General features: G+C 70.7%; 30 protein-coding genes and 2 pseudogenes. 13 read left to right on the top strand and 19 right to left on the bottom strand.

Annotation, left to right across the window (positions count from 1 at the left end; all coding sequences use genetic code 11):
• The 6 genes from AB0L29_RS30545 to AB0L29_RS30520 form a co-directional block, all read right to left on the bottom strand.
• On the bottom strand, positions 1-314 hold a 314-nt coding region (locus tag AB0L29_RS30545), incomplete at its 3' end, for a hypothetical protein (RefSeq protein WP_365831680.1).
• 93 nt (positions 315-407) lie between these two features.
• Positions 408-1,892: an SDR family NAD(P)-dependent oxidoreductase gene (locus AB0L29_RS30540; protein ID WP_365831679.1), complete on the bottom strand. Its 1,485-nt coding sequence runs from the start codon at positions 1,890-1,892 to the stop codon at positions 408-410.
• Between the two features lie 105 nt (positions 1,893-1,997).
• Positions 1,998-3,359, bottom strand: coding sequence for a wax ester/triacylglycerol synthase family O-acyltransferase (locus AB0L29_RS30535; protein WP_365831677.1), 1,362 nt, complete (start codon positions 3,357-3,359; stop codon positions 1,998-2,000).
• Between the two features lie 579 nt (positions 3,360-3,938).
• A complete protein-coding gene (gene glgC, locus AB0L29_RS30530) occupies positions 3,939-5,159 on the bottom strand; it encodes a glucose-1-phosphate adenylyltransferase (protein WP_365831675.1) in 1,221 nt (406 codons plus the stop codon).
• A gap of 51 nt (positions 5,160-5,210) precedes the next feature.
• Complete coding sequence (glgA, locus tag AB0L29_RS30525) at positions 5,211-6,374, bottom strand: glycogen synthase (protein ID WP_365831673.1); 1,164 nt, start codon at positions 6,372-6,374, stop codon at positions 5,211-5,213.
• A gap of 49 nt (positions 6,375-6,423) precedes the next feature.
• Positions 6,424-7,161 (bottom strand): (2Fe-2S)-binding protein, encoded by a 738-nt coding sequence (locus AB0L29_RS30520; RefSeq protein ID WP_365831671.1) that lies wholly within the window; start codon positions 7,159-7,161, stop codon positions 6,424-6,426.
• A 240-nt stretch (positions 7,162-7,401) separates the two neighbouring features.
• Here AB0L29_RS30520 and AB0L29_RS30515 point away from each other — a divergent pair, with 240 nt between their 5' ends.
• Positions 7,402-8,601 carry a DMT family transporter gene (locus AB0L29_RS30515; RefSeq protein WP_365831669.1) on the top strand — a complete coding sequence of 400 codons (1,200 nt, stop codon included), beginning with the start codon at positions 7,402-7,404 and terminating at the stop codon, positions 8,599-8,601.
• Here the strand turns inward: AB0L29_RS30515 and AB0L29_RS30510 are convergent.
• On the bottom strand, positions 8,591-9,778 hold the full coding sequence (locus AB0L29_RS30510; RefSeq protein WP_365831667.1) for a transglycosylase family protein: 1,188 nt from the start codon (positions 9,776-9,778) through the stop codon (positions 8,591-8,593). The genes AB0L29_RS30515 and AB0L29_RS30510 overlap by 11 nt on opposite strands.
• A 482-nt stretch (positions 9,779-10,260) precedes the next feature.
• Between AB0L29_RS30510 and gndA the strand changes: the two genes are divergently transcribed.
• A complete protein-coding gene (gene gndA, locus AB0L29_RS30505; protein ID WP_365831665.1) occupies positions 10,261-11,700 on the top strand; it encodes an NADP-dependent phosphogluconate dehydrogenase in 1,440 nt (479 codons plus the stop codon).
• Between the two features lie 565 nt (positions 11,701-12,265).
• Here the strand turns inward: gndA and AB0L29_RS30500 are convergent.
• The 5 genes from AB0L29_RS30500 to AB0L29_RS30480 all read right to left on the bottom strand — a co-directional run bounded on the left by AB0L29_RS30500 (position 12,266) and on the right by AB0L29_RS30480 (position 19,672).
• Positions 12,266-12,913: an aspartate/glutamate racemase family protein gene (locus tag AB0L29_RS30500; protein ID WP_365831663.1), complete on the bottom strand. Its 648-nt coding sequence runs from the start codon at positions 12,911-12,913 to the stop codon at positions 12,266-12,268.
• 1 nt (position 12,914) lies between these two features.
• On the bottom strand, positions 12,915-13,259 hold the full coding sequence (locus AB0L29_RS30495) for a GNAT family N-acetyltransferase (protein WP_365831661.1): 345 nt from the start codon (positions 13,257-13,259) through the stop codon (positions 12,915-12,917).
• Positions 13,260-13,291: 32 nt separating this feature from the next.
• Complete coding sequence (gene panD, locus AB0L29_RS30490) at positions 13,292-13,711, bottom strand: aspartate 1-decarboxylase (protein ID WP_365831659.1); 420 nt, start codon at positions 13,709-13,711, stop codon at positions 13,292-13,294.
• A 298-nt stretch (positions 13,712-14,009) separates the two neighbouring features.
• Entirely contained in the window at positions 14,010-14,879 is an 870-nt protein-coding gene (locus AB0L29_RS30485; protein ID WP_365831657.1) for an IS5 family transposase, read from the bottom strand.
• Between the two features lie 338 nt (positions 14,880-15,217).
• Positions 15,218-19,672: a hypothetical protein gene (locus AB0L29_RS30480; protein WP_365831655.1), complete on the bottom strand. Its 4,455-nt coding sequence runs from the start codon at positions 19,670-19,672 to the stop codon at positions 15,218-15,220.
• A 597-nt stretch (positions 19,673-20,269) separates the two neighbouring features.
• On the opposite strand from AB0L29_RS30480, the gene AB0L29_RS30475 reads away from it, so the two are divergent.
• The 7 genes and pseudogenes from AB0L29_RS30475 to AB0L29_RS30445 all read left to right on the top strand — a co-directional run.
• The gene (locus AB0L29_RS30475) at positions 20,270-20,923 is read left to right on the top strand and encodes a VWA domain-containing protein (RefSeq protein ID WP_365831692.1); all 654 of its coding nucleotides are present in this window, start codon (positions 20,270-20,272) and stop codon (positions 20,921-20,923) included.
• A gap of 34 nt (positions 20,924-20,957) precedes the next feature.
• Positions 20,958-22,379 carry a lipopolysaccharide kinase InaA family protein gene (locus AB0L29_RS30470; protein WP_365831653.1) on the top strand — a complete coding sequence of 474 codons (1,422 nt, stop codon included), beginning with the start codon at positions 20,958-20,960 and terminating at the stop codon, positions 22,377-22,379.
• 23 nt (positions 22,380-22,402) lie between these two features.
• On the top strand, positions 22,403-25,789 hold the full coding sequence (locus AB0L29_RS30465) for an AAA domain-containing protein (RefSeq protein ID WP_365831651.1): 3,387 nt from the start codon (positions 22,403-22,405) through the stop codon (positions 25,787-25,789).
• Positions 25,773-27,221, top strand: coding sequence for a hypothetical protein (locus AB0L29_RS30460; protein ID WP_365831649.1), 1,449 nt, complete (start codon positions 25,773-25,775; stop codon positions 27,219-27,221). The genes AB0L29_RS30465 and AB0L29_RS30460 overlap by 17 nt, the downstream gene beginning before the upstream one ends.
• Before the next feature lie 4 nt (positions 27,222-27,225).
• On the top strand, positions 27,226-29,592 hold the full coding sequence (locus AB0L29_RS30455; protein ID WP_365831647.1) for a hypothetical protein: 2,367 nt from the start codon (positions 27,226-27,228) through the stop codon (positions 29,590-29,592).
• The gene (locus AB0L29_RS30450; protein WP_365831645.1) at positions 29,589-31,526 is read left to right on the top strand and encodes a DUF2357 domain-containing protein; all 1,938 of its coding nucleotides are present in this window, start codon (positions 29,589-29,591) and stop codon (positions 31,524-31,526) included. Before AB0L29_RS30455 ends, AB0L29_RS30450 begins: the two co-directional genes overlap by 4 nt.
• Positions 31,527-31,704: 178 nt before the next feature.
• A pseudogene (locus tag AB0L29_RS30445) lies at positions 31,705-32,419 on the top strand (metallophosphoesterase); the annotation flags it as partial.
• Between the two features lie 293 nt (positions 32,420-32,712).
• Here the strand turns inward: AB0L29_RS30445 and AB0L29_RS30440 are convergent.
• A complete protein-coding gene (locus AB0L29_RS30440; RefSeq protein WP_365831643.1) occupies positions 32,713-35,931 on the bottom strand; it encodes a hypothetical protein in 3,219 nt (1,072 codons plus the stop codon).
• Positions 35,932-36,056: 125 nt separating this feature from the next.
• Here AB0L29_RS30440 and AB0L29_RS30435 point away from each other — a divergent pair, with 125 nt between their 5' ends.
• Positions 36,057-36,434, top strand: a complete 378-nt coding sequence (locus AB0L29_RS30435; protein WP_365831641.1) for a hypothetical protein — start codon at positions 36,057-36,059, stop codon at positions 36,432-36,434.
• Positions 36,435-36,787: 353 nt separating this feature from the next.
• Here the strand turns inward: AB0L29_RS30435 and AB0L29_RS30430 are convergent, their stop codons facing one another.
• Complete coding sequence (locus AB0L29_RS30430; RefSeq protein ID WP_365831639.1) at positions 36,788-38,143, bottom strand: hypothetical protein; 1,356 nt, start codon at positions 38,141-38,143, stop codon at positions 36,788-36,790.
• Positions 38,144-38,192: 49 nt separating this feature from the next.
• Positions 38,193-39,398, bottom strand: coding sequence for a tyrosine-type recombinase/integrase (locus AB0L29_RS30425; protein WP_365831637.1), 1,206 nt, complete (start codon positions 39,396-39,398; stop codon positions 38,193-38,195).
• 519 nt (positions 39,399-39,917) lie between these two features.
• On the opposite strand from AB0L29_RS30425, the gene AB0L29_RS30420 reads away from it, so the two are divergent.
• Positions 39,918-40,376: an XdhC family protein gene (locus tag AB0L29_RS30420; RefSeq protein ID WP_365831635.1), complete on the top strand. Its 459-nt coding sequence runs from the start codon at positions 39,918-39,920 to the stop codon at positions 40,374-40,376.
• 181 nt (positions 40,377-40,557) lie between these two features.
• Here AB0L29_RS30420 and AB0L29_RS30415 read toward each other — a convergent pair.
• Positions 40,558-42,042 (bottom strand): annotated as a pseudogene (locus AB0L29_RS30415) (carboxylesterase family protein); the annotation flags it as partial.
• A gap of 22 nt (positions 42,043-42,064) precedes the next feature.
• The gene (locus AB0L29_RS30410) at positions 42,065-42,979 is read right to left on the bottom strand and encodes an MBL fold metallo-hydrolase (RefSeq protein WP_365831633.1); all 915 of its coding nucleotides are present in this window, start codon (positions 42,977-42,979) and stop codon (positions 42,065-42,067) included.
• A 179-nt stretch (positions 42,980-43,158) separates the two neighbouring features.
• Between AB0L29_RS30410 and AB0L29_RS30405 the strand changes: the two genes are divergently transcribed.
• Complete coding sequence (locus AB0L29_RS30405) at positions 43,159-45,948, top strand: AAA family ATPase (protein WP_365831631.1); 2,790 nt, start codon at positions 43,159-43,161, stop codon at positions 45,946-45,948.
• Between the two features lie 246 nt (positions 45,949-46,194).
• Here the strand turns inward: AB0L29_RS30405 and AB0L29_RS30400 are convergent, their stop codons facing one another.
• Complete coding sequence (locus AB0L29_RS30400; protein ID WP_365831690.1) at positions 46,195-47,817, bottom strand: ricin-type beta-trefoil lectin domain protein; 1,623 nt, start codon at positions 47,815-47,817, stop codon at positions 46,195-46,197.
• 847 nt (positions 47,818-48,664) lie between these two features.
• Here AB0L29_RS30400 and AB0L29_RS30395 point away from each other — a divergent pair.
• Positions 48,665-49,630 (top strand): glycoside hydrolase family 6 protein, encoded by a 966-nt coding sequence (locus tag AB0L29_RS30395; protein ID WP_365831629.1) that lies wholly within the window; start codon positions 48,665-48,667, stop codon positions 49,628-49,630.
• A gap of 542 nt (positions 49,631-50,172) precedes the next feature.
• Here AB0L29_RS30395 and AB0L29_RS30390 read toward each other — a convergent pair.
• Complete coding sequence (locus tag AB0L29_RS30390) at positions 50,173-51,858, bottom strand: hypothetical protein (RefSeq protein ID WP_365831627.1); 1,686 nt, start codon at positions 51,856-51,858, stop codon at positions 50,173-50,175.
• Between the last annotated feature and the right edge of the window lie 312 nt (positions 51,859-52,170).

Raw genomic sequence — 52,170 nt, 5'->3', positions numbered from 1 at the left:
TACGGCAGCCCGTTGGCCAGGGTGTTGAAGTAGACGGCGCCCTCGTCGTGGTCGAGGAAGAAGGCGTTGTAGAACGACTCGGCCGCGCGGCCGGCGCGGTGCGGGCCCTGCCCGGCGAGCGGGTCCGCGGGTCCGTACGCCGTCAGGCCCGCCCCGGCACCCGGACCGACGACCCCTCCTCGCCCCGCGCCGGGCCCACGAGGAGGACCGCACGGTCGGCTCCGGCACCAGGGACCGGCGGACCGGCGGACCGGCGCACGGAGCCGGAACCCCCGGCAGCGCGCAACGCGCGGCCAGGGAAAGCCGGATGGCACACCGTCAGAAGCGTGGCGCGGCCCGCGCACCAGGCACGCCGGTGCCCGCGCCCCGGCCCGGGCGGGCGGCGCCGGGGCGGGCCGGCGGGCGGCCTACCACTTGCCCGGCGCGTAGTCCTTCAGGAACACGCCGTACAGGTCCTCCCCCGCCTCGCCGCGCACGATCGGGTCGTAGACGCGGGCCGCGCCGTCGACCAGGTCGAGCGGGGCGTGGAAACCGGCCTCGGCCAGGCGGACCTTGTCCGGGTGCGGGCGTTCGTCGGTGATCCAGCCGGTGTCGACGGCCGTCATCAGGATGCGGTCCTTTTCGAACATCTCCTGCGCACTGGTGCGCGTGAGCATGTTCAGGGCGGCCTTGGCCATGTTGGTGTGCGGGTGGCCGGCGCCCTTGTAGCCGCGGGCGAAGACGCCCTCCATGGCGGAGACGTTCACGATGTAGGTCCGGCGGGCCTCGGACGCGGCCATCGCCGGGCGCAGGCGGCTGATGAGGATGAACGGAGCCGTCGAGTTGCACAGCTGGACCTCCAGCAGCTCGACCGGCGTGACCTCCTCCACCGTCTGCACCCAGCTGTTGGTGTCGTGCAGGTCGGGGACGAGTCCGCCCGCGTCGATGGCCGTGCCGGCGGCGATGCGCTCCAGGGACGCCGAGCCGGAGACGAGGGCCAGGTCCGTGACGTCCTGCGCGGTGAGCGCCCCGCCCCCGGCGACCGGCAGCTCGGCCACGGCGCCGGAGCCGAAGGTGCCGATCACCTCGGAGGCGGGCAGCTCACCGGCGGGCAGCGGGGCGGACTCGGCGGCCAGCAGCTCGCTGTAGGCCTGCGGGGAGCGCCGTACGGTCTGGGCCGCGTTGTTGATCAGGATGTCCAGCGGTCCGGCGGCGGCCACCGAGTCGGCGAGGGCGACGACCTGGGCCGGGTCCCGCAGGTCGATGCCGACGATCTTCAGGCGGTGGATCCACTCGTCGCTGTCGGGCTGGGCCTTGAAGCGGCGGACGGCGTCGTTGGGGAAGCGCGTGGTGATGGTGGTGTGGGCGCCGTCGCGCAGCAGCCTGAGCGCTATGTACATGCCGATCTTGGCGCGGCCGCCGGTGAGCAGCGCCCGCTTGCCGGTGAGGTCGGTGCGGGCGTCGCGCTTGGCCCGGTTCTCGTCGGCGCACTTCCGGCAGAGCTGGTGGTAGAAGTAGTCGACCTCGACGTAGCGGGTCTTGCAGACGTAGCAGGAGCGGGGGCGCTGGAGTATCCCCGCGATCCGGCCCGGCTCGACCTTGGAGGAGGGCAGGACGCCCTCGGTCTCGTCGTCGATGCGCTCGGCGGAGCCGGTCGCGGTGGCCTCGGTGACCGCCCGGTCGTGGGCGGTCTTGGCGGCCCGGCGCTCCTGGCGGCGGCGCTGCTTGACCGTGCGGTAGATGTGCGAGGTGGCCCGGCGCACCTTGATCGCGTCGGGGTGGTCGACGTCCAGCCTGTCGAGCTCCTCGAGCACACTGAGGCAGACGGCGAGCCGCTCCGGGTCGATGCCGGGGCCGTGGGAGGGCGCGCCCGCCTCGTCCGTGACCTGCGGGCCGTCCTGTGTCACCGTCATCGCCGCTGCCGTTCCCTGCTCTGCCCTCGCGGCGCTCCTGCTCGCGCCCGCTGTCGAACGCGGCATTCTACGGAGCGCCGGGCCGCGCCGCCAAAACCGCGGTGGTCAGGGGTCGCAGGCGGTGATCAGCGTCCGCACCTCCTCGGCCACGGCCGTCGCGAACCGGTCCAGGTCCGGCACCGCCCGGCCGTCGGCGACCAGCCCGTAGTGGACGTGCCCGCGGTACGTCGAGACCGCCACCGCCAGGGAGTGGCCGGGGGCCAGCGGCGCGAACGGGAAGACCGAGGTGAGCGGGTGGCCGCCCAGCCGCATGGCGAAGCCGGGCAGCGGCACGCTGGTGACCAGGATGTCGAACCAGAGCCGGGCGGCCTGGGCGACCAGCGGTCCGCCGAGCCGGTGGCCGAGCGCCGGCACGTGGTCGGCGAGCAGGGCGACGGCACCCGCGCCCCGGTTGGGGCCCGCGTCCTTGTTGCGGTCCATGGCGGTGCGCACCGAGGCGAGCCGGGCCAGCGGGTCGGGGTCGTCGACCGGAAGCTGTATCAGGTAACCGGAGAGCCGGTTGCCCTGCGGGTGCGCGGTGCGGGGGCGGCGGTTGGAGACGGGGATCAGGGCGCGGGGCGCGACGCCCTCGCTGCCGTCGCCGCGCTCGTCCAGCCAGCGGCGCAGGGCGCCCGCGACGACCGCGATCAGGACGTCGTTGACCGTGCCGCCCTCGGCCTTGCGGATCCGGTGCACGTCGTCGAGGTCCAGGACCACTCCGGCGGTGCGGCGGGTACCGCTCGGCTCGCAGCCGAGCGCCGGCGTGGTGCGCACGTCCAGCGAGGAGCGGGCCACGGAGGCGCCGATGTCCAGGGCGCGGCCCACGTCGGACAGGGCGCCGCGCACCAGCCCGGGCAGCTCGCGCACGCCCGGCAGCAGGCCGCGCGGCGGCTCGGCCGGGCGGGGCCGGGGCGCGGGCATGTCCAGCGGGTCCAGGACGGCGGCGGCCAGGGTCAGCGCGCGCAGCCCGTCGGCCAGCGCGTGGTGGAACTTGAACAGCACGGCGAACGAGACGCCGTCCTCCCCGGGCAGCACATGGGCCTCCCACGGCGGCCGGGCACGCCCCAGCGGGCGCTCCATCAGCCGGCCCGCCACCGTGTGGAAGTCGCCGGTCGGGGCGTGCAGCCGGACGTGGCGCAGGGGGTCGAAGTCCGGGTCGGGCTCGCGGGCGGCGCCGCCGAGGGCGAGCGGCTGCCGCAGGGCGGCGGGCAGCGCCCGGCGGAGGTCGCGCGGCCGCCACACGTCCCGGATGCGCATCCGCAGTCCCGGCACGGCGGCGGCGCGGGCCGCCAGGAGGTCCGCCGCGTGGGCGCCCGCGGCGGGCGAGTGGGCCGAGAAGACCCCGAGGGCGCCGAGGTGCATGGGGTGTTCGGCGGACTCGATGTTCCAGAAGGCCAGGTCGAGTGGAGCGAGCAGGTCAGCAGTCAAGGGCTTGCCTCGCGTCGGCTACGAGTGGGACGGCAGTCAATCGCCAGGCGGCGATTACGGTCAAGTGCGAACACGTTACGCTCAGTTAACAACACATCAAGTCCCGCTCCTCGGGGAAGGGGCGGGACTCAATGGTGCATATGAGGTCAGTCCAGCACAGGTGGCGCCGCCGGGCATCCCGTGGGAGTCACCCGGGAGGCGTCACGGATCAGCGCGCCGTGCGGCCTTCACACGCTCCCCGTGCGGTTTCGGCGGCGCGCGGTCGTGCGCCGGGAGGCCGTCCGGCTCGTCCTCGGCGTCCGCGATCCGGGCGTGGACGGCTCCGTCCGCACCCGGATGCCGGGTGCCGGACCGGAGCAGGGGGTGTACCAGGTGCCGCCGGGCCGAGCCGCTGCTCACCCGGTGGTGGGTTCCCGCCGCCGGCCGCGCCGCCGGGCCGTGCACGCCGACGATCGGTTCCCGGGCGCGGCCGGGCCTCGGCGCGCCGGTGACGCCGGCGCCGAGGCCGCCGTAGCCGCCCTCGTGCCCGTCAGCCCCGCCGGGTACGCGGCGGGGCTGACGGGATGGTCGCGCGGGTCGCTACGGGACCTGCTGTCCCTTCCCCAGTGCGATCACTCCGCCCTTGGAGACCGTGTACAGCTCCGCGTCCCGCTCCGGGTTGACGCCGATCGTCGCGCCCGGCGGCACCTCGACGTTCTTGTCGAGGATGGCGCCGCGCACCACCGCGCCCCGGCCGATGTGCACGTTGTCGTGCAGCACCGAGCCTTGTACGACGGCTCCCGGGTCGACCACCACGCCCGGCGACAGCACCGACCGCGTGACCTGCCCGCGGATCAGGCAGCCCGCGCTGATGATCGACTCGCCGGCCATGCCGCCGGCGTTGAACCGGGCCGGCGAGAGCTGGCCCGAGTGCGTGTAGATGGGCCACTGCCGGTTGTAGAGGTTGAAGGCGGGGCGCTCGGCGATGAGGTCCATGTGGGCGTCGTAGTACGCGTCGAGGGTGCCGACGTCGCGCCAGTAGCCCTGGTCGCGGGTGGTCTCGCCGGGGACGTGGTTGTCGCTGAAGTCGTACAGGGCGGCCTCGCCCCGGTCGGTGAGCTGGGGCAGGATCGAGCCGCCCATGTCGTGCACGGAGTTCTCGTCCTCCGCGTCCCGCTGGAGCGCCTCGATCAGGGCCTTGGTGCTGAAGATGTAGTTGCCCATGGAGGCGAAGACGCACTCGGGGTTGTCGGCCAGGCCCGGCGGGTCCGTGGGCTTCTCCAGGAAGCGCTCCACCCTCTGGCCGTCCGAGGCCGGGGTGATCACGCCGAAGGCGGCGGACTCGGTGCGCGGGACGCGGATGCCGGCCACCGTCACGCCCGCGCCGCTCTCGATGTGGTGGGCGAGCATCTGCCGCGGGTCCATGCGGTAGACGTGGTCGGCGCCGAAGACGGCGACGTACTCGGGGCGTTCGTCGTAGATCAGGTTCAGCGACTGCAGGATCGCGTCGGCGCTGCCCAGGTACCAGCGCGGGCCGAGGCGCTGCTGGGCGGGGACCGGCGTGACGTAGTTGCCGAGCAGGCTGGACATCCGCCAGGTCGTGGTGATGTGCCGGTCCAGTGAGTGCGACTTGTACTGCGTCAGGACGCAGATGCGCAGGATGTCGGCGTTGACCAGGTTGGACAGGACGAAGTCGACCAGGCGGTACGTGCCGCCGAAGGTGACCGCGGGTTTGGCGCGGTCCGCGGTCAGGGGCATCAGGCGCTTGCCCTCTCCGCCCGCCAGCACGATTCCCAGGACCGACGGTCCACCACGACGCATGGTCGCTCCCCTCACGCCGATTTCCCCATGCCTGCCCCTGAGCCGGGCGGACTAAGCCTGTTTGACGATCTCCTCGTAGAGCCGGACCGTCCGGCGCGCCACCGCGTCCCAGCCGAACTCGCCGACCGCCCGCTCCCGTCCGGCCTCACCCATCCGCCGGGCGGTCGCCGGGTCGCCGACGATCTCGTCCAGGGCCCGCGCGAGGCCGGCCTCGAAGTCTTCGTCCACGGGCACGAGGAGTCCCGTCCTGCCGTCGTCCACCACCTCTGGGATACCCCCGATCCGCGAAGCCACGACAGGCGTGCCGCAGGCCATCGCCTCCAGGTTGACGATGCCGAGCGGCTCGTACACCGAGGGGCAGACGAAGACGGCGGCGTGCGTGAGGAGCTGGATCACCTCCGGACGCGGCAGCATCTGCGGGATCCAGTACACGCCCTCCCGGGCCCGGCCGAGCTCCTCGAAGAGCTCGCGGAACTCCCGGTCGATCTCCGGGGTGTCGGGGGCGCCCGCGCACAGCACGACCTGCGTGGCCGGGTCGATGTCCCGCACCGCCCGCAGCAGGTGGGGCACGCCCTTCTGCCGCGTGATGCGGCCGACGAACAGCACGTACGGGCGGGAGCGGTCCAGGCCGACGCGGTCCAGGGCCTCGGTGCCGTGGTCCGGCCGGTACAGACTCGTGTCGATGCCGTTGTGCACGACGTGGACCCGCTGAGGGTCCAGCGCCGGATAGCAGCCCAGGATGTCCTCGCGCATGGCGCCGGAGACGGCGATCACCGCGTCGGCCGCCTCGATCGCGGTGCGCTCGGCCCAGCCGGACAGGGCGTACCCGCCGCCGAGCTGCTCGGCCTTCCAGGGGCGCAGCGGCTCCAGGGAGTGGGCCGTCACCACGTGCGGGACGCCGTGCAGGAGCTTGGCGAGGTGGCCGCCGAGGTTGGCGTACCAGGTGTGGGAGTGCACCAGTTCCCGGTCCTGCAGGGCGGCGGCCATGGCGAGGTCCACCGAGAAGGTGCGCAGCGCGTCGTTGGACCCGTCGAGCGCGGACCAGGGCCGGTGCCGCAGCACGCCGGCCGCCTTCTCCGCCGCGCTGCCCTCGCCCCAGCAGTGCACGTCCAGGTCCACCAGGGACCGGAGCTCACGGGCCAGGAACTCGACGTGGACACCCGCGCCGCCGTACACGTCCGGGGGGTACTCCCGGGTCAGCAGTCCCACTCGCACCCGGAACCCCCTGCCTTCCTGACTCAAAAGTGGCTGGTCCCTTTCATGGTCACCCAGATGTGGCGCGTGGGGAAGAGCGCGGGGGCCGCGGGAAGCAGCAGTCGCCGCAGACGCCCGCGCCGGGCACCCGGTAGTACAGGCAGCAGCTGCGCCGCCGGAAGGCGGTGCCGGTGAGGGTGCCGGCGCCTTCGAGCAGCGGGTGGGAGAGCAGCTCGGCGGTCAGGGACCGGGCCCGCGCGGCGGCGTCCGTACGGCCGTGGGCGCGCGCCCAGCGCTCCAGCTGCCCGGCGGCGCCGGCCAGGGCGGAGGCGGCGTTGCCCCGCAGCAGGCCCGGCGCGAGGCGGTGGCGGGCGCGCAGCGCGGCGGCCAGCGGTTCCAGGTGCCCGTGCAGGACGGTCCTGGCGACGGTGGCCGCGTCCCCCGGCAGCGGCCGGAACGCGGACAGCCACAGGTCGTCGGGGGCGCTCCCGTCGGGGTCCCAGCGCAGCAGTCGCGCGTCCAGGTCGGGAACGCGGCCGTGCAGGGCCGCGCAGCCGAGCGCCACGGACCACAGCCGGGCCGCGAGCCCCAGGTGGGCCACGGACGCCGCCACGCGCGCCTCGCGGGTGCCCAGGGCGGTCGCGACCCCGCGCACGCGCGAGGTCAGGAAGTCCGGCTGAACATCCGGGGCCGCTGCGTCGTACACCCGGGTGAGCGCGGGGAGGCGGCCGGGCGGTTCCCCGGCCGTGCGCAGGACGAAGAAGGGGCCGAGCGGGCGGAGGGCGGCGAGATCGGGCTCGAGGTGCACGAAGAGCAGTAGTACCAAGTCCTTCGGGGGGCGCCCCCGGCAGGTGTGCGGGGACTGTCGCCCACCCTGGGGATGACGGGGGTCCCGTCCTACTCCATCGGCAGTAGGACTCATTGCGTGCTCAGGGACGACGACGGGAAGAACCGGGCGCGGCATCGTGTTGCCCATGAAAGCCGACCCTTCGCCGCGCGAGGCCGGGCCGACCGGGCCCGGCCCCCGCCTCCCGCAGAGGAGCAGCCGATGAGCGCCCTCGCGTTGTCCGTGCTGCTGTCGTTCGTCTCCGCGGTCGCGTACGCGGGCGGGGCGATCGTGCAGGAGCGGGTCGCGGTGTCCTCGCCGGACGAGCAGTACGCGCCGCTGCGCCGGCCGGCCTGGTGGGCCTCGCTCGCGCTCAACGGCCTGGGCGGGCTGCTGCACGTGGTCGCGCTCGCCTACGGTCCGCTGAGCCTGGTCCAGCCGCTGGGCGCGCTGACCATCGTGTTCGCCCTGCCCATGGCGGCGCTGTTCGTCGGCCGCAGGTCCGGCACGACGGCCTGGCGGGGCGCGATCATGGCCACGGTGGGGCTCGCGGGGCTGCTGTCCCTGGTCGGCGCCTCCGACGCGCAGTCGCTGGACACCGCTCAGCGGGTGGCGGCCGGCCTGGTCACGGCCTGCGCGGTCGTGGCCCTGATGGTCGCGGGCCGGGCCGCGCACCGGCACCCCGCGGTCCGCGGCATCCTGCTCGCGACCGCGTCCGGCATCGCCTTCGGCATGTCGTCGGTGTTCACCAAGACGGTCACCGTCGACTGGACCGGCGGCGTCGCGGCGGGGGACCTGGCGTCCCTGGCCGCGATCGGCGTGTTCGCCGTCGCCGGCGTGCTGCTGTCGCAGGCCTCCTACCGGGGTGCCGGCCTCGCGGCTCCGCTGGCCACGCTGACGGTCGTGAACCCGGTGGTGGCCACGGTGGTCGGCATCACGATGTTCGGTGAGACCTTCCGCTACGGCACCACGGGCACCGCGCTCGCCCTGAGCTGCGGCGTGGTGGCGGCCGGCGGACTGATCCTGCTGACGACGGAGCGGCTGGCGCACGGGCGGCCGGAAGGCGTTCGGACGACGGAGGCGGCGAAGGCGGCGGTGCCCGCGCCGCGGTCCGGATCAGCCGTGGAGGACCTGACCGGCGGGGAACGGCCGCCCGAGGAGGTCCTCGCCGGGCTCGTGGAACGGGCCGGGCTCGTGGAACGGGCCGGACTTGTGGAACGGACGCCGCTCGCCGCGCTGCGGGAGGACGTCCTCGTCCCGGCCGCCCCGGTGCCGGACGGCGCGCACGGGGACGGCGAGCCGGCGGTCCCCGCCGAACCGCCGTTCCCCTGCGGCTACTTCTACCGCTACGGCCACCTCTACGGCGGCCCGTTCGTCCCGGCGGCCGTCCTGGACCGGCACCACATGCGTCTCAGATCCTGACGCCTCCGGCCCGCAGGTACGCCAGCGGGTCGATGTCCGTGCCGAAGCCGGGCCCCGTCCGCACCTCGAAGTGCAGGTGCGGCCCCGTGCTGTTGCCGGTGGAGCCGGAGCGGCCGATACGCTGGCCGGCGCCGACCGCCTGCCCGGCCCGCACGGAGATCGCCGACAGGTGGGCGTACTGGCTGTAGCGGCCGTCCTGGTGCCGGATCACCACCTGGTAGCCGTACGAGCCGGCCCAGCCGGCGCTGACGACGCTGCCCGGGGCGACCGACTTCACCGACGTGCCGGTGGGCACGGGGAAGTCCACACCGGTGTGGTAGCCCTTCGACCAGGAGGAGCCCGCCTTGCGGTAGGGCGTGCCTAGGGGTCCGCTGACGGGGGCCGCGAAGGAGTGACGGGCCGGGGTGGACCGGTCGGCGCGGTGCTCGTCGCGCTCCGGGGACGCCTTCTTCGGGGGCTTGGACGACTTGGACGGCTTGGACGGCGAGGGCTTGGGGGCGGGGCGCGTCGCCGTGCCGCCCTCGGAGCGCAGGGCGAGCCGCTGGCCCGGCATGATCAGGTCGGGGTCGGACCCTATGGTGCTGCGGTTGGCGTCGTACAGCCCGCGCCAGCCGCCGCGGACCCGTTCCTCCTGCGCGATGCTGGAGAGGGTGTCGCCGCGGACGACCGTGTACATCTCGGCGCGGCCCGCCCGGGACTGCGGCGTGCTCTGCGGCTGCACGTCCCGGACGGAGGTCCGGGCGGCCTTCCCGGCCGTCCTCCCGGGCGTCCCGGCGGGCCGGATGTCGGGCGCCTCGCCGCCCCGGCCCAGTCCGGCCCGCACCGAGCACACCGGCCAGGCTCCGGGGCCCTGGCCGTCGAGCACCTTCTCCGCGACGGCGATCTGCTGGTCCTTGTCGGCCAGGTCCGCGCGCGGCGCGTACGCGGTGCCGCCGTACGCCTCCCAGGTGGACTGGGTGAACTGCAGTCCGCCGTAGTAGCCGTTGCCCGTGTTGATGTTCCAGTTGTTGCTGGACTCGCACGCGGCGACCTTGTCCCAGGTCTCCACGTCGGCCGCCTGGGCGACCCCGGTGCCGATGAACGGAAGGGCCATGCCGGCACCGCCCGCGGTGACCGTGAGCGAGGCGCGGTTGATCCTGCTGGGCTGATACCGGCGATGCCGGCCGCGTACGGCCATGAAGCCCCCTAGGCATGCGTCAGGAGGGGCCAAAGTAAGCGCTGCGAACAGGCCACGACAAGACGGCAATCAGCCGCGCGGTGGCGCCAAGTGGCCAAGATACGGCCCCTCTTGTGCGCCCCCTGCGACGGCCCTCCGGCCGCGTGCGCGGCCGGGCACCGCGCACGCGGCCGGGTGGCGCGAGGGGCGGACGCGGGCACGGGCGGACCGGTGCGGGGCACGGCGGCGCGGGGAGGGGCGCGGGCGGGAGGCACAGGGCGGCCGGGTACGTCGGCCGGGCGATCGGGGACGGCGGCCGGGCGGCCGGGCACCGCCGCTGAGTACGGTGGCGGCCCGCGTGCGTATCTGCGTGCGTATCTGCCCGCGCGGCGTCGTACGACCCGCGTGTGCGGACACGGGAGCGGCACGTCAGGATGGGCGATGTGGCCGTACCCGCGGCACGACCGGCAGCACCGATACCGAGGGCACTAGGAGCCAACCCCATGAGCAGTTCAGCACAGATCGGCGTCACGGGTCTCGCGGTCATGGGCCGCAACCTCGCCCGCAACTTCGCGCGCAACGGCTACGCGGTCGCGGTGCACAACCGGACGCCGTCGCGTACGCACGCCCTGGTGGAGGAGTTCGGGCACGAGGGCGAGTTCGTCGCGGCCGAGACCGCCAAGGAGTTCGTGGCGGCGCTGGAGCGGCCCAGGCGCCTGGTGATCATGGTGAAGGCCGGTGAGCCGACCGACGCGGTGATCCAGGAGTTCGCCCCGCTGCTGGAGCCCGGCGACATGATCATCGACGGGGGCAACGCGCACTTCGCCGACACCCGGCGCCGGGAGCGGGAGCTGCGCGAGCGGGGCATCCACTTCGTCGGCGCGGGCATCTCCGGCGGCGAGGAGGGCGCGCTCAACGGGCCGAGCATCATGCCGGGCGGCTCGAAGGAGTCCTACGAGTCGCTCGGCCCGATGCTGGAGAGGATCTCCGCAAAGGCGGCGGACGGCGCGCCCTGCGTGACCCACGTCGGCCCCGACGGCGCCGGCCACTTCGTGAAGATGGTGCACAACGGCATCGAGTACGCCGACATGCAGCTGATCGGCGAGGCGTACCAGCTGCTGCGCGACGTCGCCGGGTACGAGCCCGCCCGGATCGCCGAGATCTTCCGCACCTGGAACACCGGCCGCCTGGACTCGTACCTGATCGAGATCACGGCCGAGGTGCTCTCCCACGTCGACGCGGCGACGGGCAGGCCGTTCGTGGACGTGGTGGTGGACCAGGCCGAGCAGAAGGGCACCGGCCGCTGGACGGTCCAGATCGCCCTCGACCTCGGGGTCCCGGTGTCGGGCATCGCGGAGGCCGTCTTCGCCCGCTCCCTGTCCGGCCACGCGGCGCTGCGGGAGGCCTCGCGCGGGCTGGCCGGGCCGAAGGCCACGCCGCTGGGCGAGTCGGAGGCCGGGGCGTTCGCCGACCGGGTGGAGCAGGCGCTGTACGCGTCGAAGATCGTGTCGTACACGCAGGGCTTCCACGAGATCGCGGCGGGCAGCGAGGAGTACGGCTGGGACATCGACCTCGGCGCGGTCTCCTCGATCTGGCGCGGCGGCTGCATCATCCGCGCGGCCTTCCTGGACCGCATCCGCGCCGCCTACGACGCCCGCCCGGACCTGCCGAGCCTGCTGTCCGACGAGACGTTCGCGCGGGAGATCGCCGACGCCCAGGACGACTGGCGCGAGGTCCTGGTCGCCGCGACCCGCCAGGGCGTGCCGACGCCGGGCTTCGCGGCGGCCCTCTCCTACTACGACGCCCTGCGCGCCGAACGGCTGCCCGCCGCGCTGACCCAGGGGCAGCGGGACTTCTTCGGCGCGCACACGTACCGGCGGGTGGACCGGGACGGCTCGTTCCACACGCTGTGGGGCGGGGACCGCTCGGAGGAGTCCGCGTAGCGCGCCGCGCCGGGGAACGAACGCCGGACGGGGCGGGGACGACCGGGATCCTCCCCGCCCCGTCCCCGTCCCCGTCTCGGGCCGGCCGACCAGTCGGCCGGTCGGCCGGGGGGTGCCTGCCGCTCCGTCAGGTGTCCGCCGAGGGCGTCCGCCGCCCCGTCGCCGCCCGGGTCAGGACAGCGGAGGCCCCGGTTCGGGGTTCGGGACGGGTTCCGGGCCCGGGGGGATCGGGGACGGCGGAGGTTCCGGGACGGGGCGCGGGCCGGGCGCCGGGTCCGGGTTCGGCGGCGGGGGCGGCTCGGGGCCCGGTGGAGGCTCCGGAGCCGGGGACGGGGTCGGCTCGGGCCCCGGTGGCTCGGGATTCGGCACCGGGCTGGGATACGGGTCCGGCGGGCCGGGATGCGGGCCCGGTGTCGGCCCGGGCGGCACGGGGTCGGGGTACGGGTTCGTCATGGCGGTGCCCTCCAGCCAGTCGGTCGGCTCCGGCTCTGGACTACTCCCCCGCCTACCCGGCCGCCTCGTCCCCAGTCACTCCCCCGCGGGACGCCGGGGAGCCCGGGTGGACCTACCGCAGGCCGACGGCCGCCGCGGCGGCCGCCAGTCCGGGGCGCGGGCTGGACAGCACCGGGGCCGTGGCCGTCGTCAGGTGCCGGGCCGGGGTCATGGAGGCCTGCGCGAGGACGATCGCGTCGGCGCCGGTGACCGTGTCGGCCGCGGCGGCGACCATACGGACGTACTCCTGCGTGTCGCCCGCCTCGAACCGGGCCCAGGCGCCCGCCACGAGCCGGGTGCGCACCTCGACGGGCGCCCCGGCGCGACGGGCCTCCTCCTCGATCAGCGCCACTGTCGGCCCGAGCGTGCTCCCGGACGTGGCGAGGACGACGACCCGGGGCCCCGCGGCCACCGCGGCGGCCGCCATCGGACGGTCCACGCGCAGCACCGGCACCCCCGCCCCGGCGGCGGCCGCCTCCGCGACGCCGCCGAGGGTGGAGCAGGTGCACAGCACCGCCCGGGCGCCGTCGGCGACGGCCCGCCGCAGCACGGCGCGCACGTCGTCCGCGACCGCCGCCGGGCCCTCGGCGCGGGCCCGGCCCAGCAGCTCCTCGTCGACGAAGTGCCGCAGTTCCAGACCCGGGTGGGCCTCGTCGCGCAGGGCGTCGAAGACCGGGACGTGCAGGGGCGAGGTGTGCAGCAGGGCGAGCGTGCGCGCCACCTCAGAAGCGCCCCGGGTGGGCCGCCAGCCACGCCTTGGCCGTCCCCAGCAGTTCCGGGGCGGCCGCCGGGGCCTCGTCCGGGTGCCGCTCGGCCCACCGGGCGACGTACGGGCACAGCGGGGCGACCGCGCCGTCCTCGCGGCTGGCGAGGGCGTACAGCTCGCGCGCCAGGGAGCCCGCGATGCCCTGGCCCTCGTGAGCCGGTTCGACGATCGTGTGGACGGGGACGAGGGTGCGTTCCGGGGATGCGAGGACGAAGTACTCGATGCGGCCGACGACCTCCCCGCCGGCCACCGCCTCCAGGCGGCCCGCCGCCCGGTCGTCGCGGATCTCCATGTCGCTCATGGCACCCTCCTGGTGCGTCCGGGGCGTGCCGGTCAGGCCGTGACGGCCTGCGGGCTGCGCTCCTGGTCCGAGCCCGGCACCGGCTCGGACGGGTCGGCGCCCAGGGCCACGACGCGGTTGCCGCGGTCCACGTGCACGACCCGCGGCCGCAGTGTCCGCGCCTCGGCGTCGGTCACCTGAGCGTAGCTGATGATGATCACCAGGTCACCGGGGTGGACGAGGTGGGCGGCCGCCCCGTTGATCCCGATCACGCCGGAACCGCGCTCGCCCTCGATGACGTACGTCTCCAGCCGGGCGCCGTTGGTGACGTCCACGATGTGCACGAGCTCACCGGGCAGCAGGTCGGCGGCGTCGAGCAGATCGGCGTCGATGGTCACCGATCCCACGTAGTGCAAGTCGGCCTGGGTGACGGTGGCCCGGTGGATCTTGGACTTGATCAAAGTTCGCAGCACTTTAGACTCCTAGAAGACTGCTCCCTGCCAACTTTCTGCAGGTCAGGGGCGTCCCTCACTGTACATCGGCATGCCTTCGACTCGAAGACCTCTAGGAAAATCGTGCGTTGCTGTGACCAGGCTTCCCGCCTGCGCACTTCTGCGCCAGCCAAGCTGCCGCGAAGCCACCGACCAAGCGCACGCGCGAGGAACCGTACGGGACTAATGCTGAGTGGATGCTGACTTACCTGACGTCTCATCAGGCATGTCGAGGGTCGGCGGCATTTGGCCTGCTAAGAGGTCGTCTTATCCCGTTGTTTCATCCCGGAATCTGTGGTTGATGGTGCTTTGAGGGGTCGCGCCAAGAGATGGTGTTCTCGCCGGTGAGGCGGCGGGCCATCAGGTCGGTCATGGCGAGGTGGATCATGGCTTCGGAGCGGGCGGGCAGGGTTTCGTAGTCGCGGGCCAGGCGGCGGTGGAGCATCAGCCAGCCGTAGGTCCGCTCCACGGTCCAGCGTTTGGGCAGCGGGGTGAATCCCCTGGTGCCGGGCGTGCGTTGGACGATTTCCATGTCGATGCCGAGGGTGGCTGCGTGTTCGACGAGATGTTGGCAGTAGCCGCCGTCGACCCAGGTCTTGCGGACGGTGGGATGCTCGGCGGCGACGTGTTCGACGAGGGTCCGGCCGGCGTCGGAGTCCTGCACGCTCGCCGCGGTGACCAGTACTGCCAGCAGCAGTCCGAGGGTGTCGGTGACGATGCTCCGCTTGCGGCCCACGATCTTCTTCCCGGCGTCGATGCCCTGCCCGGCGGCCGGGACGCTGGTGGAGGTCTTCACGCTCTGCGCGTCGATGACACACGCCGAGGGCTGGGCACTGCGGCCTTCCTTCTGTCGCACCAACTCCCGGAGCAGGCCGTTGAGCTGGGCGAACACACCGTCCTTCTGCCACTTGGCGAAGTAGCCGTAGACGGTTTCCCAGGGCGGGAAGTCGTGCGGCAGGTAACGCCACTGCACCCCGGTGCGGTCCACGTACAGGATCGCGTTCATGATCTCGCGCAGCTCGTGCTCGGGCGGCCGCCCGAACGCCAGGGCCCGGCGGCGGCGCTCGGATCGCCAGGCCGCCAGGACCGGCCCGACCAGCTCCCAGCGGGCATCGGACAGGTCACTCGGATACGCACGACGTTCGCTCATGACCTGGATGTACCGCCGGCAGACGAGTGCGCCCAGGCGCACGTTCTGCCTTGTGGAAGCGCGACGCAATCAGACGTCCTGGAATGAAACAGACACGAGCCGCCTCCAGCCCCAGCCGTCACCTCATCCAGCCCTTGAGCCCTACTTGGATCGGCAGCCTCATCAACACCACACCAGCCCACCGCAGAAAACCGGCGATAACAATGCACTACAGGTAAAAACGACCTCTAAGCGGTGCCTGAGCACCGACGCCCTCGGCCTGGTCCCGACTGCGCCAGTCCTCCCACTCGGCTGCCTCGAGTCCGCAACGGGCGAGGGCTGTACCCCCGGGAGGAAAGTCAAGAAAAATCTGGCTCCTCCTCTGCGCCGAATTCGACGATGAGACTTCCGGACTGTTTGATCCCGGTGAGCATGACGTTTCCGTTCGGGCGGATGCGCAGTTGGTGCAGCGGATCGGGGACGAGACGCAGGACAGGATTGGAGTCTGCCGCGAGTCCTGATACCACTACGAGGAAGAACTCGGCTCCCGAGGCCGCCCGTTCGCATTCCTTGGCGGTGAGGGTCACCGTGTCCTGCTCGGGTCCATAGGTCGTCTTCAGCTCGTAGAACCGATCGAGCGCGTCCACGGCATCGGCGCCCACGCCGTGCTGGTGCCGTAGATCGCGCAGCCACTCCGGTTCCTGCTCCGTGCCCAGAACCTTGCGCAGGAGGTCCAGAGCCACTTTCTCCTGGCGGTCGATGTTGGGGGCAGGGGGGACCAGACGGGGTGCGGGCACGGTCGGTGCGGAGGCGGGCGGGGTGAGGCGGGTCCTGACGGATGCACCTCCGCCAGCCCCGGGCACACCAGCTGCGGATGGCGACGCCTGGGCGATCCGGCGGATGCCGGTGATGCGGAGGGCTGCCGGATCGACGAATTCTCGCGGTGCCGAGACCGGGACAGCCGGGGCCGGGCGGACAGTGACCGAGGGCAGGGGTGTCGACGCGGGTGGCCGGCCATCTGCCTTGTTCTGAGCTGTCTTGACTTCTGTCTCCAGCGCAGCAAGGCGTTGGGCGCGCTTGGCATCAGTCGCCGCCTGGTCCTGTGCGACCCGCTCCTCAGCCAGCTCGAGCCGCACCGCCTCTCTTCCGCGCTCTGCCTCGTCGTAGGCGGCCGCCCAGGAGTGGGCGACCTGCCGCCGGTCCTCGGTGAAGCGAGTGGCGATGGCCCGGCCCGCCTCAGACGGTCGCCTCAACAACTCGCGGTCCACCGTCCACAGGGTGCGGGAGTCCCGGTCGAGGGCGGTACGCACCGGGCCCCGCACCGGTTCCCCACCGGGGAGCGTGACCAGACACTCCAGCGACGAGGTGATCCGCACCTCGACCGTGGCCAAGTCCTCCCACGGGCAGTCGAGGGATCCCGCGACGGCGACGGCGTTGCGCTGTAGGTCCTCGCGGAGCAGATCCAGCGCGTGACGCACCAGGTCGGTCGCTTCCATGTCGACCGGCGCGTCGTCCGCGGGGCGGAAAGTAATGTCCGCCGCTCCCAGCTCGGTCACTCGCAGGGGTCCGAGGAGCGCCGTAAACTGTTCCAGTTCCCCGCCCGGCAGCCACGCCGGGATCCGCGAGCCCAGCGCCTCGGCCAACGTCGCGTCGGCCGCGTAGACCGGGCGCTTACTGGTCCATCCCCGGCTCGTGCGCAACGGCAGTCTCCCCACGACAGAGGCGGTCACTCTCTCGGGGTGTTCGCGGGCCGTTCGGGCAAGCATCTGCAGGGTCTGGAGCATCACGGTCTCGGCTTGGGCGTCGACCGGCGCCCGCACGCCTCGCTCCTCCCTCGCCTCGCGGGCCACCTCCCTGACGACCCGTACTGCGTCCTCCACACCGGCCTCCGGAACCGCGAGGTTCTCCCAGAGGGCGTCACTGCCCTTGAACGACGGCGCGAAGGCGGCCCACCGGCCGAAGACCGGGAGGCCGCGGAAGCAGTCGCCCGGCCGGCGCCAGCCCAGTGACGTGAGAATCAGTCCGCGGCCCTGCCCGAAGGCACGCACGACAGTGGCGGTCACCTGTGCGGCGTCCTTGCCCCGGTGGGCTGTCAGTCGCTCGGCGAGCGCCCGGTAGAGGAGCTGCGCCGCCGGATGGTCGGGGGCTTCGGTTTCCCGGGCGCGCAGTCGGCGCAGCGCCTCCAGGAGGTCGGCGACACCCGGCTCGCCGGTGACGCCAAGAGCGACCAGCACCTCTCCTCGTCTGCCGACCGCCTGCTGGAGGTCGGAGTGCAGGAATCCGGCACTGTCCGCGCCGTAGACGGCGACGGTACTGGTCGTGCGTTCGCGCAGGCCGCTGGGAGCCGCCGGTGCGCCGTCCTGGTTGTCCAGCCACGCCGTGGTCTTCAACTGCCACAGCCAGAAGCCGTCTGTCTCCCCGCAGGGGTTCCATGTGTGGTAGTCCCGGACAGCGCGGACCTTGTGGTGCTCGGACAAGGCACCCCAGTTGCGTCCCAGCACCCGCAGCAGCGCGGCGGCCCGCCGGCGTCGTACCGGCCCGTCTTTCTCGGCAGCGATGTCATGGACGACGGCCATCAGGTCAAGGCTGTCGCAGTCCTCCAGGGTGTAGGTGGCCGATTTGTTCCGGAGGTCCTGCGACCTCTCCGCAGGACCGCCCGGGACCTGGGCCGGCAGACCCTCGCTCGGGGACGAAGCGGTGAACCGGTGCTCGACCCCGGGGTGCGGCCGCAACCGCGGTCCCTTTTCGGCACCGAGCAGGTGGAAGAACGCTCGGGCGCCCAGGCCCGTCCCCGCCCCGGGCAGGACCTGGGCATAGCGGGGCCGCAGCCACGTGAGGCCGGTGGCGGTACCTGCGGCCGTCTCGAAGCTGTCCTCCCGGTCCACACTGTCCAACCCGGCCGGCAGGTAGGCATCCGCTGGTCTGACCTGTACGTCCTCCCTACGGCCGCCGGGCCCGAACCGGCGGCCGTGCAGCAGGACGGCGCGGCCCACGTCCTTGCCCAGCCGCTGGCGCTCCTTCGCGGGGACGCGCAGAAACCCCTCGCGCAGCGCCACCAGTTGGTCGTCGTCCAGGACCAGAGGCGCGATGTCCTTTCGGGCGCCACGGGCGGCGAGCTGGCGGATGGCGGGCACCGGATCCGCGCCCGTGACGAAAACCTGCTGTTCGCTCAGCCACGCACGGACTCGTGCCGCTTCCCCGGTCTCGGCGACGAAGGCCGGGTGCAGCACGTGGCTGAGCCCGAGCACCTTCGCAAGCCCCTGCGCCTTGTCGGTGAAGAACTCTGCGGCTCCGAACCAGGGCACCTGGTGCCGTGCTCCGGAGAGGTCCACCAGCCACTTGTGCCATCGAAGCCTCTGGGTCTCGCCCTCGGCGATGGCGACGGAAGCGAGTGCGACCGTCGTCTCCGGGCTCCGGGACGCATCTCCGAGGAGCGCGTCCACAGCCATCGGGACGGTGACGGTCCCGGGCGCGGCACAGTCGTGTTCGGCCCAGTCCTCGAGCACCTCCTGCCATCGCCCCTCCGCATCCCGCGCCGCCGGAGGCAATACGGCTGTGCGCCCGGCCACCTGCGCGATCTCTGCCTCCGAGAGCGCTGGCAGAAGCGCCTCGTCACCAACGGCGAGGTCGGCGAGTCCGATGTCACCGTGGAGCGGCGTCCGCAGGCGCAGTTCGTACGACACCCTCGCGCGCGCAAGGGTCAGGAACCGCTGCTCCAGGTCGCGTACAGGTCCCTTGGGCGACCGGACGTTGTGTGGCAAGGGCAGGCACCGCCAGGCCGCGGTCGGGTCCAGCCGAAGCTGTCGCACCATGACGGCGGCCCAGAGGTCGGCCAGCAGGGGAAGCAGCGCCTGGTTCCACGGGGTGTCGTTGAGATGCTGACGGCTCGGGTTCGGATCGAACTGGGCGCCGACCCGGAGCGGAAGTCCCAGCTCGGTCACGGGCAGTCCGACATGCACCTGCCCGGCAACCTTGTCGCCCGCGCCCTCGTGCAGCGGGATCGCGACGGCAAGACCGGTCGATTCACCCGCGGCCTTCCGAATCCGCGGCACGTCCGGCGGGCTCGGCACGGTGGCACGGCTGACCTGCCAGGTCATGCCGCCAGGTGACCGGGCCATGCGCAAGTCGATCACGGTGTCCCGGCCGCCGATGACGGCCTCGTAGGCGTCGGGTTCGCCCCACTCCAAGGCGAGGCGGCTGTGTACGTCGCCGCCCTCCCGTTGATGCTCGACCGTGCGCACGTGGTCGAGGAAGAGCAACGCCTCGTCACCCCATGCGGCAAGCCAGTCGTCGACATCCTGCCCCTGCACATCGGCGGGGGTGGCGAGCGGGATGCGCAGGACCGTCCAACCGTCGTCGGCGAACCAGGAGGGGACCGAGAAGGGGTCGGCGAGGGACACGTCGGGGTCCCCGATCCGGACGCGGTAGAAGCCGCAGAAGATCTCCAGGACCGGGGACAGCCGCCGGAGGGTCATGAGCCCGATGCCGAACCGGCCGGTGGCGTCGGGGTCGTCGTCCTTGCTCGTCAACGACGGCATGGCCAGCGCCATCACATCGGTCAGCCGTACCGGACGCCCGTCGTGCGCTACCAGCAGCTCCGTGTCACGTACGAAAATCCTGACCTGGTGCGCTCCGAGGTCGTTGGCGTTCTGCACGATCTCGGACAGCCCCTGCAGCGGGTCGGTCGACAGGTCTCCGCCGTTGTCCCGCTGCCGGCGCAGCCCGTACCGCATCTGTCCGGGCAGCTCCACAAACAGCCGCCCGAGCCGCTCGACGGCCGCGCACGTCGCTTCGGGCCCGACCGGTTCCGCCACCTCCGCCCCACCTCTCAGCCCCTCCCGGTCCATGAGTTCCTCGGCCGCCCGAATCGCCTGCTCCACCTCGGTCGCCGTCGACCCGCCCCGCTCAGCGGTCACACCCGCCCCCTTGCTGTGGGATCCCCCGGTTACCGATCGTAGATCGTCGAGGAGGAGGAAGGGGCGGAAACGGCGGTCGGCGTGAACCCGTCGATTGCCGCGTCTGACCGCTCCGTTGTGTCTGCCGTACCAGACCGTTCGCACGGGTACGAGGAACGTGGTCCCGCCTCAAGCTTCCCCGGGCTCCTCATACTTGAGGCGGCGGCGCAGCGCTACAGCAGGGGCGACTCAGAACCTCCACCGATCCCGTCGCGTTCCGGTCACACCACCGCCACCTACTGGGACGGCCGCTACCGCTTGGCCGTGGACTCTCAGCACTCCTTCGCCACGACGACTACATCCCCTGCTGTCACGGACTGCACGCAAGGTGCGACACGTAGTACCTTTGTCTGCCTCAGCGTCAGGAATGACCTTGCCGCAACTAGGTGTGTCGGCTTGCAGCCCCTAGTGCGGTGAGAGCGATGGGGGGACATCGTGGGTACCGCGCCGCGTTTCATGGCCGCGAAGGCACGTCCGTTACCAGTACTCGTACTGGCGGACGTGAGTGGGAGCATGGGTGAACCCCAAGAGAAGATCGATGTGCTCAACGAGTGCATCCGTCGCATGCTCGACGATTTCGCCACGGCCGACATCGGGCGAGGCACCATCCACGTCGGAGTAATCGCCTTCAGCCGCGATCGGGCTGAACTGCATCAGAAGATGGTGCCCGCGGCCGATGCGTCCTGGACCGACATGGAGGCCCGAGGCGGCACCCCGCTCGGTGCCGCCCTCGAGCTCGCCGACGCGGTGCTGCGTGACGAAGCAGCCGTCCCCACCAGGTCCTTCTCTCCCACGCTCGTTCTCGTGTCCGACGGCATGCCCACCGACGAGTGGGAAGAGGCCCTCGACCGGTTGCTCGAATCCCCCAAGGGTGCCAGAGCCAACCGGCTGGCGGTCGCCATCGGTCCCGACATGACCGAGCAGGCAAAAGCCGTACTGCGCCGTTTCGTCAGCGACGAGGCCAACGGCGTTTTCGAGGCACAGGACGTCGAACGCATCCAGCAGTACTTCCGCTGGGTCACGGTCACCGTCACCCAGCAGGCTCGAAGTACTCGTCCGGACCGGGCGCCGGTACTGAGCCCCGACGACTTGTCCGACTTCGGCGCCTGAACCGGCGGGACGCGGCGAGAGGAAAGGCACCCCCGTGGCATCGCGCTGGGATCTCGGCGGCCTGCTGCGGCCCGTCGAGGACGAGTACCACCAGCTGTGGTCACTGTCCCACTCGATCGGAGCCGGCGGCCAGGGCGAGGTATGGCTGGCCCGAGGCGGACGAACCGCCGTCAAAATGATCACTGCTCCGACTCAGGAAGCAGCAGAGGCTGTACACGTTCGGCTGCGCCGCATCCAGCGCCTTCCGTTGGACGGTGTCCCGCTGGCCGGCGTGCTCGCCCTGCTCGCCCCGCCGAAGCTCGGTTATGTCATGGAACTGGCCGACGAGATGGTTCCGTTGGATACCTTGTGCGTCCCCGACGAGGAGGATCTGGCAGCCTGGTATGTGCGCACCGGGGGTCTGGAACGCCGACTGCGGCTGCTGGCCAAACTTGCGGACGCCGTCGCCCGGCTCCATGCCCGTGCCATCGTGTACCAGGACCTGTCCCCCTCCAACGTGCTGATTTCCGCCGCTGTCGAGCAACAGGAAATCCGTCTCATCGACGTGGACAACCTCGGTCTGGCCTCGACCGTCGGATCTGCGCCGGTACACACCCCTGGATACGGGGCACCTGAAATCGTGTCGGGTCGCAGCGGAGCCACCACACTGGCCGACGCACACGCACTCGGCGTGCTGATCTTCGAGACCCTCACGGCAAGTCACCCGTTCCGGGGCGACGAGGTGCTGGACTCCGACCCCGCCTACCAAGAGGAGTACGCAGACCGGTTCCGCCTGCCATGGATCGACCACCCCACCGACCGCACCAATGAGTGCACTCTGGGCATCACACCACGGCGGGAACTCCTGTCCGGTCAGCTGTGGGACCTGGCCTCACAGTGCTTCGTGGACGCCGTGGCCAATCCCCTCCTCCGGCCGTCGGCTGCCCGGTGGGCCGCGGCACTGCACTCCGCTGCGGGACAGACCGTCGAGTGCCCGGAGTGCGGATGGAGCTACCGTGCCTCCGCACCCTCCTGCCTCGCCTGCCGGAGGCCCCGCGACCGTGTCTGGGTGCTGCGCCACGGACTGACCGGTCCGGTGGGTACCGAGCCGCAAGACCGATCGGGGAGCACTGACGACACCCCTGGTGTCCAGCTCTCGGAGGTTCCTCTGCCCGACTTCACCGCACTGCGTCCCGGCGGCGAGACGACTCTGACCGCCCGGCACACCTCACCCGCCCCGGATCGACCTGACGCGGTGGTCGCGCGGCTGCGGCTTCACAGCCAGGACGCCACCGTGCTGAACCTCTCCCGCGACAGCCTCTGGCTGGACCGTCAAGACGGACGGCCATGGCGGGAGATCGGTCAGGGAAGCCAGGCAACCGTGCCTGTCGACGGTCGCGGCTGGACGATTCACTTCGGGAGACAGGGTGCGATCCACCGCTGGGTACGTCTGATGGCTGTGGAGGCGAGCAGGTGAGCGTTCGCCCCAAGGGGCCGGTCATGCCCGCCCGTATGCCGGGAGAGCCGGTCTTCGTGTCCTTCCTCTGGCGCCGAGTGCCGCAGGAGTTCGTCGACCGGATCATTCCCGATGGCAGCGAGGTCCGCCTCTACCGTCGCCCCGCAGGCCAACTCGACCTGGTCACCGACTTCGCCACGTTCGGGATCAAGCCGGCGAGTCCCGAGGACGAACGGAGGCTCGACGAAGTTGAGGCAGCCGGAAGCAGCTGTGTGACGATCACTGCGCATCCGGCCCGGCCGAAGCCGCCTGCGCCCGCCGCACCGCCCCGGCGCCGCACCGGTAGTCCGCATCCGCCCGCGTCGCCGGCTGGCGAACCCTTCACCTTGCGCGTGCACATCTATGCCCCCGCCGTAGGGCTCGCTGTGCCGCTCAGCACCGGCCTGCTGCTCGACATCGACGACGCCGTCGTGGAGGACGCCACCAAGTACGCGGACCGCGCGGACACCGCCAACGTCGGGGCCGTCATGGAGTTCATGAGGCGAGAGCTCTTCCTGGAACCCCGCCCCGGGGCACCGGCCGACGCCAGGCGCATGGTGGTCTCAGCCGGACCAGCCGGTGGCTTTGCGGTCGGCTTCCGGGTGCACGGACCAGGGCTCATGGCCGACGTCGAGAAAAACAGCGCCGGCTACCGCATTGTGCGCCTGCTCAGCTCGGTCCACGATCAGCGCGGCGCCGACCAGAAGGCACTGGCCGTCGGGTCGATCGACTTCCGCGACATGACCGCCAGACAGCGAGACCGGGAGAGAATACAGCGGGGCCTCGACCTGGTGGCCAACCAGAACGGTTACCTGGCCATGTGGGACAGGTACCAAGAGCTGGAGGCCCGCCACATCAGAGGCCGGATTCGCGATTTCGGGATCATCCGCTACACCAAGGTCAAGGTCGAGTCCGATGGCCGCTGCGTGTTCACGGTGGACCTCGACCGGGCACTGCCGCGGACGCGAGCGGCCCTGGAGAACACCACAGCTGCCGAACGCGTCGAGATCGAGGCAGCAACAAACGTTCCGGCCTCCGTGACAGACTCCGCGATGACCGACCGGGAGTGGCTGGTCGCTTCCCGGGCGCAGAAGGTACGTGCCTGGATCGGCGAACCGCTCGGGTACGACAGCGTCACCGAGACCCTGAGACTCACCGCGACCCTCAACGACCAGAAGGACCCGCCACCCCAGGGCTGGCTCTACCTGGCACACCGCGGCGATCAGCGCCGGCTCGACCGGCGCGAGCAAGCCATGCAGAAGCTGCGCACCGACGGGACACACATTCCCGCTCTACCGACGCTGCTGGAGGGGGGTTCCTGGCCTCAGCCGGCACGACGCCGGATCACGAAGATCTCTCCTTCCGCGCTCAGCTGCTTCGCTCCCCACGGCCCGACGCCGGCCCAGCGGGAGGCGGTGCTCACCGCGCTCAACACCCCCGATGTCGCGATCATTCAAGGACCGCCTGGCACGGGCAAAACACAGGTGATCGCCGCTCTGGTCAATCAACTGGGTGATCTCGCCCAGGGCGGAGAGGTGGCCGGCAGCACCCTGTTGACGAGCTTCCAGCACGCGGCGGTGGACCATCTGGTCACGCGCGGCTGGGTCTTCGGGCTGCCACCGCTCAAGGTGGACTCCCGCGGCCGGGGCAGCAAGGTCGCGCTGGACACCTGGCGCATCGAGGCCGCCCGCGCCGCCGACCTGCGGCTACGTGAGCGCCCGGTGGGAGAGCATCTCGCTGCTCGGCGAGCAGCCGCCGAACTGGCCGCCACCTACCGGGCGGCACCCGTACCGCCCGAGTTCCTGCCCCAATTCCTCGACGAAGTACTCACCCAGCTCGGAGACATATCCGACCCCTCACTGGTCGGCGAGCTCCGCAGCCTCAGAGACGAAGCCGAGAGGAATCGCACTCGGGCCGCCGCCATGGCCGACCCCGACCTGCGCGCGGACCTCCTGCCCTACATCCGGTCGCTGCGCTGCACGGTGACCGGGTTCGAGGACGACGGGCCCCACACGGCTCGAGCACTGCTGACACGGCTCGACCTCACCGACTCTTCGCTCTTCGACGGCATCTCCTACCAGGAGTCGCTGCGTACAGCGGCCAGAACCGCTTCACCAGAGCGTGAACTCCTCGACTCTCTGGCCGCCTTGCGCGACACCCTGCTCGACCGTCTCACCGCGCGCATTCGGCTGCCAGAGGTCACCGTGGCCGATCCCACGATCGCCGACCTCCTCGACCGGTTCGCAGCACAACTCGCGGAAGCGGTGACCCGGTCACCCGACGCCATAGCCGCGGCACTGCTCGATTACCGGGACGACCTGCGCAGCGATCCGGAAGGCGTCGACGACACCCTCCGCGCCTACACCGTCTCGCTGGCCTCGACCTGCCAACAGGCCGTATCCAAAGCCATGGTCGATCTCGGCCGTCAAGACGGGGGCTTCGAGTCGGTCGTCGTCGACGAGGCTGCCCGCGCCAACCCGCTGGATCTCCTCATCCCCCTCGCCCAGGCCCGCCGCCGGATCGTGCTGGTCGGCGATCACGCCCAGCTCCCCCACATGCTGGAACCCGATGTCGAGCGCGAGCTGAGCTCGCTCGGCGAGGACGTCCGCGACCGGCTACAGGAAAGCCTCTTCCAGCGACTGGCACGGCAATGGGAGCACGGTTCGTCCGACGGACATCCCCGGTTCGTCCGTCTCGACACCCAATTCCGCATGCACCCGGTGCTCGGCAGCTTCGTCAGCGACAACTTCTACCAGGGGAAACTGCGCAACGGCCGCGAAGCGGCCGACTTCGCCCACGGGATCGACCGCTACGGTGAGGTCCCCGCGGTGTGGCTTCCCGTGCCCCTGTCCGCGGGCGGCGAAACGCAACGGGGAACGAGCCGCACGCGGCACGCTGAAGCCGCTGTCATCGCAGCGGAGATCGCCGCGCTGATCGAGCGGCATCCGAACATGACGTTCGGCGTCATCTCGTTCTACGCCGCGCAGGTCACCGAGGTGTGGAAGGAACTGAAGAAGGCCGGGCTCGCCGAGTTCACCGATGCGGGCGGATGGCGCCCCGTGCCCCGGCTATGCCGTGACGAGGACGGCGCACCGCTCGACCGATTACGAGTCGGCACCGTAGACGCCTTCCAGGGCATGGAGTTCTCCGTCACCTATCTGTCCACCGTGCGCAGCTGCGCACCGGCCGCGCGAACCGATGTCAAGCGCGCCTACGGACACCTCACCGTCGCCAACCGACTGTGCGTGGCGATGAGCCGTCAGCAGCGGCTGCTCGCCGTCGTGGGTGACGACGACATGTTCGGGCCCGGCAGTCCCCAGGCGATCGCGCCCCTGGCCGCGTTCCTGGAGCTGTGTCGGAAGGGGGCGGACGGCCGTGTCGTTCGACCGTGAGACGCCCGTCTTCCAGCTGGCCTTTCCGCCCCGGAAGCGGTACCGGCCCGTTCTGCTGCCCGTGTGGGTTCACCAGGTGACGGCGCCGACCGGCTACTCCCGCACACTGGACGTCTTCCAGACCGTGGTGCTGCGTTTGTGCGCCGCCGGAGTGCGGGACGTCGGCGACCTGTCCCAGCTGATCGGCCTGGACACCGCCCTGTGCCGCACGGTGATCGCCCGGCTTGTGGAGGGGCGGCTGATGGAACCCGGGCTGAAGCTGACCGAGGCGGGGCGGCGTACCGTGGCCGAGGGAGAGGTGGCGGAGACGGATCCCCAGCTCGTCCGGGTGTTCCAGGATCCGGCCACCGGGATGCTGCTGCCTCGTATTCTGGTCGCCGATCCGGTACGAGCCGATGTGCGGGAGCATCGCGGCCGCTGGGTCACCATTCAGTTCGGCACCGCCGGTGCCTCCCGAGAGGTCGGCGCGCTGACGCTTCGGGCCGGCGGTTCCTCGTTGCGCCCGTCGGAGCGAGATGTGCTGGAAGCCTGCAAAAGCCACGACCTGGCTGCTCGTGGGCTTCGTGGTGGCTCCCGCGGCACGCCCGACGGCGTGGTGGCGGCTCGGCGGATCGGCTTCCATGGCACGGCGATCGCCGCCTACGTGGTGTGTTACGTCGTCGAGGACGACGACGGGTCCGGGCGTATGTGGACCGTCGAGGATCCGTTCGCGGTGGGTGACGGGCGCTATTTGGCGGATCTCCTGGTGGCCCGCGCCGAAAGCGACGAGCCTTTGGGCCGGCTGATCGACGGCTTGCTCGGCGGGAGCCGCCGCGACCGGACTGCCACCGCGCGCAGGGTCGACCAGGAGCTCGCCGAGGAGGCCCGCGCCGACGTCGTACGCATGCTCGGCGAGGAGATCCGGGACCACCCGGAGGTGCTGGCTCACCTCGCGGACATCGAGTTGGCGCTTCTCAAGGACACCGCGCGGGAACGCGAGAACGCCGCACGCAATGCGATCCGTGTCTTCGAGTGCATACTTCCCGAGCTCAACGACCGCTTCCCCGCCCGGCTGCCGCCCTCCAGGGAACCAGGAGTACGGGAGCGCGCATTCGTCCTGACCGCCCAGCGCCTGGGCGCCACCTCTGTGCCGCCGGAGATGCGCAGATACTGCAAAGCACCGGCCAACGGGCTGGCCGGAGACATCATCAAGGCGGTCTGGGCGGCCGGAGAGAATCCGCAACATCCGTTCGTCACGTTCATCCGGCGGCGCCCCACACTCCTGGAGGATCTCGACCGGTCACGAATACTGCGCAACAACGCGACCCACGGACCGACCGGTGCCCCGGCCCCGGACGAGCTTGAGCACATCCGGACCCTCGCGTACGAAGCAGCCCGCCACTTGCTCGGTCTGAGCGGTGGCCGATCCACGGACAGCGAGAAGGTGAACTGACGCCATGGGGAAGAGGCAGACGCGATCGCGTCAGAAAGGTAAGGGAGTGGTGTGGCCGGGCCAGCAGGCTGCCGCTTCCCAGCGCAGCGAGACCACCCGTGTGCGTCAGCCGGCTCCTGTGGCGCCCAGAACCACTTCGGGGAGCAACGAAACCGTCGCGCTGCTGACGGAGATACAGCAGGTGGCGAGCGAGGCGCAGGTGGTCCTGGCGGCGGGTGACGAGACCGTCGACACGCACTCCGGCCTAGAACACGCGTGGCAGCTCTACCGCGCTCTCGCCAAGCGCCAGGAAGACGCGGCGAACGCCCTGACGGTACAGGCGGAGCGGCTTCACGCAGAGCGAGAGGAGCTCGCTGCCGCGGCTGCCCGCCAGGCAGAGGACGCGGCTTCGGTGCAGGACGAACGCGCCGCCCTGGCCACGCGCACGGAGCTCCTCGACCGCAGGGAGCGTGATCTTTCCGACCGTGAGCGATCGGCGGAAGCGCAATTCGTCGAACGTCGTCTGGCAGCTGGCCGTGATCTGGAGAGCTGGCTGGCGGAGCAGCGGCAGACGGCCGTGGACGCCCTCGACAGCGAACGCCGGGCCCGGCATGCGAGGTGGACCGAGGAGCAGCGTCGCCTGGCCGAGGCGCAGACGGTCCTGGACCAGAGGGAAAGCGAACTGACCCAGCGCGAGAGGGACCTGCGTTCCGCGCAGCTCCGGCTGGAGGACGAACGCGAGGACATCGTCCACCTCAAAGCCGCGCTCAAGGAACAACAGGCCAGCCGGGCGGAACGGTTCGAGGGCGAGCTGACGAGCCGCACCGGCCAGCTGGTCCAGCAGCTGGAGGAGTACCGGCAGAAGGCGGCTGCCCTGGCCGAGGGCAACGAGCGCCTGGGCGCTCGGCTCAACGAGTACGAAAGCGCTCTGGCGTCCCTGGGCGGCATGACCTTGGAGCAGGTCGTCGAGCGCCTTACCGAACTCCGCGCCGAGAACGCCCGCCTGCTGGAGGAGAGCGCCACGGCGCCGCGGGCGGACGCGCGCATGCTCGAGCAACTGCGGCAGCAAGTCACGCAACTCATCGCCGACAACGAGGAACTGGTGCGGGAGCGCGGAGAATTGGAGTCCGCTCTGCAACGTGACCGTATCGCGGTCAACGAGCGCCAGAACTACCTGGAGATCAACAACTGGTTGAGTGCCGCCAACGGCCAACTGCAACAGCTCCTCAACGAGGAAGCAGCCAAACTCAACGCCACGGCCCAGGCCGGGAAGGACGGTCACGTATTCCCGGCCTGCGCACGCATGGACCGGGAGTTCGGCACACCCCAGCCTTCCGATGCGCCCATGCCGGGCATGCCCGATCTGGTGCGCCAGATGCAGGCGGTCATCCGGCAGAAGGCCGGCCTTTCCTATCGCCTGTCGGACCTGCGCCTGGTCCTGGCGGGCATGGCGATGAGCCGTCTCCATCTGTTCCAGGGCATCAGCGGCATCGGCAAAACCGGCCTGGCCCGGGCGCTGGCCGGCGCCTTCGGCAGTGACACCAGTGTCGCCGTGGTTCCCGTCCAGGCCGGCTGGCGCGATCCGCAGGACCTCATGGGTTACTACAACAGCTTCGACCGGGTCTTCTATGAATCGGAGTTCACCAAAGCCCTGTACCGCGCTCAGTGCCCCGCCTTCAAGAACCGGCCCTTCTTCATCGTCCTGGACGAGATGAACCTCTCCCATCCCGAACAGTACTTCAGCGGAGTGCTGTCGGCCCTCGCCATCAAGGACCGACCCAGACTGGCGCTGACTACAGCGCCGGTCGGAAACCCCGCCGACCTGATCATCGACGGAACGCACCTCGCCATTCCGGAAAACGTCTGGTTCATCGGGACGGCCAACCATGACGAAACGACCGTCGGCTTCGCCGACAAGACCTACGACCGGGCCTTCGTCCTGGAACTGCCCTGGCGGCACCCGGAGCTGCCGGTGACGCCGTGCGCACCGGCGCAGCCCCTCGGACTCGGACGTATCAGCCAGGCTTTCGGCGAAGCGCAGGCCACCTACGGCACACAGGCCGACGGCATCATCGAATTTCTCGACACCCTCTGGCGCAGTCGCTTCGCGGATGAGCTGCGCATCGGCTGGGGTAACCGGCTCGAGCTACAGATCAAGGAGTTCGCACCCGTCGTGGTCGCCGCCGGAGGCAGCCCGGGTGAAGCGCTGGACCATCTGCTGGCCACACGCATCCTGCGCTCCGTCCGAGGGCGGTACGACATCCATGCTGACACCCTCGACACACTGCGCACCGACCTTGTCGAAAGCCTGACACGCTTCGACAGCGCTCACGAGCCGACGGCGACACAACGACTGCTGGACGACGAGATCCGCTCGCGCGGTCGGCGATGAGCCGGGAAGCGGCCGAGCCGGAGCTCGGCTCTCTCCTCGTCCGCCATCTCCTTGCGGTGTCTGCCCGTCTCGCCGAGGAGGCCACTACGCTCGACGACTGGCTGGCCATGCCGCCGATCATCCTCGACGTCACCGATGAGACGGAAGCCCTGACAGTGGAGGACGTCTTCGAGCGGGAGTCCGGTGCGCTGCGCACGGTATGCCACCGCCCGTACACGCGCCTGCGTACGGTGGAGGAAGTCCTGCCGACGTCCCAGGTGCGCTCGATCGCAGCAGGCGCGACGGCACGTCTGGCCGCCCGCCCCGAGGACTGGGCCTCGCATACGCTCGCCGGTGTCCGGCCCAGCCGTCTGCTAGCCCGGCGCAGTGAGGAAAACGCCGACATCTATGAGAACCGGGTCGCAGTCGCCGTCCTCAACGTGATGCGATCGCATCTGCAGAAGCGCATCGCCAAGCTCAGGGACCTGAGCAGGATGGTGGACGACGTACACGGCCTGCTCATGCCCTCGCAGGAAACGTCTTGGCGGGCCCGACGAGACCTGGCCGGACTGCTCAGGAACATCGAGGACTCCGGTCGGCACCAGGCGGCCGCGGAGGTACGCCGACGGGCACTGGAATCGGCCCTCACGACGGTGGAGTTGATGCTGGGCTCGCCGCTGGCGCGCGCGGTCGACCACCGCTCCGCACCGCCGCGCGAACTGCATCCGACGAACCTGCTGAGCAGTGATCCGCACTACCGCAGGGTGGCTCTGCTCTGGCAAGCCTGTACCGCGATCGAGACCCCGCGTCTAGGAGAAACCGAAACGACCCGTCGGCGACAGGAGGTCCTCGGAGCCTTCGAGCGTTTCACCGGCCTCCTTCTGCTGCTCGCCTGCAAGCTGCTCCAGGCCGTCCCGGAAGCCGGCCAGCCGGTTCCTTCCCCCGGCTGCTCCACCCGCTTCCACATGCGAGGCGAGCAGCTGACGGTCACCTGGTCCCAGACTGGCGACTTCGTCCTTCACTGGCGCAAGCGGCGGGTGCTCCGCGTCGTACCGATCACGACCGACCTGTGCACGGCTCCCGACGCCTCCTCGGTCGCTGCGGCGATCACGGAATCCCGCCGTGACTGGCCGAGCGCCGTGTGCGACAACGACCTGATCGTCTATCCCGGGCTGCTTCAAGCACGGCAGGACGCTGAGCCTGACGTCGTCCGGGCCGCCTATCGGATCGGTCGCCGCGACGGCGACGCGCTCGAGCGGCATGTCGACGTCGCTCCTCTGTCCCCTCTGGACATTTTCAGCGTCAGCCGCCTGCTGCGGGCCGTCCAATGGGCGACACTAGGTGCCGACGCGCGCGACTACCCCCACACCGTGCCCGTGCCCGCAGGCGATCGCTCCGCTCTGGCGGGCTGCGGCTGGCTCGAACCCCGGCCCGACGGTGTCGCGGTCGTGCGCGCCCCGAGCCCGGCCGAGTCGGAGCGCCTCCCCGCACTGCTGAAACAGACCCTCAGGCGGCACGGCAGTGGCCGGGCAATCGAGCACGAGAGCCGGCGATTGCGTACTCTGTGTGCGGCGTTGGAAGACGCGGCCGCCAAAACCGAACTGCTCGAAGTGTGCCCGGTGTGCGCCAAGACCGGACCTCAGCGCCAGACGGTCTTCGAGCCTCGTGAGGACGGTCTGTTCGCAGCGTCCTGCACCTCGTGCCATACCCGATGGGAACTCCGTCGCTGCCTGGCCTGTGGCGACACCTTCCCGTTGCTCGATCCGGACGGCCTTGCCGCTACCGGTGCTCCCGAACCCGACCTCGATCGCCGTGCCGGTGGGGTTCTCCTGGCGGTTCCGTGCTGGTCTGCGGAGCGCACCGGCCAGTCCATCTGTCCCGCCTGCGGCACTTGCGCTGAGGCGGGACGAATCACTTCCTGCCCACGCGGCTGTTCGGCCCAGCCACCGCTCTGAACCGGGAAGGTGCGTCTATCCCTCGAACGGGCCGTGGCCCGGAATGCCTCGGCGCAGCACAGGCAGAACACGATCGTCGCGGCGTCCGCTGGACATGTGGTGTCACGTCAGTTCGGTAGAGTGGCCTCACTCTCCGCGCAGAAGCGCCCTCGGGACGGTTGGAGGCAAAGCACTCGCGCTGGACGGCCCCTGCGTCGTCCTCATCACCGACACCTACTACGGCCCACTCGACCGAGCCCGCTGGTCGGCACGGGTATGCGAGACCGTGAACGCTCTGGAAGCCGACCTGGTCTGCCACACTGGCGACATCGCGGACAGCACGGCCGCACGTCGCCGCGCGCAGGCCGCCCCGCTCGGTACCGTGCGCGCGACCCGGGCTCGTGTATACGTCACCGGCAACTACGAGTACTACAGTCGAGGCACAGGACTGGGTCGATCTGATGGACGAGTTGGGCTGGGAGCCACTGCGCAACCGCCATCTGCTGGTCGAGCGCGGAGGCGACACCATCGTGGTCGCCGGCGTGGACGACGTCACCGCCGAGGCTTCCGAACTGGAAGGCCGCTGCGCCCACCTCGCCGGAGCCTTGAACGGCGCTGACCCCGACCTGCCTGTCCTGCTCGTGGCCTACCAGCCCAAGTTCGTCGACCGGGCGGCAGCCGCCGGCGTCGACCTCCAACTCTCCGGCCACACCTACGGCGGCCAGATCTGGCCCTTCCACCACCTGGTCCGCGTCGACCAACCCGCCCTCGCCGGCCTTAGCCGCCACGGCACCCGCACCCTCCTCTACACCAGCCGCGGCACCGACTTCTGGGGCCCGCCGTTCCGCGTCTTCGCCCCCAGCGAGATCACCCTGCTCGTGCTCCGCTCCCCGCACCTGCCCACCCGGCCGTAGCACTGGGCGGGCCAACACATCCACTTGGAGCAGTGCACGAGTCGAGGGATGCAGCGTCGACAGATGACCAGGCCCCGTCTCGCCGAGGACAAGATCCGGACCATTCCCGGGCCGACGACTCCAACCAGCCATACGTGGCTACGCTTTACGCAGGCCAGCGGCGCATGACGCCTGTACCGCCAGCAGACAAAGAACCTGCTGACCTCAGCATCGAATCGGGCCGCTTCCCACAAGCCTGCATCCAAAGTGCTCGCCGCCTTCGCCATGACGGCTGCTACCACCGGGTTCAACGACTACCGGTAGCTGCTGGTATCTCCGTGAAGGAGCCTGCGCACGCTGTGTCTGGGGTCAGCGGCAAGTAGCGTCGCCACGGCGCTGCTGCGATGATCAGTCCGTTTCTTCACCTCAGTGGCCAGAGTGCGCCGCACTCGGACGTCTGGGTCACGAGCCAGCAGTGACCCGAGCTGGACGGGTGCCTCTGCATGACCTGCCCACAAGATGGCGCTAAGTGATCGCACCGCCCAGTGCGGGTGCGCGGCGAGCAGCAGGGTGTGGGGGGCGACAACCTCCCGCGGCAGGAACTGAAGAGCCTGCGCCAGGCGGTAGCCGCCATCGTCGGCGGGCGCTGGCAGGGCAAGAAGGATTCGCTCACGAACCTGTTCGGCATGCTCCGTGGACCGGGCGACGACTGCCGCCAGCAGGATCCAGTGGGCCCTGATGTCTGTTGATGCCAGGTTGATGCGGAAGCCGCTGAGCTGGTGGTTCATCCCTCCCATCGCCAGATCGGCAGCGTTGGGGCCACTGTCGTGGTCGGCGGCCTCCAAGGCGGTCTCGCAGAGGCCATCGGATGCGGCGCCTTGTGTGAGGCTGGTAGCGATCGAGGCGGCTGCATCGATGCAGTCCGCACGGTCGAGTGCGGCTTCAGGGCCTCTGCCTCGGTCGATCAAGGCACGGATCGCCATGATGCGATCGGGCTCGGGCAGCACGCGAATCTGTGCGGCGTCCCGGCCGACTGCCTCGCCGATGCCGAGGTCGATCCGGCCGGGAGTGTGAGCGCGCGGGGCTGTGAGACGGGCGAGTGCTTGCCTGGCCTGTGCGATTCTCTGGTCGCTCGGCGGATGGCCTTCCGATGTGGCATCGGTCAGGTATGCGAGGGCCTCAGCCGCGACCCAAGATCCGTCAGCGGCCAGCACGGACAGCTGCTCGATACGTCCGTGACCGTACTGGTGCAACAGCTCGCTGGCACGGCGCAGCGCCTTCGTGTCGCCGAGATTTCCGGCGAGCATCGCCAGGATCTGGTCCAGCGCCTTGTCACGAAGATCCGGATGGGTTGTCGCGACCTCGGCAAGGAAAGCGGCATGCGCGTGATCCGTTAGGTGGTAGGTGCCCTTCGGTCGGGGTGCCAGAGGTTCCAGAGCGCTGAGGAGTTGCGCGGCGCGAGGCAGATCTAGGCGTCCCGCAAGAGCGGCAAGCAGATCGTGCGCTGCGAGGTAGGGAGAAGGGTTGCCTGCGGGGAAGCGAGTCGCGCTCACGTCCTCGGCGGTAACGACGACCAGAGCCGCGTCTGCGACCTCGTTGACGAGTGAATCGGGAAGCAGGTCAGCTTGTTCCCCCAGGAGTCGGAATACTGTCACTTTCTCCCAGTATGGCCCAGAATCGAGCCGATGGGTGACATCCGCGAAATGCTCTGCGGCAGCTTTGGCCACGTTCTTGGCGATCTTGGTCTCGCCGACCGTAACAGCGTGGTCGGCTGCCCGGTCGTACTCCCCGGCTTCGAGAAGTGCTTCGGCGAGCCTACGCCGGGCGATGTGCTCGTCGAACCAGCGTCCTGAGGCAGCGCTGAGACGGACCTGCTGACGCAAGGCCAGGGCAGCAGTCCGCAGGTTTTCATCGTGCAGTGCGCCGATGCCTTTGGTCAGCAGATCCCCGGCGCCCAACAGCTTGGATCGACCTGGACGCGCCAGGAGTGCTTTGGCTAGGTCGAGATCGTCGATCGCGGGCAGGGTCATGGCGACCGTTCGCTCGTGCAGAAGTCGCTGGGCATGGACCCACTCGCCCGCGTCGGCGTTGTGGCCGTCCAGGCAGGCTTGTTCCACCGCTTCTTTCCAGAACTCAGCGGCTTCCGGCGAGCCTTCGGTGATGGCCAGGTGGCGTGCGTACCGGGCGAGAATGAGTGCACACAGGATCCGCCGATGCCGCCGTCGGTACGCGGCGTCAACAAGTTCGGTCCACTGGCCGGTCGCGTCAGCCACGGTGAGGCGCAGCCGCACAGCGAGCAGATCATCGGTGTCCGTCACCGCGTCGGCGAGCTGCATCAAGCGCTCGGCGTGTTCGGTGATCCAGACCGTCTCCCTGTCAACCAAGGCGGAAGTTTCGCCGGCCAGCACCGCAAGACGGGCCAGCGAGGTCTCCAGCCCGTCCGGCGCCTGCTGAAGGGGGGCGGGAAGTTTCGGCTCAGGGAAGGGATGCGCCAGCAAGTTCTGGGCGCAGTCCATAACGGTGAAGAGCTGCAGAGCGGTGCCGTGACCCGGCGTGTCCGCGCCCGGGTGCTCTGCGGTCGCAGAGCGCAGGGCCTCGCCCAGCCGGTGGCTGATGCTGCGGACCCCGTCAGTATCGCCGGCGTCGGCGCGCTGCCAGAAGGCGTCACTCAGCAAGGAGGCGGCTTCGTCCAGATCCCCTGCGTTGATCAGTGCGTCGGCTCGACGGCGGGCTACAGACGCGGCATGACCGTCGAATCCGGACCGGGCGAGCAGGACCTCCGCCTCCGCAAGCTTGCCGACTGCGGCACGGTGGTCGTTGGCCTGCGCGAACCGTGCGGCATCCGCAAGCAGATCATCCACGCCAAGAGCCTCGGCTGGCGAACGGCGGGCCGCATCGGCAAGATCGGCCCTGTCCAGCCCGGGTGCCGCGATGACCGGCGGGGCGGGTACAGGCAGGCAGAAACGCTCAGCCGTCTGCTGGCCGAAGAACTGAGTGACAATATCGGGGCGGTTGCGAAGCCTGTCACTCAGCTCGTCCGGCCCCAGTAGGACGATATTCAGATTGGGATAGAACTCATTCAGGTCGCGCAGTTTGACGGTGACCTGGCGTGTGATGTCGCACGGCACACACACCACAAGTTCCTCGACAGGAAACTCACCACTCCCACGCACGGTATGATCTTCTACTGCTGTCTGCAGATCGGCAGGGCCATAGGTTCTGTAACGCTTGCCCTGCCAGCCATGCCAAGTTCCATCCGCTGCACGACCCACAACGTCCAGACCGTCGTCCTTCTGCCCGTGGGTACCGAACAGACGGACATCTCGCAAGCCCTCTACTTCCACGAGCATCCGCGCCAGGAGGCGCTCAAAATCCGCAGGAAGCATCTCGAGGAACGGCAGACGTTCCAGCTTCGGATCCAACGGCACCGCTGTCACCTGGGCCGGTGCCGCATACAAAGGATCATCGAGCGGGATGCTCCTCAAGCCCCCACCCTGCCCGACCGAACCCACGCCCCCGCTGCCTTCACTCATGGACGAAGCGTAACCACAGCCACCGACACCAGCCGGGTAGCTGCCGGAGGTCCGCTAGACCCGGCGGTAGCAGGACTTGCGCCTGCTCTGGGCGCTCGTGATACGGGAGAAAGGGCCCTGCATCAGTGAGGAGCGATAACCGTGCGGTGTGCCCGCCCGCCCCGGGCCCGCTGGAGGGGCACACGGCCCGTTTCGATGACCTGCTGGTCTCGCCGACCCAGTGGCGCAGTCTGTGCGAGTACCTCACCGCCCTGCTGGCACCGCGCGACGGTAACAGGACGCTAACTTGCCTGGCCAGCACCGAGCCGGTGACCGGCTCGGAGGACGCGGATGCGCAGCGGCTGCAGTTCTTCCTGTCGAAGTCCACCTGGAACGACGTCAAGGTCAACAACCGGCGCCTGCAACTGATCGCGCCGACCCGTCCACAGCCCCGCACGATCAGCGTGTGCTGGTCATCGACGACTCTGGGGACCGCAAGGACGGCACCACCACCGGGCGCCTGAGCCCGCTAGGCGGGACCGACAACGGGAACGCCACGGTCACCACGGTATGGACCGACGGGCAGGGTGTACTACCCACTGCATGCACAGCCGTACGTCCCCGCCCATCATTTCGCCCATGGCCGGGCCGACCCAGGCTTCACGCAGCGGCGCCCACCTCCTCCACTCACGTCAACGGTCCGCGGCTTCCAGCTGCGACGGCTGGGCGCACCTCCGGCAGGCACCGCCACAAAGAAGCCGCACCAGAGCTCTTGATGCATTCCTGCTCGGCGATCGGAGACCCAAGCGGCTTTTGACGCACCGCGATTGGGTAGGGCCACCGAAGCCAGGGCGGGAGGTTCCTCGCCCTGGCTGGCCTATTGACGCTGCCCTGTAGCCCACGGAGCGGGCTTGGTCTCACCGACCCATCCATTGGTTCTTGAGAGATCCCGATAGGAACTGCGGTAACCCATGGAGTGCAGTATCAACAGTGCCAGGTAATGGCGGGTGAGTAGCCAGGTGTCGGTGACCAGCCCTTTGATCCGGTATACGGGCTCTTGTTCCTCCTTGGGATGGACGAGACGGTTGCGGACGCGCGTGACGATGTCGGCGCCGTCCACCGGCTGGTTCCCGCTCGCCTGTTGTTCGGCCGCGAACGCCGCGGCCGCAGGCAGACTTTCTGCTTTCACCTTCAGGCTGATCCCGGCGTCCACCAGGACGGTGCGCAGCTTCCTGTGTGCTGGCCATACACGGGTGTTGTTGTACTCGGTTTCGGTAAGTCGACCGGTGAGTTTGAGGCTCTGCCACATCAGATGCTCCAGTCCGGCAGCTCCGATCATGATGCGCTGTTCGACGAAGCCGCGGTCGGCAAGGGCGGTGATCGCATACTGCATCTGCAGGCGTAGCGACTGTTCCCTGCGGCGATCGCGGAAGGCAGGCAGGAGACAGGCCAGCAGGTCTCCCAGGGCAACCTGGTCCTCGGGATACCACCAGCCGGAGCTGACGCTGCGTGCGGGGTCGCAGAGCATCGGTCCCCACTCTCCCCACACACCCTCTCCCTGATCGTCCTGGCCTACAGGCAGAGCGGGGGCGACCCACCGGCCTAGCGCGAATGAGAGCCCGACATGCAGGGCACCGAGGACAGGTTTGACCTCAGCGGCCGTAAACGCGGTTCCGTTCAGCCGACGGATCTCCATCACGTGTGTCATGACGTAGACGTCGACTTGACGCGCGTTAGAAAGCACGGATTTGTGATCGGGGCGGACATCGAGCGTGATCCTCCACCCGTCCACCTGGTAAACACTGCGCCCCGCCGGCACACATTGCGGCGCTCCCTCAGAGGTGTGGGACGACAGGTGGGCGGAGCCGTGCCATCTGGGGAGGTTGAACCAGTGGGCGACGACCCGGCTGAGTGCAGCAGTGGGGTCCCCGAAGGAGGTACCGTTAGACCAGCCGCTTACGGCACTCGTGCTGAATACCGGGAGTTCGATGCCGCGATCACTCAGGCGCAGTGTGTCCGTGTCCAGGCGGAAAGGGTCGTGCTCCTCGGTACGCAGCCTCCAGGAGATGCCCGGTTTTGGGGAACAGTCGTACTGGACCACGCCGGGCACTTTCAACTCTCCTGCTCCGCCCACCGGCCCCTCGTAAAGGGTGATCGAAACGCCCGGGTCATTGAAGGGATATACCGGCGACAGTGGCAGATCGGCGTCGGGCCAAGTGGATGAGGTAGACATGCGCCGCACCCTAGACGCTGCCACCGACAACGACGGATCCACACGAACCTCAGCTCACGCCCGGCATGAAGGTGTCGGCAGGCTCCCTAAGCCAGCCCCGGACAGGCTTCACTGCGGCCTCAGCCGCGTCCCACAGCCCGGCGTCCAAAACCCGCGCTGCCTTGGTGATGCTCCCCGGCATCAGGTGCCGGTAGGTGCGGTACGTCTCCTCGATCGACTTGTGCCCCATCCACTCCGCCACGTCGGTGATCGGGATGCCACTACCCAACGCGTTGGAGGCGAAGTAGTGCCGGAAGCCGTACATCCCCATCCCGTCCACGACAGGCAGCTTCTCGAAGAGTCCGCGGACGCGCCGGCGTTCCATCGGCTCCGTGTAGTACCCGCTCGGTCCCCGCAGCAGATACCCCTCCTTCGTCGTGCCATGTTTCGCCTCATGGCGTTCGATCGCCTCCCGTACCGAGCGGGGCAGCGGCGCCTCCCGGAACTCCCCCGCCTTGCGATGCTTCAGCTTCGCCGGCCGGTGCGTATTGGAGTGGATCTGCTCGTGCACCCGATACACGTCGTCCGCCACTACGTTGTTGACGTTCACGGCCCGCGCTTCGCCGTTACGCAATCCGCACCCCGCCATCATCACGATCTCCAGCGCAAGGTCATCCTTCGCGACAGCCAGAGCCTGCTTCAGATAGGCCAGGTCCGGAATGACCACCCTTTGGCGCACGTACTCCGGCTCCTGCACTCCCTTGACCGGGTTATCCGCCATCGCTCCCTTGTCGTAGGCATCCCGCAGAATTGCCTTGAGCGTGCGCAGGATGTTGACCTGATTGCCCCGGCCGACACCGTCGGCCTCCAACTCATCCAGGAAACGCTCCACCACGATGGGAGTTACGGATATTAGCTTCCGTGACCCCAGGCGCGGAACGATATGGACGTTGATGGAGCTGCTGACGTGCTCGCCCGTGGAGTATGCGGTCATCCTGCGCTGGCGGGGCAGCCACTGCTTCGCGTATTCCGCGACCGTCTTCTGCCCCAGCTCCCGGCGCGCTTCCGCGACGGACGGCGCCGTGCGCTTCTTCTCCGCATAGATCTGCGTGAGGCGTTCGATCGCGTCATCTTGCGTGTCGAACCCGCCCTCCTCGACCTGCTTCCCCAGACCGTTGCGGAAACGGATCGTGTACGGGTGCGGGCACCGGGTCGGCCGGGCACAGCTGCAGTCCTTGAAGAACGACCCCATACCGCGGGCAAGTTGACGAGCCACGTGACGCACCTTCCGAGCGGGAGCCGGGCATCTGCGCCCAGGCACCGCGCCGTGGCGGTCACCAGGTCAGCAAGCCAGGACGCCCTCGCACCCGATGCTGACCATTTGCTGACCTGAGCGGCCCCGCTACGCCTCTGACCTGCGCAAATGCCCAGATGCTAGATCTTGGACTTGAACATGGTGCGCAGCATGTTTGACTCCTGGAAGACGGCTCCCTGCCTGCTTTCTGCAGGTCAAGGGCGTTCTTCACTGTACATCGGCGTGTCTTCGGCTGGAAGACTTTCCACGACATCGTGCGCCGTGGCGAGCGGGCTTCTCACCTGCGCGATCTGCGCAATCTGCGCGAATCAAGCTGTCGCGAAGCCGTCGGCCAGGAGGATGTACGGAAGGCCGTCCCGGTCCGATGCTGACGGGATGCCGACTTATCCGATGAGTCATCAGGTAAGTCGAGGGATCCAGAGCAAGTCGCTGACCGAGGTCGGCGGCGGTGAGGTGGAGGACGGGCCTTGACCCTGGATCTTGGACATCGGCGGCATCGGCAGCGCACCCCTGCCCGTCGGCGCCTCCCTCGCCGTCGACGAAGCCGGCCACGTCGTCGGCAGCATCTCCGGCGGCTGCGTCGAAGCAGCCGTCCACGACGTGTGCCGCCAGGTCCTGCACGATCGAGGCAGCACCCAGCGGGCCCGGTTCGGGTACTCCGACGACGGTGCCCTCACGATCGGTTTGACCTGCGGCGGCGAACTCGACGCCTTCGTCCGGCGCAACGCCCCCGCCGCCCGGCCGCGCCTAGCCATGGCGCTCGACCTGGCCGCACCCACGGCATCCGCGACTTCGAGTCGGCGCAGGCTCAGTGCACGACATAGCTGGTGCGCGTACTGGATGCGCACGAACGACGCCATCGTGCGCATCGGATACGCGCGGTGCTTCGCATCGTGTCCGCTACGGGCTCGTGGCGGGAGTGCTCCGGCGGGTCGGTGACCGTGCTCCCGACGGCCCCGCCCGTGTTCGGACCGAGCGGGAGCTGCCCGGAGACCTGCAGGACGGGGCCCTTGCTGATGCCTTGGGACAGCGGGGCCGCGAGGGCGGGCGCGTTCCCGGTGGTGATGACGGTCCTGGTCATGGTGTGTCTTGGGAACGGTGGCCGGCCGGAGGGTCGGCGCCAGGCCTGCCGTTCCCGGCCGCGCGGGTCGTCGGCCTGGGTCCACTCGGCGTCGATGCGCATGGTGGCCCGGCGCTCGTCGTCGTACGGGTCCCAGCCGGGGCTGCCGGTCCCGGCGAACCGGACCCACGTCCCGTGCACACGGGCGGCGAGATCCGCGGGGGGCTCGTCAGGGCCGAGCAGGGCGGTGGGGCCGTGCACCTGCGGAAGGTGGGCGACATCGAAGACGAACGGCAGCTCGACCGCGTGGGCGGCGCCGAGCTCTCCGTCCAAGGCGTGCGAGCGCCAGGCGAACTCGTAGGCGTAGGTGACGGATTCGGGGTGGGCGGCATGCGCGTCGGCCAAGGCCCAGCTGCCTGCGCCGAACAGCGCGTCGCCCATGATGGCGGAGCGCAGCTCGCCGAAGGACGCCTTGGGGCGTGTCCTGCGGTACGTCTCGACGAGTCGCGCCGGTTCCGGGTGCGAACGCGCCGCCGCGTCGTCGACGTCACCGGCGGTCGAGGTGGCGTACTTGCCCACCGGGACCAGGTAGAGGTTTCCCTCCTCGGTGTTGGTCCCGATGAGCAGGTCGACGCCGACGCTCGATCCCGCGGCCACGGATGCAGCGGGCTGCGTGTCGAGGACCAGGCTGAAGGGGCTGAGTCCGAGCAGCGGATCGTGGTGCGACCCGGTCCGCAGGTCGATGCCCGCGAGCCCGGAGGCGGCCTCGACCAGGCGCTCGTCGGAGATCTCCGCGAAGGCGTCGGCATGAGGCTCGATGCCCAGGGCCTCGGCCGCCGCCCGGGTGACGCGGGCGGCCTGCTCGGTGGTGAACGCCCCCAGGCCGCTGCCGCTCTGGACGATCGCCCGGCGGAAGAGGCCGGCGGCTTCCGGGGCGGCGAGGACGCCGCCGACGATGGTCGCCCCGGCCGACTGGCCGAAGAGGGTGACGTTGTGCGGGTCACCGCCGAAGGCCGCGGCGTTCTCCCGCACCCAGCGCAGCGCGGCGACGACGTCGAGCAGGCCGCGGTTGGCGGGCGCGCCGGGGATGTCGAGGAACCCGGCGATGCCGAGCCGGTAGTTGAGGGTGACGAGGACGACGCCGTCGCGGGCGAAGGCGGAGCCGTCGTACAGCACGGACCGCGTCGATCCGGCGACGAATCCGCCGCCGTGGACGAACACCATGACCGGCAGGTCGCCGTCCGCGCCGGCGGGCGTCCAGACGTTGACGGTGAGGTAGTCCTCGCCGCGGCTCCAACCGGTGCCGAAGTAGGGGGACATGTCGACGCTGCCGAGCTCGCGCCCGGACTGCGGCGCGTTGGGTCCCGGCACGGTGGCGTCCCGTACGCCGTCCCACGGCTCGTGCGGCCGGGGCGGCGCGAACCGGCCGCCGCCGCGGGGCGGGGCGGCGTAGGGGATGTTGAGGAAAACGGCCGTGTCGCCCTGGAGCAGGCCGCGGACGGCTCCCTGCGCCGTGGTCACGACGGGGTCGGGGTGCTGGCTCATGTCTCGTGCCTTTCCGCAGGACTCAGGCCTGCTCGCGGTACGGGGCGAAGGGAGCCCAGCCCTTGATGGCGAACTTGCCTCCCTCGCGTGCCACTTCGGCGGCGCCGTGGCCGCCCAGGTGCGCGGGGATCACGAGTGCGTTGTTGTCGGCCGCCCAGCCCAGCACCTTGCGGCGGGTGGCGCGGGCGCCCGCGGGGTCCTCGCAGAAGCAGCTGTTGAGGTCGGGCTCGAGGATCTGCACGGGGCTGTGCAGCATGTCGCCGACGAACACCGCGCGGTCCGTCCCGGAGGTGAGGGTCAGTACGGAGGAGCCGGGGGTGTGTCCGGGAGCCGGGTCGAGGCGGAGGTCGGCGTCGATGCGGTGGCTGTTCTCCCACAGCAGCGTCTGGCCGGCCCGGTGCACCGGGGCCACGCTGTCCTCGAAGACGTTCTGGTTGCCGCGGCCGAGCAGTGGCTTGTGGTCGTTCTCGGGATTCCAGAAGTCGAAGTCGTCCTTCGGCATCAGATAGGTGGCGTTGGGGAAAGTGGGTACCCACTGCCGGCCGTCCAGGTATGTGTTCCAGCCGACGTGATCGACGTGGAGATGTGTGTTGATCACGATGTCCACGTCCTCGGGCTCGACGCCGGCGCGCGCGAGATCGGCCAGGAAGCCTGTTTCGAGGCGGTTCCAGACCGGCGCGTACGGGCGGTCCTTGTGGTTGCCCACGCCGGTGTCGACGAGGATGGTCCTGCCTCCGCTGCGCAGCAGCCAGGTCTGGATCGCGGAATGGACGATATTGGTGTCGGGGTCGAGGAAATGCGGGGCCAGCCAGGAGGCGCCGTCGTTCCACACTTCCTTCGGACTTCCGGGGAAGAAGGTGTCGGGCGTCATGTCGACGGAACCGAAGTACTCCCATACCCGCGTGACGGTGACATTGCCGAGCGTGATCTCTTCCATGGGGCGTCCCTGGGGATGCGGAGGATTTTCCGGAACCGTACGAGCGGCCTCGGCGCGCGCGGTATCCGTCACGTGACTGCACCTGTGCGCACGGCCCGGGCACAGGGCCGGGCCGCTTGTAGCCTGGACGGCCAGGGCAGGGCGACTCCGATCGAAAGCCGCGGTTCCGGGAGACTGACGTGGGCGGGCACACAGGCGGCCGCGGTGCGGTCATGGGGCCGGGGCCGGATCCGGGGGAGCCGATCGTCGGCCGGGACGCGGAATGGGCGCGCCTCACTCGTGCGGTGGACTCGGTGTCGGCCGACAAGGTGCTGATGCTGGTCGGTGACGTGGGCACCGGGAAGAGCGCACTGCTGGAGCGCGCGGCGCGCCGGGCCGAGGCCGGCGGTGCCCGGGTGCTGCGTGCCGTGGGAAGCGAGTCGGAGTCGAGCCTGGCGTTCTCCGGGCTGCATCAGTTGCTGCGGCCGGTGCCGGCCGAGGTGGACGGACTGCCGGAAAGGCAGCGCGCCGCGATGCGGGACGCCTTCGGCGCGGGGTCGGCCACGTCGGGACCCGATCTCATGCTGGTCGGGGTCGCCGTCCTGAGCCTGCTGTCAGGTCTGGGCGACCGCCATCGGGTGCTCGTGGTGCTGGACGACGCGCAGTGGCTCGACCGTGCTTCCCTGGACGCGCTGTCCTTCGCCGCCAGACGGCTGGAAGGTGAACCGGTCACGATGCTGATCGGGGTTCGTGACGGTGATCACCTTCCGGGATTCGACCGTCATGTGCCGGCGCTCACCCTGGGACCGCTCGGCAGCGCTGCGGCCGGTCGGCTGCTGGACCTGCAGCCGAAGAGCCCCACCGGGCGCACCAGGTCGCGGATCCTCGACCAGGCGGGCGGCAACCCGCTGGCGCTGGTGGAACTGACGAGGACGGCCGCGGCGCAGAAGACGGCCGCGGGGCTGCCGTCCGCAGGTCCGCTTCCGCTCACCGATCGCCTGGAGAGGATCTTCGCCGCCCGCCTGGAGGGTCTCCCCGCCTCCACCACGCGGGCTCTGCTGCTCCTGGCCGCCATGGACAGCGCCGACTGCGCGATCGCCGTCTCGGCGGGGCTGCCGCGCGCCGAGGACGCGGTCTGGCTGCCGGCCGGGCGGGCCGGGCTGGTCCGGCGGACCGGCCGGCATGTCCGGTTCCGCCACCCACTGGTCCGCTCCGCCGTGTATCACGCCGCGTCCTTGGGAGCCCAGCGCGAGGCTCATCTCGCGCTCGCCGGGATGCTGCGGGACGAACCGGACCGGCGTGCCTGGCATCTCGCCGCCGCCTGCCCGCACCCGGACGCGGCTGTGTCGGCGGAGCTGGAACGGACCGCCGGCCGGGCCCGCCGCCGCGGCGGCCACGCAGCGGCGGCCCAGGCCCTGCAGCGCGCCGCGGAGCTCGCGCCGCGGCGCGAGGACAGTGCCCGGCTGCTGGTCGAAGCCGCCGCGGCGGCCGTGTTCACCGGAGACATCGCCTGGGTCGAGGAACTGACCGCCGCGGCACGCGCGCGGACGGACGACCCGTCGCTGCTGGCGTCCGCCGCCGTGCAGGCCGGACGGCTGGCGGTCCTGACCGTGCGTCACAGCGTGGTCTTCTCCCGGCTGGCCGACGCGGCCGCGAAGTGGGCGGTCTCCCGGCCCGCGGCCGGGCTGGACCTCGTGGCCGGCGCCGCCGTGGTCCGCTTCTACTCCGGGGAGGACACCCAGCGCCACCGCATCCAGGACATCCTGCGGCGCCTTCCCGAGAACGCCTCGCACACGGGCTTGCGCACCTGGGTGAGGGCCGTGTCGGACCCCTTCGACAACCGGGCCCAACTCCTCTCCTCACTGCCGCAGTTGGTTGCCGAGGCGGAAGGCCGGCCGGAGCGGCTCACCGCCGTCGGGATCATGGCGTGGCTCCTGGACGAGACCGCGCAGGCCGTCCGCGTCTTCGACGAGGCCTTCGACCACTGGCAGGTGCAGGGAGCGCTGCCCGAGGGGCTGGGCGGCGCAGTCGCCTGGGCCTATGTAGAGCGAGGACGGTGGGAACAGGCCCGTGAGGCCTGCGTCCGCGCCACCGCGGTCGGCCGGGCGGCCGGCCTCGACCACGCCGTGGCCTGTGCGGCCACCGTGGACGCCACCCTGTCGGCCTTCCAGGGCGATGTCTCCGCGGCCCGGGTCCGGGCCGAGGAGGCGCTCGCCCTGATCGATCCGCTGGAAAGCCGCTCGGTCGCCGTCTACGCCCGTCGTGCGCTCGGTGCCGCGGCAGCCGCAGAAGGCGCCTACGAGAGCGCGTACGGCCGACTCCGCGCGGTCTTCACGGCGGACGGCGCACCCGTGCACTACCACGCCTCCTACCCGGCCCTCGCGGATCTGGCGGCCGCCGCTGTGCGCTGCGGCCGCCACGAGGAGGCCGCCCTGGTCGTCGAGCGCTCGGCAACCGCGCTGGCGGACAACGCTTCACCCCGTCTGCGTGCGCTGATCAGCCGAGCCCGTGGCCTTCTGGCGGACCCCGGGGACGCCGAAGCGCACTTCCGGGCGGCTCTGGCGGATCCGGTACTGGAGTACTGGCCCTTCGAACGCGCACAGACCCTGCTCGACCTCGCCGAGTGGCTGCGGCGCCGTCGGCGCATCGCACAGGCGCGTGGGCCGCTCACCGAAGCCCTGGAGATCTTCCGTCGTCTGAGCGCGCGCCCGTGGATCGAGCGTGCCCGGGCCGAATCGCGCGCCGCCGGCCTCGACGTCACGGATGCGGCCCCCGACGCGCTCGCCGGACTCTCCCCGCAACAGCAGCAGATCGTCCGGCTCGCTGCCCGCGGGCTGACCAACCGGGAGATCGGCGAGAAGCTCTTCCTCTCCCCGCGCACGGTCGGCTCGCACCTCTACCGCAGCTTCCCCAAGCTGGGCATCACCGCCCGTTCCCAGCTGCGCGACCTCGTCGAGGGGTCCCTCGCGACGGCGGCCCACCGGGAATAGGGACGCACCCGGCCATGGGAGCAGTCACCTGACGCACACCGCGCCATCCCGCCGGACGGGACCGGCCACAAGGGCGGGGCAGCGGGCAACCCGCGAGGTGGCCCCTTCGCCCTGGTGAACCGATGCCCCCCGCGTGTCCCCGCACGGCGGCCGCGGCGCCCTGGAGGCAGGCCCTGCGCGGGAAGGCGGTACCGGGTGCGGTTGCGGATCCCCCTCGGCACGGACCGGGTCCGTGCGGCCGGTCCGTCACGCGCGGGACCACTTCTGGTTGGCCTGGCCGTTGCACGTCCACAGGACCAGGGGGGTCCCGTTGGCGGTTTCGGCCCCGTTGACGTCGAGGCACAGCCCGGCGTGGACGTTGCGGATCGACCCGTCGGCGCCGACCGTCCATCTCTGGTTGGCCTGGCCGTTGCAGGGCCAGGTGACGACCCGGGTGCCGTTGGTGGCGCCCTGGTCGTAGGCGTCCAGGCACTTGTCGCCGTAGACACGGATCTCGCCGCCCGCCCAGGTGGTCCACAACTGGTTGGCGGCCGTGTGGCAGTCCCAGATCAGAACCCTGGCCCCGGCGGCGGTGGAGGCGTTGTCCACGTCCAGGCAGCGGCCGGACGCGGTGCCGCGCAGCCGCGAGGTGGTGGCGGCCAGCGGGCTGCCGCCGGTCACCCGGAACACGGCCACGCCGTGGGCGGGGACGCTCGCCGAGATCTGCCCGGACGTGCTCGACGTGCCGCCGGTCCACAGGTCTGTGAGGGTGAACGGTCCGCCGGACAGGCCGACTTGCGCGGCCGTCGTGGTGACGTTCGCGGTGCCGCCTCCCCGGTTGAACAGCCCCACCGCGACCGAACCGTCCGACAGGGGCTTGGCGAACACCTCGGTGGCGCCGTCGTCGCGCACCCTGCGCCCTCCCGCCCCCAGCGGATCCTGGTTCACCGCCAGCAGGCGGGGGTTGCGCAGGATGGCGCTCACGTCGGCGGACATGGTGCGGATGTCGTTGCCGGCCATGAGCGGGGCACCCAGCAGCGCCCACAGGGCGAAGTGGGAGCGGGACTCGGTCAGTGACAGGCCGGGACGGCCGACGACGAGCATGTCGGGGTCGTTCCAGTGCCCGGGGCCCGCCTGCGCCGCCAGCGGCGCGGTGATGTCGAGGACGTTGCCGACGCCCATCGGATAGCTGTTGGTGTTGCCGTTCTGCCAGATGTCGAGCAGGTCCTCGGTCGTCCGCCACAGGTCGGCGATCCCGCCCCAGTCGTACGTGGCGCCGGTGACCGCGTGCAGGCTGTTGGGGTTGATGCTGTAGACGATCGGCCGGCCGGTGGAACGCAGGGCGTCGCGCATGAGCGTGAACCGCGCGACCTGCTCGTCACGGGTACCGCTGGGGGAGCACCAGTCGTACTTGAGGTAGTCGACGCCCCACGAGGCGAACGTGGCGGCGTCCTGGGCCTCGTGGCCCTTGCTGCCCGTGGCTCCCGGGTAACTCCCCACGGCCTGCGCGCAGGTGCGCTCGCCCGGTGCCTGGTAGATGCCGAACTTCAGCCCTTTGCCGTGGATGTAGTCCCCGAGCGCCTTCATCCCGCTCGGGAACTTGGCCGGATGGGCCCGCAGGTTGCCCGACGCGTCGCGCTGCGGATCGAACCAGCAGTCGTCGACCACCACGTACCGGTAGCCGGCGTCCCGCATGCCCGAGGACACCATCGCGTCGGCGGCCTGGCGAACCTGGGCCTCGGTGATCCCGCACCCGAAGCTGTTCCAGCTGTTCCACCCCAGCGGTGGGGTGGGTGCCGGGCTGTCCGGCGCGGCCGAGGCGGTGGAGTGGGAGGAGGCCGTCACGGACGCGGTGATCGTCAGCGCGGCGGCCGCGAGGAGGCGGAGCATCCGTCCGCCTGATCGTCTGGGCACCAGGGGCTCCTTTTCCCGGAGACCGGAGGGAAGCGGGTCCGAAATTTCGAATGACATTCGGAAACTTGGACCTCACGGATCATCAGAGAGGCGGCCGAACATGTCAACAGCGCTCACCGAACCAGTCCGGCACCCGCGTCGCCTCGGACTCCAGCTCCGACGCTTTCGCCGCAACTCGCGAATCATGCGAGGAGTATTGACGAGGCCCACCCGCCCTCTATCATCCAGGTTGCCCGACAGTTCGATCCGCGTTCGACACTCCGAACGTTCGGGGCACCTCCGAGAGCACCAACCACGACGGCCGAGCCGCAAGGAGTCACGCCCCGCATGGATATGTCATGGACTCATCAACATTTGGCCCGTCGCTCCGCGCCGGCGGCCGCCACCGGCGTGGCAGCCGGCGCCGCCCTTCCTGCGGCCGGGCCCTCCCGCGCAGCAGCCGCGCAGTACACGGACCCGGTGATCCGGCAGGACTTCGCGGACATCGCTGTACCAGGGCGTGAACCCCAGCGCGAGCGGCGACTACGACCTCCTCCCGTGGCGGCTCGGCCTCCTCACCCGGACCGACCCGACCTGCCGACCTGCTGCGGGCCCCCGGCTCCGCGCCGAGGGCCCGCCCCTCCCGATCTGCGGGCCGACGGCCGACGGCGCCGTACCACCCGGGGAGCCGAACCGGCCGGTGACGCCCGCTTCGTGGCCCCCCGCGATGGGCGAGCGCTTCCCGTAGGAGCGCTCCCAGGAGGCACACCGCACTTCTTCAGCGCGTCGCGCGCCCGGGACGAGAGCGCACGACGCACCCCTGCCAGGAAACCGAGGTGGATTCATGCGCCGCACACTCCGCACCCTGCTGTCCTCGCTCGTCGCTCTGCCGCTGGCGCTCGCCGTGGCACCGTCCGCACACGCGGCCGACCCGACCACCATGACCAACGGGTTCTACGTGGACCCCGACTCGAGCGCGAGGAGGTGGGTCGCCGCCAATCCCGGCGACGGCCGGGCACCGGCGGTCGACGCCTCCATCGCCAATACCCCGACGGCCCGCTGGTTCGGCTCCTGGAGCGGCGCCATCGGCACCGCCACAGGCGCGTACGTGGGGGCGGCGGACTCCAGGGACAAGCTGCCCGTCCTCGTCGCCTACAACATCTACAACCGTGACTACTGCGGCGGGCACTCCGCGGGCGGAGCCGCCTCGCCGTCCGCCTACGCGAGCTGGATCGGGCAGTTCGCCGGCGGGATCGGCGACCGTCCGGCCGTCGTCGTCCTCGAACCGGACTCCCTCGGCGACTACGGCTGCATGACCCAGGCCCAGATCGACGAACGCGAGGCGATGCTCACCGGCGCCCTCGCCGAGTTCGGCCGTCGGGCCCCCAACACCTGGGTCTACCTCGACGCCGGCAACCCGGGCTGGGCCAATGCGGCGACCCTGGCCCGGCGCCTCCACGAAGCCGGCCTCCGGCAGGCCCACGGCTTCTCCCTCAACGTCTCCAACTACTTCACCACCGCCGAGAACACCGCCTACGGCAACGCCGTCAACAGTGAACTGAGCGCCCGCTACGGCTACACCAAGCCGTTCGTCGTGGACACCAGCCGCAACGGCAACGGCTCCAACGGCCAGTGGTGCAACCCCTCGGGCCGCCGCATAGGCACTCCCACCCGGCTGGGCGGGGGCGCCGAGATGCTGCTGTGGATCAAGGTCCCGGGCGAGTCCGACGGCAACTGCGGCGTCGGTGCGGGCTCCTCGGCCGGCCAGTTCCTCCCCGAGGTCGCCTACAAGATGATCTACGGCTACTGACGCCGGACTCCTGTGGCCCGGCCCATCCCTGCCCCGCGACCGGGCCACAGGCACCGTCCGCCCTGCCCCGTGCGGGTCCACCGCTCACGGCCTTCGGCACAGGCGGTCGACGTGTCCGGCGCGGACACCGGCAACGGCGCGGCCGTCCAGCAGTGGACCCGCACGCAGGCAGCAACCACTACCTGCTCACCCAGACCGACTCCACCTGCTGACCGAACCGTCGCCGGTGAACCACGCGGCCGCCGGTGGACCCGACGCCGGCGGGCGCGACACCTGTCAGGGAGGGAGCGGCGGTGGCGACGAGCCGTTTCGGGCGCGTACCCGGGTCGCGGTCGGAGCAGGCGCGGCCAGGCAGCCCGGCGAGGGCACCGCAGCCCCTGTGCCGGGAGCATCGGCCGGGGTGACGTGCGGCAGGAGGATCCCGGACGGCGCTCCAGCGGGCCTCCGGGCCGGCGTGGTGCACGCGGCCGGTGAGGGCGGGCGGGAAACGCACTCCGCCGGGGGCGCGAGGAGGGGGCGGGGCCGTCGTGGCACCGTCCGGCTCACAGGCCGTGTTCGTCCATCAGGCGCATCAGGTTCCGTTTCCGCCTCTGGGCCGTGCGCAGGGCGGTCGTGTAGGCGGTGAACTCCTCCGCTGTCCCCAGGCGGGCGTGGCAGTCCCGGATGCTCAGCAGCAGGCTGACGAGCTGCTCGTAGGCCGCGTTGCCGGTCTGCTCGGTCAGTGGTTCGATCAGACGCAGGTAGACGCCGAGGGCGTCGGCGGGGCGGGCGGCCCGCCGCTGGTCGGCGAGGGCGAGCCACTGCCGGTCGTCGGCGCCGGTGTCGGTGGCGGCCCGCCAGGCGGCGTCGGCGTCCTTGTCGTCGAGCAGGGCGTCGACCAGGACGGGGCCGTCGTGCCGGCCCGGTTGCCGTCGCCCCGCGTCGGCGCGCAGCAGGGTCAGGGCGCCCTCGCGCTCGGCCGGCCAGCAGTCCGCGGCCCGGGCGGCGGCCCGCAGCTGCCGGTACGCGAGCAGGGTCCGCCGGGAGCCGAAGTGGTCCCGGCGCAGGGCGACGGCGTCGGCGAGCCGGCCCGCCCGCGCGTAGCGGTCGCACAGGTAGTCGACGAGGGCGGTGTCGACGGCGGAGAGTTCCCGGGCCTCCCGGATGCCGCGTTCCGCCCAGCGCAGAGCCTCCTCGGGGCGCCGGGCGGCATCCAGCTCCCGGGCGACGACCAGGTGCGTGTGGCCGTTCGGTGCGAGGTCGGCCGCGTGTACGGCGATCACCGTGTCGACGTCGTCTCCCGCCTTGGCCAGACGCTCCAGCAGGTGCTTCTCGGCCCAGCCGCGGCGGTTGCCCCGCCACGCCCCGACCGCCAGCTTCCGCAGGACGGCCATCCCCTCTTCGCCGAGGACGTCCTGGTAGTCGAGCGGATCGATGTCGGTGAGGCCGTCGTCCGGCTCGCCGAGCACATGGCCGGCCAGCCAGTGCGCGAGCTCCCCGGGGTCGGGGCGTGCCGCACGGCAGGCGTCGAGGTGGGCGTCGGCGAGGCCGGCGTCCACGTGCCCCAGCCGGCCGTCGGAGTCGTCGACGCTCTGCGCCGCCCGGGCCAGCAGCTTCATCGCCTCCCGCGCGAGGACGACCGCGTCCGCGGCCCGGCCGGAGGCGGTGAGCGCGCGGATCGCGGACACCGCCTGCGCGGCCTGGTCGGCGTAGGCGCGGGCATCGGCGTACTCGACGTACCCGTACCGCGCGAACGGGCCGGTGTCGAGCAGTTCACGGATACGCGCCCGGACCTCGGCGAGATCCCCACGGGTGCTCGCGGCCCGCAGTTCCAGGCGGCGCCGCAGCCGCCGGTCCTCGCCGATCTGTTCCCGCAGCAGGGCGAGCAGTTCGTCCCGGGAGAGGGCGGACAGCCATTCGTCGAGCTGGTGTGCGCGGTCCTGGGCCGCCTTCCGCCGCCCCGGCAGGCTCTCCCGCCGGGCGAGCACCGTCAGGCCGAGGGCGACCAGGTGCTTGCAGAAGTTGCCCTCCATGCCGTACGGGCAGTCGCACTCGCCGGACAGGCCGCCGGGCCCGCCGAAGGCCAGTTCCACCTCGTAGCGTTCCGTCCCGTGGACGCTCGCGGTCACCCGGCCGTCATCGACCTCGATCCCGGACACCGCGTCCAGGTAGCCGAGTCCGCGCTCGTAGGAACGGGGACCGGCCAGCGCCTTGAGGTTCTCCTCGGTGAGGTCGGTGAGGCCGCGCATGGTTCTTTCCGTCCTGACGGGGGCGTGCACCTGGTGACGGTCCACCAGCCTAGGAGGGCCGACGGCGCGGACCCACCACTTCGAGCACTCGGCTCTCTCCTCGTCCAAAGGTCCGGCGCCGTCGCGCGTCCGGGTGGAAGAACGTGGACACAGCCGGATGCGGCCGCGCGGCGTACGCGCGGCCGCATCCGGCGGCCCTGGAGGAGTGGGGTGGCAAGAGCCGCGGCTCCATGTTCGACCCGTCGGCCGTGTTCTACATGGACAAGCTGGTCACCGGGCCCGAGGCCGCCGACTTCGACGACATCGACGCGC

The organism is Streptomyces sp. NPDC052701 (assembly GCF_040678355.1).
Classification (GTDB): Bacteria; Actinomycetota; Actinomycetes; order Streptomycetales; family Streptomycetaceae; genus Streptomyces.
This window is presented reverse-complemented; position numbering and strand designations above follow the sequence as displayed.

Coding starts and splice junctions, on each gene's coding strand:
- AB0L29_RS30475 (WP_365831692.1), top strand. CDS start 20,270: ATGGCCGCGAAGGCACGTCCGTTACCAGTACTCGTACTGGCGGACGTG.
- gndA (WP_365831665.1), top strand. CDS start 10,261: ATGAGCAGTTCAGCACAGATCGGCGTCACGGGTCTCGCGGTCATGGGC.
- AB0L29_RS30510 (WP_365831667.1), bottom strand. CDS start 9,778: ATGGCCGTACGCGGCCGGCATCGCCGGTATCAGCCCAGCAGGATCAAC.
- AB0L29_RS30515 (WP_365831669.1), top strand. CDS start 7,402: ATGAGCGCCCTCGCGTTGTCCGTGCTGCTGTCGTTCGTCTCCGCGGTC.
- AB0L29_RS30455 (WP_365831647.1), top strand. CDS start 27,226: ATGGGGAAGAGGCAGACGCGATCGCGTCAGAAAGGTAAGGGAGTGGTG.
- AB0L29_RS30430 (WP_365831639.1), bottom strand. CDS start 38,143: ATGTCTACCTCATCCACTTGGCCCGACGCCGATCTGCCACTGTCGCCG.
- AB0L29_RS30450 (WP_365831645.1), top strand. CDS start 29,589: ATGAGCCGGGAAGCGGCCGAGCCGGAGCTCGGCTCTCTCCTCGTCCGC.
- AB0L29_RS30540 (WP_365831679.1), bottom strand. CDS start 1,892: ATGACGGTGACACAGGACGGCCCGCAGGTCACGGACGAGGCGGGCGCG.
- glgC (WP_365831675.1), bottom strand. CDS start 5,159: ATGCGTCGTGGTGGACCGTCGGTCCTGGGAATCGTGCTGGCGGGCGGA.
- AB0L29_RS30495 (WP_365831661.1), bottom strand. CDS start 13,259: ATGAGCGACATGGAGATCCGCGACGACCGGGCGGCGGGCCGCCTGGAG.
- AB0L29_RS30400 (WP_365831690.1), bottom strand. CDS start 47,817: ATGCTCCGCCTCCTCGCGGCCGCCGCGCTGACGATCACCGCGTCCGTG.
- AB0L29_RS30485 (WP_365831657.1), bottom strand. CDS start 14,879: ATGAGCGAACGTCGTGCGTATCCGAGTGACCTGTCCGATGCCCGCTGG.
- AB0L29_RS30410 (WP_365831633.1), bottom strand. CDS start 42,979: ATGGAAGAGATCACGCTCGGCAATGTCACCGTCACGCGGGTATGGGAG.
- AB0L29_RS30395 (WP_365831629.1), top strand. CDS start 48,665: ATGCGCCGCACACTCCGCACCCTGCTGTCCTCGCTCGTCGCTCTGCCG.
- AB0L29_RS30390 (WP_365831627.1), bottom strand. CDS start 51,858: ATGCGCGGCCTCACCGACCTCACCGAGGAGAACCTCAAGGCGCTGGCC.
- AB0L29_RS30465 (WP_365831651.1), top strand. CDS start 22,403: ATGCCCGCCCGTATGCCGGGAGAGCCGGTCTTCGTGTCCTTCCTCTGG.
- AB0L29_RS30440 (WP_365831643.1), bottom strand. CDS start 35,931: ATGAGTGAAGGCAGCGGGGGCGTGGGTTCGGTCGGGCAGGGTGGGGGC.